At 39.0% G+C, this 57,671-nt stretch carries 51 protein-coding genes, 1 other RNA gene and 1 pseudogene (2 of these 53 running past the window's edge); 33 read left to right on the forward strand and 20 right to left on the reverse strand.

Annotated elements, in window-relative coordinates; translation table 11 throughout:
* The 3 genes from Q360_RS0118415 to Q360_RS0118430 form a co-directional block, all read left to right on the forward strand.
* Window positions 1–355, forward strand: partial view of an alpha/beta hydrolase-fold protein gene (locus tag Q360_RS0118415; protein ID WP_036196296.1) — the 3' end only. The gene continues 1,373 nt to the left of window position 1, outside the view; 355 of the gene's 1,728 nt are visible here — the last part of the coding sequence; its start codon lies off the left edge, out of view; the stop codon is at window positions 353–355.
* Between the two features lie 849 nt (window positions 356–1,204).
* Window positions 1,205–2,176 (forward strand): aldo/keto reductase, encoded by a 972-nt coding sequence (locus Q360_RS0118425; RefSeq protein ID WP_027078394.1) that lies wholly within the window; start codon window positions 1,205–1,207, stop codon window positions 2,174–2,176.
* 37 nt (window positions 2,177–2,213) lie between these two features.
* On the forward strand, window positions 2,214–2,606 hold the full coding sequence (locus tag Q360_RS0118430) for an ACT domain-containing protein (protein ID WP_027078395.1): 393 nt from the start codon (window positions 2,214–2,216) through the stop codon (window positions 2,604–2,606).
* 80 nt (window positions 2,607–2,686) lie between these two features.
* On the opposite strand, the gene Q360_RS0118435 is transcribed toward Q360_RS0118430, so the two are convergent.
* The 5 genes from Q360_RS0118435 to Q360_RS0118460 all read right to left on the reverse strand — a co-directional run bounded on the left by Q360_RS0118435 (window position 2,687) and on the right by Q360_RS0118460 (window position 7,768).
* Window positions 2,687–3,553 carry a transporter substrate-binding domain-containing protein gene (locus tag Q360_RS0118435; protein WP_051554800.1) on the reverse strand — a complete coding sequence of 289 codons (867 nt, stop codon included), beginning with the start codon at window positions 3,551–3,553 and terminating at the stop codon, window positions 2,687–2,689.
* A gap of 7 nt (window positions 3,554–3,560) precedes the next feature.
* Window positions 3,561–3,986, reverse strand: coding sequence for a VOC family protein (locus Q360_RS0118440; RefSeq protein WP_027078397.1), 426 nt, complete (start codon window positions 3,984–3,986; stop codon window positions 3,561–3,563).
* 32 nt (window positions 3,987–4,018) lie between these two features.
* Window positions 4,019–4,858, reverse strand: a complete 840-nt coding sequence (locus Q360_RS0118445; protein WP_027078398.1) for an alpha/beta fold hydrolase — start codon at window positions 4,856–4,858, stop codon at window positions 4,019–4,021.
* A gap of 819 nt (window positions 4,859–5,677) precedes the next feature.
* Window positions 5,678–6,232, reverse strand: coding sequence for a hypothetical protein (locus tag Q360_RS0118455; protein ID WP_027078399.1), 555 nt, complete (start codon window positions 6,230–6,232; stop codon window positions 5,678–5,680).
* 33 nt (window positions 6,233–6,265) lie between these two features.
* The gene (locus tag Q360_RS0118460) at window positions 6,266–7,768 is read right to left on the reverse strand and encodes a helicase HerA-like domain-containing protein (RefSeq protein ID WP_027078400.1); all 1,503 of its coding nucleotides are present in this window, start codon (window positions 7,766–7,768) and stop codon (window positions 6,266–6,268) included.
* Between the two features lie 177 nt (window positions 7,769–7,945).
* On the opposite strand from Q360_RS0118460, the gene Q360_RS0118465 reads away from it, so the two are divergent.
* Window positions 7,946–8,578 (forward strand): 7-carboxy-7-deazaguanine synthase QueE, encoded by a 633-nt coding sequence (locus Q360_RS0118465; RefSeq protein ID WP_027078401.1) that lies wholly within the window; start codon window positions 7,946–7,948, stop codon window positions 8,576–8,578.
* Between the two features lie 215 nt (window positions 8,579–8,793).
* On the opposite strand, the gene Q360_RS0118470 is transcribed toward Q360_RS0118465, so the two are convergent.
* Both Q360_RS0118470 and Q360_RS0118475 read right to left on the reverse strand, forming a co-directional pair.
* Complete coding sequence (locus Q360_RS0118470) at window positions 8,794–9,651, reverse strand: hypothetical protein (protein ID WP_027078402.1); 858 nt, start codon at window positions 9,649–9,651, stop codon at window positions 8,794–8,796.
* 41 nt (window positions 9,652–9,692) lie between these two features.
* On the reverse strand, window positions 9,693–10,409 hold the full coding sequence (locus Q360_RS0118475) for a class I SAM-dependent methyltransferase (RefSeq protein ID WP_027078403.1): 717 nt from the start codon (window positions 10,407–10,409) through the stop codon (window positions 9,693–9,695).
* Window positions 10,410–10,483: 74 nt separating this feature from the next.
* Here Q360_RS0118475 and Q360_RS0118480 point away from each other — a divergent pair, with 74 nt between their 5' ends.
* From Q360_RS0118480 to Q360_RS27280, 5 genes and pseudogenes are all read left to right on the forward strand, one after another.
* Window positions 10,484–10,981, forward strand: a complete 498-nt coding sequence (locus tag Q360_RS0118480) for a YkgJ family cysteine cluster protein (protein ID WP_027078404.1) — start codon at window positions 10,484–10,486, stop codon at window positions 10,979–10,981.
* A gap of 88 nt (window positions 10,982–11,069) precedes the next feature.
* Entirely contained in the window at window positions 11,070–11,924 is an 855-nt protein-coding gene (locus Q360_RS0118485; RefSeq protein WP_027078405.1) for a sterol desaturase family protein, read from the forward strand.
* Between the two features lie 214 nt (window positions 11,925–12,138).
* Window positions 12,139–13,006 (forward strand): annotated as a pseudogene (locus Q360_RS23885) (RimK family alpha-L-glutamate ligase).
* Window positions 12,996–13,571 (forward strand): succinylglutamate desuccinylase/aspartoacylase family protein, encoded by a 576-nt coding sequence (locus tag Q360_RS27275; protein ID WP_316931545.1) that lies wholly within the window; start codon window positions 12,996–12,998, stop codon window positions 13,569–13,571. The pseudogene Q360_RS23885 and the gene Q360_RS27275 overlap by 11 nt, the downstream one beginning before the upstream one ends.
* Window positions 13,550–13,960: a succinylglutamate desuccinylase/aspartoacylase family protein gene (locus Q360_RS27280; protein ID WP_316931546.1), complete on the forward strand. Its 411-nt coding sequence runs from the start codon at window positions 13,550–13,552 to the stop codon at window positions 13,958–13,960. The genes Q360_RS27275 and Q360_RS27280 overlap by 22 nt, the downstream gene beginning before the upstream one ends.
* A 4-nt stretch (window positions 13,961–13,964) precedes the next feature.
* On the opposite strand, the gene Q360_RS0118510 is transcribed toward Q360_RS27280, so the two are convergent.
* Window positions 13,965–15,200, reverse strand: coding sequence for an exo-beta-N-acetylmuramidase NamZ family protein (locus Q360_RS0118510; protein WP_027078407.1), 1,236 nt, complete (start codon window positions 15,198–15,200; stop codon window positions 13,965–13,967).
* 3 nt (window positions 15,201–15,203) lie between these two features.
* Between Q360_RS0118510 and Q360_RS0118515 the strand changes: the two genes are divergently transcribed.
* From Q360_RS0118515 to Q360_RS0118565, 10 genes are all read left to right on the forward strand, one after another.
* Window positions 15,204–16,445 (forward strand): ABC transporter permease, encoded by a 1,242-nt coding sequence (locus tag Q360_RS0118515; protein ID WP_027078408.1) that lies wholly within the window; start codon window positions 15,204–15,206, stop codon window positions 16,443–16,445.
* 118 nt (window positions 16,446–16,563) lie between these two features.
* Window positions 16,564–17,544, forward strand: a complete 981-nt coding sequence (locus tag Q360_RS0118520) for a PLP-dependent cysteine synthase family protein (RefSeq protein ID WP_027078409.1) — start codon at window positions 16,564–16,566, stop codon at window positions 17,542–17,544.
* A gap of 30 nt (window positions 17,545–17,574) precedes the next feature.
* Window positions 17,575–18,873 carry a M20/M25/M40 family metallo-hydrolase gene (locus Q360_RS0118525; RefSeq protein WP_051554801.1) on the forward strand — a complete coding sequence of 433 codons (1,299 nt, stop codon included), beginning with the start codon at window positions 17,575–17,577 and terminating at the stop codon, window positions 18,871–18,873.
* Window positions 18,874–19,077: 204 nt separating this feature from the next.
* Complete coding sequence (locus Q360_RS23895; protein WP_051554802.1) at window positions 19,078–20,496, forward strand: CotH kinase family protein; 1,419 nt, start codon at window positions 19,078–19,080, stop codon at window positions 20,494–20,496.
* 174 nt (window positions 20,497–20,670) lie between these two features.
* On the forward strand, window positions 20,671–21,462 hold the full coding sequence (locus tag Q360_RS0118535) for an aldose epimerase family protein (RefSeq protein WP_027078411.1): 792 nt from the start codon (window positions 20,671–20,673) through the stop codon (window positions 21,460–21,462).
* 11 nt (window positions 21,463–21,473) lie between these two features.
* A complete protein-coding gene (locus Q360_RS0118540) occupies window positions 21,474–22,064 on the forward strand; it encodes a hypothetical protein (RefSeq protein WP_027078412.1) in 591 nt (196 codons plus the stop codon).
* 74 nt (window positions 22,065–22,138) lie between these two features.
* Window positions 22,139–23,893: a SulP family inorganic anion transporter gene (locus Q360_RS0118545; protein WP_036196299.1), complete on the forward strand. Its 1,755-nt coding sequence runs from the start codon at window positions 22,139–22,141 to the stop codon at window positions 23,891–23,893.
* A gap of 32 nt (window positions 23,894–23,925) precedes the next feature.
* Window positions 23,926–25,335, forward strand: a complete 1,410-nt coding sequence (locus Q360_RS0118550; RefSeq protein ID WP_027078414.1) for an MBL fold metallo-hydrolase — start codon at window positions 23,926–23,928, stop codon at window positions 25,333–25,335.
* A 122-nt stretch (window positions 25,336–25,457) separates the two neighbouring features.
* Window positions 25,458–25,595, forward strand: a complete 138-nt coding sequence (locus Q360_RS0118555; protein WP_156950170.1) for a hypothetical protein — start codon at window positions 25,458–25,460, stop codon at window positions 25,593–25,595.
* Window positions 25,596–26,118: 523 nt separating this feature from the next.
* Window positions 26,119–26,268, forward strand: coding sequence for a hypothetical protein (locus Q360_RS0118565; protein ID WP_245603293.1), 150 nt, complete (start codon window positions 26,119–26,121; stop codon window positions 26,266–26,268).
* 91 nt (window positions 26,269–26,359) lie between these two features.
* Here the strand turns inward: Q360_RS0118565 and Q360_RS0118570 are convergent, their stop codons facing one another.
* The 4 genes from Q360_RS0118570 to ssrA form a co-directional block, all read right to left on the reverse strand.
* Entirely contained in the window at window positions 26,360–27,754 is a 1,395-nt protein-coding gene (locus Q360_RS0118570) for an exonuclease domain-containing protein (protein ID WP_027078417.1), read from the reverse strand.
* 292 nt (window positions 27,755–28,046) lie between these two features.
* Window positions 28,047–30,341 carry an FdhF/YdeP family oxidoreductase gene (locus Q360_RS0118575; protein ID WP_027078418.1) on the reverse strand — a complete coding sequence of 765 codons (2,295 nt, stop codon included), beginning with the start codon at window positions 30,339–30,341 and terminating at the stop codon, window positions 28,047–28,049.
* A gap of 316 nt (window positions 30,342–30,657) precedes the next feature.
* Entirely contained in the window at window positions 30,658–30,885 is a 228-nt protein-coding gene (locus tag Q360_RS0118580) for a hypothetical protein (protein ID WP_027078419.1), read from the reverse strand.
* Window positions 30,886–31,205: 320 nt separating this feature from the next.
* Window positions 31,206–31,604, reverse strand: a transfer-messenger RNA (tmRNA) gene (gene ssrA, locus Q360_RS25455).
* Between the two features lie 222 nt (window positions 31,605–31,826).
* Between ssrA and Q360_RS0118585 the strand changes: the two genes are divergently transcribed.
* Window positions 31,827–33,026, forward strand: coding sequence for an NAD(P)-dependent oxidoreductase (locus Q360_RS0118585; RefSeq protein WP_027078420.1), 1,200 nt, complete (start codon window positions 31,827–31,829; stop codon window positions 33,024–33,026).
* 20 nt (window positions 33,027–33,046) lie between these two features.
* On the opposite strand, the gene Q360_RS0118590 is transcribed toward Q360_RS0118585, so the two are convergent.
* Complete coding sequence (locus Q360_RS0118590; protein WP_027078421.1) at window positions 33,047–34,159, reverse strand: Sb-PDE family phosphodiesterase; 1,113 nt, start codon at window positions 34,157–34,159, stop codon at window positions 33,047–33,049.
* Between the two features lie 120 nt (window positions 34,160–34,279).
* On the opposite strand from Q360_RS0118590, the gene Q360_RS27510 reads away from it, so the two are divergent.
* Both Q360_RS27510 and Q360_RS27285 read left to right on the forward strand, forming a co-directional pair.
* Complete coding sequence (locus Q360_RS27510) at window positions 34,280–34,492, forward strand: DUF1801 domain-containing protein (RefSeq protein ID WP_394331966.1); 213 nt, start codon at window positions 34,280–34,282, stop codon at window positions 34,490–34,492.
* A 1-nt stretch (window position 34,493) separates the two neighbouring features.
* Window positions 34,494–34,625, forward strand: a complete 132-nt coding sequence (locus Q360_RS27285) for a hypothetical protein (RefSeq protein WP_316931547.1) — start codon at window positions 34,494–34,496, stop codon at window positions 34,623–34,625.
* On the opposite strand, the gene Q360_RS0118600 is transcribed toward Q360_RS27285, so the two are convergent.
* Both Q360_RS0118600 and kdsA read right to left on the reverse strand, forming a co-directional pair.
* The gene (locus tag Q360_RS0118600) at window positions 34,622–36,223 is read right to left on the reverse strand and encodes a sulfatase family protein (RefSeq protein WP_036196301.1); all 1,602 of its coding nucleotides are present in this window, start codon (window positions 36,221–36,223) and stop codon (window positions 34,622–34,624) included. The two genes, Q360_RS27285 and Q360_RS0118600, sit on opposite strands and share 4 nt — an antisense overlap.
* Window positions 36,224–36,261: 38 nt before the next feature.
* Window positions 36,262–37,080, reverse strand: a complete 819-nt coding sequence (gene kdsA / locus Q360_RS0118605; RefSeq protein ID WP_027078423.1) for a 3-deoxy-8-phosphooctulonate synthase — start codon at window positions 37,078–37,080, stop codon at window positions 36,262–36,264.
* Between the two features lie 84 nt (window positions 37,081–37,164).
* On the opposite strand from kdsA, the gene Q360_RS24905 reads away from it, so the two are divergent.
* The 5 genes from Q360_RS24905 (at window position 37,165) to Q360_RS0118630 (ending at window position 42,245) form a co-directional block, all read left to right on the forward strand.
* Window positions 37,165–37,731, forward strand: coding sequence for a hypothetical protein (locus tag Q360_RS24905; RefSeq protein ID WP_156950172.1), 567 nt, complete (start codon window positions 37,165–37,167; stop codon window positions 37,729–37,731).
* Between the two features lie 413 nt (window positions 37,732–38,144).
* Complete coding sequence (locus Q360_RS0118615) at window positions 38,145–38,720, forward strand: hypothetical protein (RefSeq protein WP_027078424.1); 576 nt, start codon at window positions 38,145–38,147, stop codon at window positions 38,718–38,720.
* A 208-nt stretch (window positions 38,721–38,928) separates the two neighbouring features.
* On the forward strand, window positions 38,929–39,240 hold the full coding sequence (locus Q360_RS0118620; protein WP_027078425.1) for a hypothetical protein: 312 nt from the start codon (window positions 38,929–38,931) through the stop codon (window positions 39,238–39,240).
* Between the two features lie 160 nt (window positions 39,241–39,400).
* Window positions 39,401–41,200, forward strand: coding sequence for a translational GTPase TypA (gene typA, locus Q360_RS0118625; RefSeq protein ID WP_027078426.1), 1,800 nt, complete (start codon window positions 39,401–39,403; stop codon window positions 41,198–41,200).
* A gap of 256 nt (window positions 41,201–41,456) precedes the next feature.
* Entirely contained in the window at window positions 41,457–42,245 is a 789-nt protein-coding gene (locus tag Q360_RS0118630; RefSeq protein ID WP_027078427.1) for an SDR family NAD(P)-dependent oxidoreductase, read from the forward strand.
* A gap of 139 nt (window positions 42,246–42,384) precedes the next feature.
* On the opposite strand, the gene ppgK is transcribed toward Q360_RS0118630, so the two are convergent.
* From ppgK to Q360_RS0118645, 3 genes are all read right to left on the reverse strand, one after another.
* Window positions 42,385–43,134 (reverse strand): polyphosphate--glucose phosphotransferase, encoded by a 750-nt coding sequence (ppgK, locus tag Q360_RS0118635; RefSeq protein WP_027078428.1) that lies wholly within the window; start codon window positions 43,132–43,134, stop codon window positions 42,385–42,387.
* A gap of 242 nt (window positions 43,135–43,376) precedes the next feature.
* Entirely contained in the window at window positions 43,377–44,657 is a 1,281-nt protein-coding gene (locus tag Q360_RS0118640; RefSeq protein ID WP_027078429.1) for a S41 family peptidase, read from the reverse strand.
* A 92-nt stretch (window positions 44,658–44,749) separates the two neighbouring features.
* A complete protein-coding gene (locus tag Q360_RS0118645) occupies window positions 44,750–45,580 on the reverse strand; it encodes a LytTR family DNA-binding domain-containing protein (protein WP_245603294.1) in 831 nt (276 codons plus the stop codon).
* 261 nt (window positions 45,581–45,841) lie between these two features.
* Here Q360_RS0118645 and Q360_RS0118650 point away from each other — a divergent pair, with 261 nt between their 5' ends.
* From Q360_RS0118650 to Q360_RS0118660, 3 genes are read left to right on the forward strand one after another with little or no spacing between them, the layout of a single operon-like run.
* Window positions 45,842–46,903, forward strand: coding sequence for a pyridoxal-phosphate dependent enzyme (locus Q360_RS0118650; RefSeq protein WP_027078431.1), 1,062 nt, complete (start codon window positions 45,842–45,844; stop codon window positions 46,901–46,903).
* Window positions 46,904–46,914: 11 nt separating this feature from the next.
* On the forward strand, window positions 46,915–47,985 hold the full coding sequence (locus Q360_RS0118655; RefSeq protein WP_027078432.1) for a DUF1611 domain-containing protein: 1,071 nt from the start codon (window positions 46,915–46,917) through the stop codon (window positions 47,983–47,985).
* Window positions 47,985–49,043, forward strand: coding sequence for a mandelate racemase/muconate lactonizing enzyme family protein (locus Q360_RS0118660; protein ID WP_027078433.1), 1,059 nt, complete (start codon window positions 47,985–47,987; stop codon window positions 49,041–49,043). The genes Q360_RS0118655 and Q360_RS0118660 overlap by 1 nt, the downstream gene beginning before the upstream one ends.
* Window positions 49,044–49,173: 130 nt before the next feature.
* Here Q360_RS0118660 and Q360_RS0118665 read toward each other — a convergent pair whose 3' ends face one another.
* The gene (locus tag Q360_RS0118665; RefSeq protein ID WP_036196303.1) at window positions 49,174–51,807 is read right to left on the reverse strand and encodes an MGH1-like glycoside hydrolase domain-containing protein; all 2,634 of its coding nucleotides are present in this window, start codon (window positions 51,805–51,807) and stop codon (window positions 49,174–49,176) included.
* 62 nt (window positions 51,808–51,869) lie between these two features.
* Window positions 51,870–52,553 carry a cell division ATP-binding protein FtsE gene (locus tag Q360_RS0118670; protein WP_027078435.1) on the reverse strand — a complete coding sequence of 228 codons (684 nt, stop codon included), beginning with the start codon at window positions 52,551–52,553 and terminating at the stop codon, window positions 51,870–51,872.
* Between the two features lie 156 nt (window positions 52,554–52,709).
* On the opposite strand from Q360_RS0118670, the gene Q360_RS0118675 reads away from it, so the two are divergent.
* The 3 genes from Q360_RS0118675 to Q360_RS23915 all read left to right on the forward strand — a co-directional run.
* Complete coding sequence (locus Q360_RS0118675; protein ID WP_027078436.1) at window positions 52,710–55,733, forward strand: tetratricopeptide repeat protein; 3,024 nt, start codon at window positions 52,710–52,712, stop codon at window positions 55,731–55,733.
* Between the two features lie 23 nt (window positions 55,734–55,756).
* Window positions 55,757–57,511: a TonB-dependent receptor gene (locus Q360_RS0118680; protein WP_027078437.1), complete on the forward strand. Its 1,755-nt coding sequence runs from the start codon at window positions 55,757–55,759 to the stop codon at window positions 57,509–57,511.
* A gap of 85 nt (window positions 57,512–57,596) precedes the next feature.
* Window positions 57,597–57,671, forward strand: partial view of an OmpA family protein gene (locus Q360_RS23915; protein ID WP_245603295.1) — the 5' end (the start) only. It continues 1,047 nt past the right edge of the window; only the first 75 of its 1,122 coding nucleotides appear in the window; the start codon lies at window positions 57,597–57,599; its stop codon lies off the right edge, out of view.

The raw sequence follows: 57,671 nt of genomic DNA on the forward strand, positions 1-57,671 counted from the left end.
TGCCGAGTATTGGAAAGAAAACTACGATTTAAGACATATTCTAGAACGTGATTGGGATAAATTAGGCGAGAACCTAAAAGGAAAAATTCATATCTATTGTGGTGATATGGATAATTACTATTTGAATAATGCCGTATACCTCATGGAAGATTTTTTAGAAAGCACCTCAGAGCCCTATTATGATGGAGAAGTACTGTACGGCGACCGTGCTGAACATTGCTGGAACGGTGACCCCGAGTTACCCAACGCGATTACGAGATTGCGTTATAATAGTATGTATGTGCCAAAAGTTATGAAGCGTATAGCAGAAAGCGCACCAAAAGGGGCTGATTTGACAAGCTGGAGGTATAAATAGCATACGATGAACAACAGAAATAAAGTTACTTGGTGTGTCTTTGTTTTTTTGCCTTTTGTGTTGTTCTATATCCGGTATTATATTTTTTTACCGACGGTAAACTTGGTCTATTGGCATCCAAAACTGATTTGTTTTTATCGAATGTAATTTGGAATATTGGATTTTAAGAACATATTCTCTTTGGCGGTATCGCCTTGTTAATCGGATGGATACCGTTCAGTAAGAAAATGGCCCCTGTCATTTGAGTAGGCATCACCTTATTAGTAAGATTTGCTTGTGCTTGGCCCTGGTAAGCCAAGTTTGTCGTATTTATATTGATTTTTTTGCGGCAGGAGGCCTAATCTTATCTTTTAGGTTCATTTCGTTAGGCGTGTTTTGGTTGTAAACTACAATCATGGATTTACAAAGTGGTACGCAGTGGTGACATAAAACGACATCAAGGCTTCATGATTATTAGCTATGAGGCATGTTTTGGTACTATTACCTAACGTATATGGTCTCCACTACTGATGATAGCTTTTGGTGACTTTGTTTCCGCTTACTGTTTTGTGGCTTGGCTCTGTTGGGTGCCGAACCTTATTTTTGCCTATTTCTGGGTTCGTAAAGGCGGGTTGCAATTGGTGTACGGTTTTTACGAGGAGTATAGCTTTTAAAATTTAACTATAGAATTAGGAGCGTTATTCACGTACTATTTTAGCAAATAGCCGTAACATATTTTGATTTTTTGGCCTTATTGTATTAAACCCTAACATTTTTTATAAAAAACAAATAAAATTAATTTTTATAGAACCTTACTGAATTATATTCGGTGCTAGCGTTAGTGCAGATTTACTTAAGTAATAACTAAGAATGGAATACAGAAGATTTGGTCGTACCGATTGGCACGTGAGTGAAGTAGGTTATGGCATGTGGGGAATGGCTGGTTGGACGGCAAGTGACGACGCACAGTCCTCAAAATCGTTGGATTTGGCCGTTGATGAGGGAGTTAATTTTTTTGATACAGCTTGGGGTTATGGCGAAGGGCATAGCGAAGAGTTATTAGGTGAACTTGTAAGAAGACACCCGTTAAAAAAGTTATATACAGCGAGTAAAATTCCACCTAAAAATTTTCAATGGCCTGCGAAACCTGAATATTCCTTTGAGGATTCCTACCCGACGGAGCATATTATGGAGTATACCCACAAAACATTAAAAAACTTAGGAACTGAGCAGCTAGATCTCCTTCAATTTCATACGTGGGACGATGGTTGGAGTAATCGTGAAGAATGGCAACGAGCTATTGAGGATTTGAAGGCGTCTGGTAAAATTGTAGCCATCGGTATTAGTATGAATCGTTGGGAACCGGAAAATGGTTTAAAAGCCTTAAAAACGGGTATGTTAGATGCCGTACAGGTCATTTATAATATATTTGATCAAGCACCTGAGGATGCGCTGTTTCCGTTATGTAGGGAATTGGATATTGCAACCATTGCACGTGTACCCTTTGATGAGGGCACTTTAACAGGGAATATTACTAAGGAAACTACCTTTCCCGAAGGAGATTGGAGAGGGACCTATTTTGTTCCGGAAAATTTAATTTCTTCGGTGGCCCATGCAGATGCATTACGGCCATTAATCCCAGACGGGATGACCATGGCAGAAATGGCACTTCGTTTTATCTTGATGAACGACAATGTAGGGACTACCATACCCGGTATGCGTAAACAGAAAAATGTGTTGGCGAATATAGCAACAAGTGATGGTAATGGTTTATCTAAAGACGTGTACGAGGTGTTATTAAAGCATAGATGGGATAGGATTCCTACGTCATGGTCGCAATAAAATAGATATATAAATAAAAAATATAGATTAAAATTAGATGTCAGGAGAAAAGGATTTAGGTAGGCTCTTAAGTGAAATGACTCCTAAACTTAATAGGGGTATCTATGTTTTTGTTTCTATAAAAGACATAAATCAGGTAGAAAGGTCGGTTACTATTTGTGAATTTAAGGAGCAAGAAGGGTATACCATTGTTTTGGAAAAAAAATTGGCAGATGCGCAACATTTTAAATACGACTACATTGCTTCATGGATTACCTTAAAGATTCATTCTTCTTTGGAAGCTGTTGGATTAACAGCGGTATTTGCCTCTGCATTAGCAGAGCATAATATTAGTTGCAACGTTATTTCCGCTTATTACCATGATCATATTTTTGTAGCTGTGAAGGATGCTGATAATGCTATGAAAGTTTTACAGGGCTTATCTAGCTAAGGAGAGCAGTACTAAAATCGTAGAATAATGGGTGTGAATTTATTTAAAGGAGTGGAAGCATATTTTGTTTATGAAACAGTCTATTTTATCTTACCTAGCTCTTGTTCAAAAATTATGGCGTACTTTCCATTTGTTTTAACTCCAGTCAACCATTGATTTACAAAGGTTTGGAACGCTACATCTTTTTTGAAAATAAAGCCCATTTGAAAGCTATTGAAAGGCGTCTCTGGATTTACAGCATCTAACTCAGGATGAATACGTTCTTGCACTAAAGTCTCTGTAGCGTCTGTTACCATAAGGTCCGCCTCCCCGTCAATTATTTTTTGAAAAATAGTAATGTTTTCATCATTTTCAACCAAGGTGGCATTAGGAAAATTGGCTCTAGCAAAAGTCTCGTTAGTCCCTCCTGGGTTTACAATGACTTTTACTCCTTTCTTGTTAATCTTTTCAAGAGAAGTGAAACGTGATACATTTTCATCTCTAGTAATGGCTGCTTTTCCGCTTGTAAGTGCAGGAATACTAAATGCAGCTAAGGCAGTTCTTTCAGGTGTAATTGTAATGCCACTCATTCCAATATCATACGCTCCAGATTTTAAATCTTCCATTAAATTTGGCCAACTTGTCTTTACAAACACCACGTGTACCCCTAAAGCTTTACCTAGGTCTTTGGCAAGTTCAATATCAATTCCATAAAAATTTATTGAATCTTGTGGCGTTTGATAAGAAAAAGGTTTGAAATCCCCTGTGGTTCCAACTCTCAAAACACCAAATTTTCTAACCTTATCCAAAACATTTGGGAGGGTTTTCTCAATAGATACTGTGGCCTGTTTGGCGCTTGTTTTGTTGCGACAACCGTTGGTTATCTGTATAGAAATGAGGATTAGACTACAACCTAAAAATAACCGATAATATTTTTTAAGTAGTGGTATTAATGGTTGTGGCCTCATTATCGTTTTACTTTACAAACAGCTGTTTCATGTCTTTAAATGCTTTAAACTCCAGTGCGTTACCAGCAGGATCTAAGAAGAACATGGTCGCTTGTTCCCCAACTTGGCCCTTAAATCGTATGTAGGGTTCAATGATAAATTCCACATCTTTTTCAAGCAACTCCGAAGAGAAGCTTTCAAAAGTTTCCCAAGGGAGTACCACACCGTAATGTGGAACAGGAACATCGTGGCCATCAACAGGGTTGCTATGCAGGTTGGTTTCTTCCGATTTTGGTTTGTAATGGATAACCAATTGATGACCAAATAAATTAAAATCTACCCAATGATCGCTACTGCGGCCTTCTTCGCACTTTAATACATCCCTATAGAAGATTCTGCATGCTGCGAGGTTATGTACTGGTATAGCAATGTGAAAAGGAGTGACGTTGGACATAAGGCATTTATTTTACATAAAATTACATCATTTTAAGATGCTAAAAAAGTAATTATTTGTTCGTTTACTTCATCTTGGTGCATGGAGTGTCCAAGGCCTTCTGTGGTAATTAAAGTACTTCCTTTCCATGCCTCATGTACAAGTTTAGATGCGTGATGTGGTGCAATAGTGTCCAAACGGTCGTGAAATAGTAAGCCTTTTTTGGTGTTGGTTTGTACAAATCTAGCAGAAGAAAATTGTGTTTCACTTAAACCGAATCGCTTAAAAATATATGCTCGCAATATCTTGGATACCCGATTATTGAAATTCAATAGCTGTTTAAAATGGGTCATTATTGCATGATATTCTGAAGGAGAACCTATAGTTACTATTTTTTTAACAGTTAAATCGGGAAACAAGTATTCGTTGTAGAGGGCTGTCATTCCGCCCATGCTATGTCCGATGAGGTATTTGGGAGAATAGGCCTTTATAATAGCTTGTAATCCTTGGGCATACAAAGGAACATGTAGGTGAGTTCCGCTAGAATAGCCGTGTGCAGGTGCGTCAAACGCGATAATGTTATAATTTGCTACTTGCAGTTTTTCAATAAGTTTATGCCAGCGCCATGCATTACTTTCCCAACCGTGAATCAGTAGTATTGTTTCTTTTTTGCCGCTCCATCGGTACGTTTGTATGGTATTGTTCGCTACAGGTATTTTTTTGTCTTTTGCTCTATCTAAAAACGCTTTTTGGTGAGGAAGTACCTTTCCTTTTCTAACTTTAGAAAAGATGGAAAACGCTTTTTCTGCTGCTTTTTTAGGATGTATAAGGGCATATAGATTTAAAAGGATGCCATATGCTTTTGGGGCAAGATTGGAGCGGATTTTTTTCATAGGTTTTGGAGCGTAAAAATACATAATGCTTTTTATATTCCAATAGCTTTGGTTTTGAGATTTTGCTTATGAATAGAAAGAGTTCGCTATGACTTTTTACTAAGGAAACGGAGTGGAAGGGAGCGTTTTATAGGTGTGTAAATAGGTGATAGTGATTTGTCTATATGAAGTGAATTTTAAAAATTAGACGGTGGAATATCCCAAGAGTCTAGTTAGCAAGAGCAGATTCCAATCAAATTGGGCTATTCTTCCCTATTCGCCTTATCCATACTAAAGCTGGCGTACATACTGAAACGTACGCACAGGGTTCTTTAAACGGATTAGAATATTGAACACTATTATTTTTATTTACTTTAAAAGATTATTCAGCATTTAAAATATCCGTTACCCCACCTACAACCAGTTTTTTTTCCTTTCACGACTAGCGTGTACCCATCAAATTCTAGATTTTGGGCAGGTTCACTCCAACCGGGCGGAGCAATCATGGGGGCAATGCTACGTTGTTCGTTCCCGTCCGTGGCCATGCCAAAGTGCTCTGTAATATATTTTCTATCCGAAGCTGGAACACTAAAAGGAGACTTTTAAAGCCTGTAATTTTTACTCATAATTTATAGCTTATTATCTAAGCTTTTGTTTCTGCGTTTGAACACCTGGTAAGCGAAATCAAATTAAAATTTTTAAGTTCCTCTTGAACTACTTTCTTGTCTTTCGCTTTATGCAACAGATTGCCTAGTCGCGACAACTTTCGTTTCTAACTTAAACCTTCTGTTCGCACCTAGTAAACACGCAAACGAGCACGTATTACTTTTTTTATTAACATTAGTCCCAACCCACCATCATATATTTAATCTTGGCATTGTCTGGAATTTGGACTTCTTCTACGGTGGTATTTGCATTATAGCGTAAGGCGGCGGGCAACTCTGCTTTATCAATAGTGAAATAAAGATCATTTTCTTTAAGTAAAATGACAACGTTATTCAGAGAGGTAATGATTTTCTTGATTTTGTATTTCTCCTTAATATCTTTGAAGGTACTTTTGATGGTAACACCATTTGATGTCGTAAAGCGTGGGTCCTTTATCTGAACGTTCTGTACCGTAGGAATACTGTCAGAATTAGGGGTCAGCGTAAGCAATAGCGCACCACCTTTTTCAAAAATTTTAATTTTGCTCGCTCCACTCCCGAAATTTAGTTTTACCGTATCCATGACCAGTGAATCTTTGGCATAAATAAGTTCAAGATCTCTGGCTAAACTTTGTTTGTCTAGCTTTCCAACCTGGTTAGAGGCTATTAAAAAATTAGGGTCTTTTTCTTTTTGGCATTGGGTTGCAAGCAGGCAAGAAAAAATAATTATGATTGTTTTGATTGATTTCATTAGGTGCTATTCGTTATTTCTTAGGTTGATTATTTATCGCATTACTTTTTTTAATACCCCGAGTACGCCTCTTATAAAAGTGGCGCTGGTAAGTACTTTTATAATGGGGTTTTGTCTTGTGCTAGTGCGAGTGCTTGCTCTTCTCGCAGGTTTAGCTTTTTCTGTTTCGGCTAATTTTTCGGCCTTTTCAATTTTTTTGTTTAATATTTCGTAGGCACTTTCACGGTCTATAATTTCCCCATACTTTTTAACTAAATCTGATGTATCAATTACTGCTTTGAGCTCTTTGTTAGTGAGGATGTCCATGCGACTCATGGGTGCGCGTAATAAGGTAGCTGCTAAAGGAGTTGGCCTTCCTTTTTCATCTAAGGCAGAAATCAACGCTTCCCCGATACCCAGCGAGGTAAGCACTTCTTTGGTATTGTAAAATTCCGAAATCGGATAATTCTCCGCCGTAAGTTTTATGGCTTTCCTGTCTCTTGCTGTAAAGGCACGTAAGGCATGTTGTACTTTAAGTCCAAGCTGCGCCAGTACTTCGTTGGGAACATCGGTGGGATTTTGGGTTACAAAATAGAGTCCAATACCTTTGGAGCGTATCAATTTTACAATGCTTTCTATCTGGTCTAGCAGTGCTTTTGATGCTTCCTTGAATATCAGATGAGCTTCGTCAATAAAAATAATAAGTTCAGGCCTATCGCTATCACCTTGCTCTGGAAAGCTATCATAAATTTCCGCCAACAAGCTCAGCATAAAGGTAGAAAATAGTTTAGGTCTATCTTGAATATCGGTCAGTCTAAGAATGTTTATGTAACCCCTGCCGTTTTCATCTATTCTAGTTAAATCATCTACTTCAAATGATTTTTCTCCAAAAAACAAGTCTGCTCCTTGTTGCTCGAGTTCAATTATTTTCCTTAGAATGGAGCCGGTAGAACTTGTTGAAATACGGCCATATTCCTTAGCAAATTCAGCTTTTCCGGTACCAGTGGCATATTGGAGTACTTTTTTAAAGTCCTTAAGATCTAACAAAGGCAGCTTATTGTCATCACAGTATTTAAAGACTACGGCAACAATGCCTTGTTGTGTCTCGCTAAGGTTTAAAATACGAGAGAGTAGGGTAGGCCCGAATTCGGAAACCGTTGCCCTCATCTTAACTCCGTCTTGCTCGGATAGCGATAGGATTTCGATTGGAAAGCTTTTTGCTTCAAAGGGCATGCCAATTTTAGCATGGCGTTCATCAATTTTTGGGTGTCCTAGGCTGGGTTGTGCTAGTCCGCTTAAATCCCCTTTTAAATCCATTAATAAAACAGGAATACCTTTTTCCGATAGGTTTTCTGCCAAAACTTGTAATGTTTTTGTTTTTCCTGTTCCAGTTGCCCCTGAAATGAGTCCATGACGGTTAAGGGTTTTTAAAGGTATTTTCACTAACGCATTGGTGACGGCCTCTTTGTCTAGGATGGCTGCTCCCATTATTATGAAATCGCCCTTGGTAGTATATCCTTTTTCAATATGTGTAAAGAAACCCTCTTTGGAACCCATCTTCTTTATTTTTGATAAAAATAGCTGATTTTAAGGAATGGGACGACAGATTTTCTATGGGGTTATTAAATGTAATTAACAGCTTTGTTTATGTCATTGTTTCTCAGCACTTGTTAAGTAAAAAAGAGCACCCCATTGTTCTTAAATATTAGCACTTGTTATTCGTATCTTTGCAAGATGGAAAAACAAGAGGTACTTGCTTTGGTTGATAAGGGAGTTATGCTTCCTTTAATGGAGGAGTTTTATACCATACAGGGTGAAGGTTTTCATAAAGGAACCGCGGCCTATTTTATACGTGTAGGGGGCTGTGATGTTGGTTGTCATTGGTGCGATGTTAAAGAGAGCTGGAATGCGGATACCCATCCCCCTACCAATATCGATATTATTGTAGCCAATGCCGCTAAATATTCAGATACAATAGTAGTTACAGGAGGTGAGCCGTTAACTTGGGATATGGGTCCACTGACGTCTTCCTTAAAAGCAAAACAATTAAAAACGCATATTGAGACCTCAGGAGCCTACCCGCTAAGCGGTGATTGGGATTGGATTTGTCTGTCTCCTAAAAAGAACAAATTACCTGAAGGGCGCATTTATGACGAGGCGCATGAGCTTAAGGTAATTGTTTATAATAAGCACGATTTTTATTTTGCAGAAGAACAGGCTAAAAAAACCAACAAAGACTGTATTTTATACCTGCAGCCTGAGTGGAGCGTGCGCGATAAAGTAACGCCGCTGATTGTGGATTACGTTATGAAAAACCCCAAGTGGAAGGTGTCCTTACAAACCCATAAATATTTGAATATTCCTTAAGGAAAAGCTGTTAGTTTCCTATGTCCTCTGTAGTACAAGTTATTTTGCTAAGCTGACTGAGACTTATGCTGAGTTAAGGAGTATAGAATTTATTGTAACGCTGCTATAAAATATGTTTTAAAGTCTTGAAAATCAGGACGGACCCCAGTATTCTCAAGAACGTAAGTAAACAAGACATAGTAAGAGTTATGAAGCCTAAACATAATAGTTATTTTTTACCTACCACCATTTGCCCTTAGATCAAGTACACATTCCGAATCTAAATCAACCGTGTAGCTTTTGCTGGTTTTAGATTGCAATAATCGCATCATCGTATTTCCAGACAGATTACAGCTTGCTTTTAAACCATTATGCTCTGTAGTGCTTTTGCTAGCACCGCCTCCAAGTTGTAGTTCTGCGCGCATTAAACAGCCTACTACATTGCAGTGGTTTGGTGCCTCAAGGTCTTCATGGTCATTTACAGGTGTTGAGCCAAGGTTTACCAGTCCAAATAAATGTCCAAACTCATGGTTTAACGTCGCAGACTCCACATCTGTAACCGATATTGACGGGTTTTGAGAGGCTAATCTTCTAATAGTATTTTCATAGATAATCATTGAGGTGTTTCTATACACTGCCCCTACGGTAACTAAGCCTTCTGACATATCATCTCCTTCTGAAGGAGCATCTGCGAAATAGATATAAATTGCCAACGTTTTTCCGTCGTTATAGGCAGTTCTGTTCTCTATTTCTAAATCTGAAATTTCTTCAAGGGTCAAGTCTTCTTCATCGGGGGATTCCAATTCTAAATACTGTACGGCTATGTTCTGTTTAAATGTATACTGTCTAAGGAAATCGGTAAATTGTGTGATGGTCTGTTCTCTCGGTCTAAAACCGGAAACATGGGCAATTTCAATTAGTATTTTATCAAAATTGGTATTTGAAAGAATATCGTTTGCGGAATCCCCTGTTGTTTGTAAGTTAGGTGTTTTATTTATTTCTTTTGGTTGAGCCTCCTCTTTGGAACAACTATGAGAACCTATCAAAATAAACACACAAGACATAAGTACCAAAAGCCTTTTAGAATTCTTCATACACAATTTTTATAACCTCGCACTGCAAAAAACGTGCCCATTTAGTACGTTTTTAAACTTAATCTAGCTAAGTAGTCGAAATGTTCTCCTTCAATTACTAGTTCACATACGAGTCCGTTAAACGCTGCCGCTCTTTGCAAGGTATTAAAATCCAAGTATAGCCATGGGAATTTATCGCTTTTTTGGTTCTTGTATTCCATAGTAAAGCTCACTTCTCCATAATACGCTACGTCTTCCGGAATCCAATACCCATCATCTTCATCCCTCTCAAACATATAAAGGATATCGCTGGAGTCCAAAAGTATTTGTCCTCCTTCGTTCAAAAGCGACTTTAATTTGTTTAAAAACATGTCTATATGTTTTAGTCGACCCGAAATACCAATGCCGTTCATTAGAAGTAGGAGCGTGTCATACTTACCAAGGTCAAAATCGAGGAGCGTACCTTGACTAGTCTTTTTTATACCCCTAGATTTGCATACCGCTATGGCGCCGTGAGATTGGTCCATACAAGACACCACGAGTCCTTTTTTTTGTAAATATAAACTGTGGTTTCCCGCTCCGCACCCTATATCCAAAGTAGAGCCCCTGCAAAGTTCCAAAGCTTGTTTCTCAAGATTCGGCATTTGCTCATAATTCCTAAAAAGGTATGGGAGGGGCAATACATCTTCTTCCTCCAGGGAGGAGTATGTGATGATATCGGAGGTATAGTCTCCGTTGTGGAAATCTAATAGCGCGTTGCCTAGTATATCTTTTTCCAAATTGATGGTTTTGCAATGCAAAAATCCCGTTTTTTAGAACGACTTCCCTAGTTTTGAACTGAAACTTTTATGTGATGGAGAAAACAATTACCGAATTACCTGTAAAGGCCAAGGAAAAGCATACTAAAAACAAGAAGTTTTTTGCCAAGCTAAAAAAGAAGCCGCCAAAAAATCTAGATTATTTGATGCAGGAATTACATAAAGAAGAATTTCAACGCACCGATTGTCTTACCTGTGCCAACTGCTGTAAGACTACTGGGCCACTTTTTACCAATGCCGATATTGAGCGCATCGCCAAACACTTTCGTTTAAAACCTCAAAAATTTATAGACACCTATTTGCATCTGGATGAGGAAAATGATTATGTGCTCCAAGGGGTTCCATGTACATTTTTAGGTACGGATAACTACTGTTCTATATATGATGTGCGACCCAAAGCGTGCCGAGAGTTTCCACATACCAACCGAAAAAAGTTTCAGCAAATAAGTAACCTTACCCTTAAAAACGTGGCTATTTGTCCTGCTGCATTTAATATTGTGGAGGAGATGAAGAAAAGAGTTGGCGGAATATAGTAGCATTAAGAATACAGTAAATACATCCTTTATAATACCGTGAACTCTGAATTTAACTACTGAAAAGTAAAATAAGTATATTTAAAGCATGGAACAATTGATTACTTATTTCGAAACCATACCACCCTTACATCGAACCTTAATTTTAGTAGGGGGCATCACATTCTTCTGGATTTTAGAAGGTATTGTACCTTTATTTAGTGTCAGGTATAAGAAATGGAAGCATGCATTGCCTAATATGTTTTTTACGTTAACGACGATTATTATCAATTTCCCCTTAGCATTTTTACTATTGAAAACCTCGGATTGGACGGTGGTTAATAATTTTGGAATCATCAATTGGTTGCCAAAAATACCCTTTTGGCTATATGTAGTTTTGGGGGTAATGCTGTTAGATTTGATAGGTGCCTACACTGCACATTTTGTAGAACATAAAGTGAAGCCGCTGTGGATGGTGCATTTGGTGCATCATTCCGACCATAATGTGGATACTACGACTGCCAATAGACACCATCCTTTAGAAAGTCTGATTCGTTATATGTTTACGCTATTAGGGGTTTTTCTGGTAGGTGCTCCGGTGGGAATTATCATGCTGTATCAAAGTCTTTCCGTAGTGCTTTCCCAATTTAATCATGCAAATATTAAGTTGCCCACAAAACTGGATACCGCTATAAGTTGGTTGCTTATTTCTCCTGATATGCACAAGGTGCATCACCATTACAAATTACCCTACACAGATTCTAATTATGGAAATATTTTCTCTATTTGGGATCACATGTTCGGAACGTATATGGCCCTTAATCGTGAAAAAATCACTTATGGCGTAGATACCTTCCCCAACGAAAAAGAGAATTCGAGTATTAAGGGACTATTGAAGCAACCTTTTCATAGGTATCGTAAACCTTCAGCCATTGACAACAGAGAAGGGAATGTTGCTGTATAGTTAGTAAAGAAATTTGTTGTGTATATACTAGGATAAAATCATTTTTAGTCTTTTTGCTTAACTGTTTATTTTAAAACGGCTCAAATCGCACCTTCCAAATTTTATAATTGTAATAGGTTTAAATATCCTTTAATCAAACTATCTTATCTTTCCTAGTTATTAGATTAACGAGCTTTAGCTTTAATCCAGAACTAACCCTAATTTAAAATAATTCATGAAAATTGTTATTCTCTCTCAACATCTATATGCTACTAAACGCCTTATTGAAGCTGGGGTCGCCAAAGGGCACGAGATGCAGATTATAGACCATACTAAATGTGATCTTATTATAGAAAAAAAAGCCAGGACGCATTTATCAAGGAAAGGAAATTGACGATATTGATGGGGTTATTGCTCGTATAGGTGCTTCTATTACCTTTTATGGAACTGCAGTAGTTCGTCAATTTGAAATGATGAAAGTATTTACGGCATTAGAATCTCAAGCCTTGGTAAGGTCACGTGACAAATTAAGAGGCCTTCGGATATTATCAAGGGCTGGTTTGGGGTTTCCAAAAACAGTTTTTAGTAACTATTTTAAAAATGTAGGCGCAATTATACACAAAGCTGCTGGTGTACTTGTGGTTATAAAATTAATGGAAGGTACTCAGGGTATTGGTGTTGTATTAGCGTACAACCGGAATTCTGCAGAACCCATATTAGAGGCTTTCAATGGATCACAAGCTAGGGTTATCGTTTAGGAATTTATCAAGGAGGCCAAAGGTGCGGATATTAGGGCTTTTGTTATTGACGGAGTGGTGGTTGGATAGATGTAACGCCAGGGTAAAGAAGGTGAATTTCGTTCCAATCTGCACAGAGGTGGTTCAGCCAACATTATTGAACTTACAGATGAAGAAGAGAATGCGGCCATAAAAGCAGCCAAAGTCTTGGGACTTGGTGTTGCTGGGGTAAATATGTTGCAATCGGCAACAGGATCTTTAATTTTAGAAGTACACTCATCTCTAGGATTCGAGGGAATAGAATTAGCAACAGGAAAAGGTATCGCAAGTAAGATAATTCAGCATATGGAGCGCAATGTTGAATAAGGAAATTGAAGTATTAGGGCAAATCATTGCCAAAGGAAAAGGAGTTCAGTTAAATTTAGATATTGCCAAGTTACATACGCCGATAAAAATTCAAGTACCTATAATTGTAGAGCGGGGAAAGAAAGAAGGGCCTACATTGCTTGTAACTGGCGGAATTCATGGTAATGAAATTAATGGTATTGAGATTGTAAGACAACTCATTTCTAAAGAATACAATAAGCCAGAGTTGGGAATGGTTATATGTATTCCAGTGGTAAATGTATTTGGTTTTTTGGATCAGGCGAGACAATTTCCTGATGGGAGAGACTTAAATCGTGTGTTTCCTGGCAGTCCACGGGGTTCTTTGGCAAGTAGATTTGCGTACCATATCATAAAGGAAATAGCTCCATTAGTAGACTACTGCATAGACTATCATACTGGTGGGGATAGTAGGTTTATCGTACCACAAGTTCGTATTGGTAAGCATGACATTGCTAGTCTTGAGCTCGCAAAGGTTTTTAGTCCTTCCTTCATTATTAAATCTGCACGTAGGGAGAAATCTTTATGGGAAACATTCATAAGCTAGATAAAAAAGTACTGCTGTACGAGGGTGGTAAATCACTTCACATAGATGATGAAATAACCAAAACCGGTTTACACGGTGCATTGCGCGTCATGCAACATTTGGGAATGCGTAATTTTGAAAATGAACTTACTGAAGGCAATGCAGTCGAATCCAGCCCTATCATAATACAAAATTCCACTTGGATACGCGCTGGTTATTCTGGTATGATGCACCCTTACATAGCACCAGGAGAAAAAGTAGAAAAAGGGACTGTTTTAGGTAGTATCTCCGACCCTTTTGGTTCTTTTGAACGTGCTATTAAATCACAATTTTCAGGGTATGTTATTTGCGTTAACCAATCTCCAATTGTGAACCAAGGAGATGGTATTTTTCATATTTCAAAAGAGTAAGTTTTTAGTATCTTAAATACTTTAGCCTAATCTTGTTGAATTTTTCAATATCAGCCTGCCAAGTGGCCTTGATTACAGCTTCAGAATTACCTGCTTCTATCTGTTTTTGAAGTATTTCTGTTCCTGCGTGCTTTGTGAAACCAGTAGTACGGAAGAATTTTGACTTATCAGTAGTGTTTTGGTAGGCATCTATAAGCCATCTTAGAGATATTTCGTTCATTCTTGGTGTGTCGGACAAGTCTTTTCCATAACACGTTTTACCTTCTTCCTTAGGATATTTGGAGCCAAAGTTGGGTTTTGGAACATAATTAAAATCATATTGTGTGGAATCCATAAAAGAAGCTCCGTAGCGTTGAAACTGAAATTCCGTACCGCGGCCCGCATTGGTATTGGTGCCTTCGAAAAGCCCAAGACTGGGGTATAGGGATATGGACGTATCATTGGGTAGGTTTGGAGAGGGTCTTATAGGTAGGTGGTACGCCATGTCTCGCGTCCAATTTTCTAATGGAATTACAGTCAGTTCGGCTTTCTTTTTTCCTTCTAACCATCCTTCTTGGTTAATCATTTGGGCATATTCCCCTATGGTCATCCCGTATACCAATGGTATTTCTGTCATCCCTAAAAACCCGATATGCTCTGCTTTCATCGTAGGACCGTCTACATAGTGCGCATTGGGATTGGGTCTGTCAAGTATAATGACCGGAATACCTTTTTCAGTACAGGCTTCCATCACCAGTTGCAAGGTAGCGATGTAGGTATAAAACCGCACGCCGACATCCTGAATGTCAAAGAGAACTAAATCTATGTCTTTTAATTGTGCTTGCGAGGGCTTTCTGTTCTTACCGTATAGAGAGATTAGCGGAAGTCCTGTTTTAGGGTCCGTACCGTCGGCTACCTTTTCGCCGGCATCTGCTTGGCCTCTAAACCCGTGTTCTGGTGCAAATACTTTTTTTATATTTATTTGTAATGCCAATAAAGAATCCACCAAATGCGTATTGATTTCTTTGTTAAAAATAACACTGGTTTGGTTGGCCACGACTGCTATTTTTTTGTTCTTCAGCAGCGGTACGTACTTTGCTGTTCGGTTTGCGGCCACCATGATGGGTTTAATACGTATAGGTGCTTCTATTTTGCTGTTGTTAGTCGTTTTTTCTTTCATGGATTTGGCCGGGTTTCCACATCCAGCGCATATCAAAAACGATAATAAAACTGTATTTTTGAAATTGTATATAAATAACATCATTTGAACCTAGAGTATTTTATTGCCAAACGGCTTATTACGGGTAAGGAGCATAAAATTAGCATTTCCGCACCAATAATAAAAATCGCTATTGCAGCCATTGCTTTGGGATTGGTTATGATGTTGATTGCCATTGCCACAGGAGTAGGTCTTAAATACAAAATTCGGGAAAAGGTTACTGCTTTTAACGGGCATGTTCAAATCTATAATTACGATAATAATAATTCGGAGGTTTCGGTAGTACCAGTATCCAAAAATCAAGATTTTTATCCCAATTTTAACAGTGTTGATGGTGTTGTGCACGTGCAGGCGGTGGCAACAAAGGCGGGTATTATACGTACTTCAGAAACATTTGAGGGTGTTATTGCTAAAGGTGTAGGGGACGATTATAATTGGGAAGCCCTGGAAGAGTATCTGGTTGTGGGTGAATTACCGAGTTATAATGCTGGATTAAACGGAGACGTCTTAATGTCCAAACTCATGGCTAATAGATTGAACATGAAGGTTGGCGACTCCTTTTTCACTTTTTTTCTAAAAAATGAGAACACTAATGCCTTGCCCAATCAACGAAAGTTTACCATCAAGGGTATCTACGATAGTGGTTTTGAAGAAATAGATGAACTCTTTTTGTTTATAGACATACGGCACATTCAACGAATGAATAAGTGGACCGAAGATGAGGTAGGGAATTTTGAAATATTCTTGGATAGTTTTGATGCTATTGATGAAAAAAGCAAACTGATTTACGCAAAGACCTTGTCCGACTTGGACACTAAAACGCTTAAGGAAAAATACCGAAATATTTTTGAATGGATAGGACTGTTCGATTTTAATATCATATTAATTATTGGTATTTTAATGGTGGTATGCGGTTTTAATATGATTACGGCTTTATTAGTCTTGATTTTGGAACGCACCCCCATGATTGGAATACTAAAGGCATTGGGCACCAATAATTGGAGTATACGAAAAGTCTTTTTGTATAATGCGGCCTATCTTATCGGTATTGGTTTGTTCTGGGGTAATTTGATTGGTTTAGGGTTTATTTATATCCAAGAGGTTTTTAAACCTTTTAAGTTTCCCAATCCTAAGGAATATTATATAGAATATATTCCAGTACATATGGATATAATGACGGTAGTCTACTTGAATGTTGGCGTTATGGTCTTGTGCCTTTTAATGCTGCTCGTACCATCGTATATCATCACAAAAATTACGCCGGTCAAAGCCATCCGTTTTGAGTAATAATATGTAATTAATGTAAGTACAAGGGAATAGGAAACCTGACGTAGAACTTGGGATGTAAATGGTGTTTTTTAGATTGATGTCGCATTAATCCTCATTAGTAACAAGTAAAAGTAACATGGAATACGTAGAAAATATTTTGGGAACCATAGGGAATACGCCCATGGTAAAAATGAATAAATTAACGGCCGAACTGCCGTGCTTGGTTTTGGCAAAGTACGAGACCTTCAATCCGGGAAACTCGGTCAAAGATCGTATGGCACTTCAAATGATTGATGATGCTGAAGAAGCCGGAGTTTTAAAACCGGGGGGCACTATTATTGAAGGTACTTCTGGGAATACTGGAATGGGATTGGCTTTAGCAGCGACCATCAAAGGCTATAAAATGATATGTGTGATAAGCGATAAGCAATCGAAGGAAAAAATGGATATTCTTCGAGCGGTTGGAAGCGAAGTACATGTTTGCCCAACAGATGTTGCTCCTGAAGATCCTAGAAGCTACTACAGCACGGCTAAAAGACTAGCCACCGAAATACCCAATTCTTGGTACGTAAATCAATATGATAATCCTTCTAATTGCAAGGCCCATTTTTTGAGTACCGGACCAGAGATATGGAAACAAACGGATGGGAAGGTAACGCACTTTGTCGTTGGTGTTGGAACTGGCGGAACCATATCTGGAGTAGGTTCGTATTTAAAAATGAAGAATCCCAATGTTAAGATTTGGGGTGTGGATACCTATGGTTCCGTCTTTAAGAAATACCATGAAACGGGGGTTTTTGACGAAAAGGAAATTTATCCCTACATAACAGAAGGAATAGGTGAGGATATTCTACCCCTAAATGTAAATTTTGGGGTCATTGATGGTTTTACTAAGGTAACGGACAAAGATGCTGCGGTATACACTCAACGTTTAGCAAAGGAAGAAGCTATGTTTTTAGGTAATTCTGCCGGTGCTGCTATAAAAGGTTTGTTACAATTAAAAGAACATTTTACGAAGGACGATGTAGTCGTGGTTTTGTTCCATGACCACGGTAGTAGGTATGTTGGAAAGATGTTTAACGATGAGTGGATGCGTGAGCAGGGGTTCTTAGAGTAACTAGTAAAATTAATAGAAAAAATATATCCTATGTTGAGATCAGGAATAGCTTTAGTATGTTCGGTCATGTTGTTTGTAGTATCATTATCTGCACAAAACCTATCGAGGACCGAAAAGAAATTTATTAAAAGTATTGAAGCTAATAATGCGGAGGCTATTGGTTTTCTGGAACAGGTAGTCAATATTAACAGTGGTTCCTTAAACGTAGCGGGAGTAAAAAAAGTAGGGGATGTTTTTGGAACTGCCTTTGAAAACATAGGTATGAAAACTACTTGGATTCCTATGCCGGAAGAGATGAACAGGGCGGGCCACTTGTTTGCGGAAACCAATGGAAAAAAAGGGAAGAAGTTGCTATTGATTGGTCATTTGGATACGGTGTTCGAGGAAGACAGTCCGTTTCAGACGTTTACTAAAATCAATGATAGTATTGCTCATGCACCTGGTGGAAATGACATGAAGGGTGGGAATGTCATTATTCTATATGCGCTAAAGGCACTTCAAGAGCAAGGCTTATTAAATGATGCTCAAATCATCGTTGCTTTTACAGGCGATGAGGAAAGTACCGGAAAGCCTTTGACCGTGAGCAGAAAAGATTTAATTGACGCGGCAAAACGGAGTGATATTGCACTTGGATTTGAGACCTCTACAGGCTTTAATTATGCCACTGTAGCTCGTAGAGGCGCTTCTGGTTGGAAAGTTGAGGTAACAGGAAAGCGTGCCCATTCCTCTGGTATTTTTAGCGAAAATACAGGAGCTGGTGCTATTTTTGAAATGTCCCGTATACTTCATCGTTTTTATACTGATGTAAAAGGAGAAGATTTGTTGACCTTCAATCCAGGCACCTTAATGGGGGGTACGTTTGTAGAATATGATGATGCTACGAGCAAGGGAACCGTATTTGGTAAGTCAAATGTAGTGGCTCAAAAATCAGAAGTTCGTGGTGGACTTCGTTTTATATCCGAGGAGCAAAAGGAGGGTGCTAGGGAAAAAATGCGTGAAATAGTAGCAAATAATCTACCCATGACTTCAGCAACTGTGACGTTCACGGATAGTTATCCCGCTATGGGGCCAAAAGCATCCAATTTGGAATTATTGAAACAACTGAATGTGGTCAGTACCGATTTAGGACAAGGAGCGGTATTAGCCTACGACCCAGGTAAACGAGGAGCAGCGGATACTTCTTTTGTGGCGGATTATGTAGCTTGTTTAGATGGTCTTGGAACCATGGGTAGGGGAGCGCATACTCCGGAGGAAACGGTTAATCTGAATACCATAGAGGCACTAACGAAAAGAACCGCATTGCTTATTTATAGGTTGATAAACCAGTAAATTTAAGTGTACAGTCTGTATAAACTGATGCGTTAAAGTGAATGGTGAGAAAGTATTCTTGAGTTAAATGCTTATTGATGTTAAAACATCAGCTTTAGTATTTTATAGTCATGGTTTCTTAATGTGTTTATTGCAGCTTTTTGTATAAGGCTGGTCAATACTCGGTATGCATTACTTTTGGTATCTTAGTTAAAAATTAAGCCGATGAAAATCCAATTTTCTCACTATTTTTTCGCAACAAATAACTTGGTGCTACTAGTGCTATCGCTATTTCTTTTCAACTGTAGTTCGAACGATACACCATCCATTCAACAAGAGGAAGAGCAAGAGGAAGAGCAAGAGGAAACGGTAATTTCACCCGAAGACAGGTTACCCTTGGTCGCTATTTCTACGAATGGAAACCAAATTGTAGATGAGCCGAAGATAGATGCTACGTTTACAATTATAGAAGGGGATGCGGTGTCTTATGAGGGAGGAATGGGTATTGAAATTAGAGGAGCTTCCTCTCAAATGTTTCCAAAAAAATCATTTGGGTTTGAAACTAGGGATGCCGCTAATGAGGATTTGGATGTCCCCGTACTTGAATTTCCGGAAGAGGAAGATTGGATTTTATACGCGCCATACAGCGATAAATCCCTAATGCGGAATATGTTGATTTATGATTTATCCAGAGATATGAACCAATATGCGAGTAGGACAAAATTTGTAGAGGTTACCATAAATGACTCGTATCAAGGAGTGTATGTATTCATGGAAAAGCTAAAAAGGGATTCTGGTCGCATCGATATTAATAAACTGAAAGAAGACGAAAACTCAGGAGAAGATGTAACGGGTGGTTATATTTTAAAGATAGACAAGACTGCTGGCACCAATTTAGGAGAGGGCTATAATGATCAAAATTCTTTTGTATCGACCGTTGCCCCGCCCAATGCTAATTTAGGGCAAGAAATTAATTTCCTATACGAGGAACCGGATGCAGCGGATATTACCATGGAACAGAAAACGTATATCTCCAATTATGTAGGTCAGTTTGAGGCGGCTTTAGCTTCTGATGCTTTTACGAACATAGAAACCGGTTACGAGGCCTTTATAGATGTGGATAGTTTTATCGATTTCTTTATTCTGAACGAGCTTTCCAATAACGTAGACGGCTATCGTATAAGCACGTATATGCATAAGGATAAAAATGAAAAGTTAAAAATGGGACCCATTTGGGATTTTAATCTTGCCTTTGGGAATGCCGATTATTGTGATGGTGGAAGCACCAATGTATGGGCTTACCAATTTAATCAGCGTTGTCCGCAGGATTTTTTACTGGTGCCTTTTTGGTGGGAACGTCTTTTGCAAGACCCTTCCTATGTGGCCAAGTTACAATCTAGATGGAACGAACTACGCGGTAGTAGCTTGTCAAATGGAGCTATTTTGTCAAAAATTGATTTCTATACAGCTTTGTTAAGTGTTTCCGCGGCTACAAAAAATAACTTTATAAGATGGCCTGTGTTAGGAACGTACATTTGGCCCAATAATTTTGTTGGAAATACCTCTGAACAAGAGTTAGGGTATTTGACCGATTGGATAGAGAATAGGTTGCTATGGATGGATACTGAAATAGATGGATTGTAAGCGTTTTTCTCAAATTTGAGGAAGTAGTTTTCAATATATTTACACCTATTTCTCTAGTATTAAAGTCAGCCAATTTCCGTTTTATTTCCCTTTAGGGCTAGGAAAAATAAAAGGGTCTTTGCGTAGTTGTAGATAGTTACATCTATTTAATAGTGTTCAAATCATTAAACTTTTATGGAGAAAAGTACTGTGCTTAGTCTAGGAAACCAAACCGTAAGAATCGATGTAGGAGAATTGGTTGGCTATAGAGTATCTGAAAATGAGTTTATCCATCAAAAAGGAAGTCCAGGATGGCGTAGCTCGGATACGGAAATGTTTCCCATTATAGGACCTACAAATAAAGCAAACTTTAGGGTGCTTACTCCAATGGGAGAAGCGATACAGGATCAGCATGGACTACTACGCGAAATGCAGTACGAGGTAACGCAGCAAACAGCAGCAAAAGTAGTTTTTACGAAACGGTATAAAGCGAATACAGTTGTACATAACTCAAAATTTCCCCAAAAATCTTCAGAGGAAACCTTGTCATGGCCGTATGATTTCGAATTTACCAAAACGTTCCAACTTATAGATAATGGTTTAGAGATAAGCTTTAAAATAGCAGGAAAAATCGGTATGCCTTATATGCTGGGCTACCATCCGGCTTTTAATTTACACACAGCTAGCGCAACTATAAAAACCAATGTTAAATCTATTTCTATCGCTGAGGTGTTGGCTGTTGGAAGCAGCGCGCTCCACGTTCCAAATTGTAAAAAAATGGTCCTTTCAGATAGGCAGCCTTTAGAAATTACTACAACTGGTTTTACTAGTTTTATGCTTTGGACAGAAGTGTCCAATATGGTCTGTATAGAGCCTATAACCTTTTATCCTTATGCCGTGGCACAAGAAAACTTACATGAAGGATTTTCTACATTGGATGGTAATTCCAAAGAGTATACTGTGTTTTTAAAACCGCTGCACAACTAAATAAATGATTTATGAAAAGTGCCGTATTTTTTTTAGTCATATTATGCTGGCTAAACAGTTTTTCTCAAGAAACGAATGAGGCTAGTTCTTACTATGCCAAGATTCCAACTGCACCACTCGACTATACACCAGGAGCAATGATTTCCAGAATGGTAGATGGTTTGGGTTTTCGCTATTATTGGGCCACGGAAGGTTTAACAGAGGCTGATTTAAGCTATAAACCAAGTGTAGACGCTAGAACTTTGGAGCAGACGCTAGGTCATATCTATGGTCTATCCAGAACCATTTTGAATTCCGCAAAACTAGTACCTACAGATTTCACCAAAGGACAGCTAACAATGAGCCACTTGGAAATGCGTTTTGCCACCTTGGAGAATTTTAGGCAGGCCAGTACGCTGTTTTTGACTTCCGATGATATATCCAAACATTCTATTGTTTTTATTCGGGAAAACGGCAATTCGGAATTTCCATTTTGGAACCAGATAAACGGACCAATAGAAGATGCCGTTTGGCACTCAGGTCAGGCTGTACTGCTGCGAAGAACTTCAGGAAATCCGATACACCCCAAAGTAAATGTGTTTTTAGGGAAGCTCAATGATTAACTGAAATTGGTTTGCATAAGCACCTTTCCAAAACCACAAGCAGGGGAACGGTCATTATTATGTAACTTCGTATTGTGAACCGATTTTTTCCATTTATACAGTGGATCACCACTTATAAAAAGAGCTACGTTGCAAAAGACCTGATAGCTGGTTTTACTGTGGGTATTGTTTTGGTGCCGCAGGCCATGGCTTATGCAATGATTGCAGGTCTTCCCCCGGTTTACGGTCTATATGCTGCCTTTTTACCGGTACTCACCTATGTGTTTCTCGGTACTTCCAGAAAAATTGGAGTAGGTCCTGTTGCTATGGATTCCCTACTCGTAGCAGCTGGTTTGGGGACACTTTCCATAGCTGGCCCAGAACAATACATCGCCATGGTGGCGGTCTTGGCTTTTCTTGTTGGGGCCATGCAGATGGTTTTAGGGTTATTACGCATGGGTTTTCTGGTAAATTTCCTTTCCAAACCTGTTATCAGCGGATTCACATCCGGAGCTGCTATTATAATTATGTTAAGCCAGCTTAAACACCTTTTGGGAACTGGTTCTTCTAGCAATAGCAGTACGTTTCATATACTTTTAATGGATGCATATAGCAATCTATTTGAAATAAACTCGTATTCCTTAGGTATAGGTGTCGCAGGTATTTTATTAATTTTAGTATTTAAAAAATGGAACCGTCGTCTTCCAGGTATTTTAATTGTTGTGGTATTGGCTATGGTGGCCGTATATGCGCTTAAGCTTGACGATTATGGTGTGGCATTGGTAGGTACCGTTCCTAGTGGATTACCAAATTTTGTGATGCCAAATCTCCAATGGGACAGTTTGGAAAAGTTGTGGCCCATAGCCTTGGCTTTGGCTTTGGTTGGATATTTGGAAGCAATTTCAATAGGTAAAGCATTGGAAGTTCAAAGTGGCGCGGAGACCATAGAACCAAATCAGGAATTATTGGCTCTGGGGTCTTCTAATATTATAGGGTCTTTTTTTCAGGCCTATCCCGTCACTGCTAGTTTTTCTCGGTCGGCCATAAATCAGCAATCGGGAGCAAAAACCAATTTGGCTGGGCTCTATAGCGTAATTTTAGTGGTGTTGACTTTATTATTTTTAACGCCAATTTTTCAATTTTTACCCAATGCGGCTTTGGCTAGTATCATCATGGTTTCTGTCTTCAGCTTGATTGATGTTAGCTATGCCAAAAAACTTTGGGATAATAGGCGAGATGAGTTCGTAGTCTTACTGATTACCTTTTTGTCCACTCTTTTTTTAGGGATTAAAGAAGGGATTTTTATAGGTATGTTAAGCTCATTATTGTTAATGGTTTATAGGACTTCAAAACCACATTTTGCCGTGTTAGGTAATGTAAGGAATACCGACTATTATAAAAATATAGAGCGTTTTGGCGATGAAATAACCTCTAGGGAAGATTTGCTTATTGTGCGCTTTGATGCCCAATTGTATTTTGGGAATTCAACTTTTTTTAAGAACCAATTGTTGAAAGAAGTACATAAAAAAGGGGGAGCATTGAAAGGTGTTGTTTTAAATGCGGAAGCCATAAACTATATTGATTCCACGGCGGCAGCTATGTTAACGAAGACGATACAGGTGATCCATGATATGGGAGTACAGTTCTACATCGCGGGAGCGATTGGACCCACTAGGGATATTATATTTAGTAGTGGTATCATCAATGAATTGAATAGAGCGTATTTATTTGTAAAAACAAAAGAGGCTGTAGCTTTCTATGATAACCCCAAGGCTGTGTCTGAGGTAAGCTCACGTATTGCCTATGAAAATCGGTGTAAAAAGAAAACGATGCAGGGTTCAAAAGTGTAGAACAGTGTATTTTAATGAAATAAGTGGAATTTATGAAAATAGAACAGATTTACACGGGATGTTTGGCACAAGGTGCCTACTATATAGAGAGTAATGGAGAAGTCGCTATTATAGATCCTTTGCGTGAAGTAATGCCGTATATGGACCGTGCAGTGGCAGACAGCGCAAAAATAAAATATATTTTCGAGACCCATTTTCATGCCGATTTTGTGAGCGGCCATGTTACCTTATCTAAAAAATCTGGTGCTCCTATCGTATTTGGTCCTACTGCCAACCCTTCTTTTGATGCGATTATTGCTACCGATGGTCAAGAATTTAAATTGGGAGCGCTTACCATTAAGGCACTGCATACACCAGGCCACACCATGGAGAGTACCACCTACCTCTTAAAGGGTGCCGAGGGTAAAGATTATGCGATTTTTTCTGGGGATACATTATTTTTGGGTGATGTGGGAAGGCCAGACCTTGCACAAAAAGCAGCCCACATTACACAGGAACAACTTGCAGAAACGCTATTTGATAGTTTACGAAACAAAATTATGCCTTTGGCTGACGATGTTATCGTATATCCGGCGCATGGTGCAGGTTCGGCCTGTGGTAAAAACATGATGAAGGAAACCGTGGACACCTTGGGCAACCAGAAGAAAATGAATTATGCGCTACGCGCCGATATGACCAAGCAAGAGTTTGTGAAAGAGGTGACGGACGGACTATTGCCTCCACCAAAATACTTTCCTTTGAATGTAAAAATGAACAAGGAAGGTTACGAAGATATTGCTACTGTATTGGATAGGGGAACAACGGCAATGTCCCCAGAGGAATTTGAGTTGGCAGCCAACACTACAGAAGCTTTTATTTTGGATGTAAGGCATCAAAATGAGTTTGTGACCAAGCATATTCCACGTTCTATTTTTATAGGCCTTAATGGGGATTTTGCGCCCTGGGTTGGGGCTTTAATTGCAGATACCAAACAACCTTTACTCTTGGTGATACCAGCGGGCAAGGAAGAGGAGGCTATCACTAGATTATCTAGAGTAGGATTTGATGGAACGGTAGGCTATTTAAAGGGTGGTATAGACGCATGGGAAACCGAAGGAAAGGAAACGGATAGTATCATTTCGGTATCCGCAGCGGATTTTAAAGAAAAAGTAGCAGTCGAGCAGACCCCTACTTTTGACGTTCGTAAAGAGGGTGAATATGCATCAGAGCATGTTCTTGATGCTATGCACACCCCCTTGAGCAATCTGAATAACTACCTTTCTAACTTCCCTAAGGAAAATGAGTTTTTTGTACATTGTGCAGGAGGGTATCGTTCCGTAATTGCAGCATCTATTTTAAAAAGTAGAGGCATCCATAACCTTATCGATGTAGCTGGTGGTTTTGGGGCAATCAAAGAAGAGGGTGTTGCTATGACAAATTATGTATGTCCTTCTACTTTATAAATCTGATAATCATTATTTTTCGTTTACCAATGTTCGCATAACTTTGCGGTGTAACTAGTAGTTTTTATACAATGGTCGCTTGCTCTTTTATCTATAAAAAGTCGCATTACAGTCGTTTAGGAATGCTAGAACAAATTGGGTATGAAAATAAGCATGGGTATTTTAAACAGGACCTTCCGAACTATAATCGTAATTATTGGAGGTTTTATGTGTATTTAGGTATGGTAGACGGCCCTTCTTCATTTGTGCTCTTGTTGTAGCCGGTTTATTTGCGCTACCGCTTTTGGTCAGTTTTTGTCTTCTTTATTATATGTTTGGTTTGAATACCAACAATTTTGAATAGGTAATCTAATTTCTATAGTATGCATACATTTTATCCTTTGGTTAATTGGAGTAACGGAATATTAATGATAGGTATTTTCGTCTTGGTTTGTGTTATTTTGGTTGCGGCTTTACTAAGTTTTATCAATAGCGAAAGAAATAAGGAGTAGTTGTTGTTGCAGGTATAAGATTTTTATAAGCAGGTTTATTGCGATTATTGATATACCTTAGCAGTATAATAAATTGATGTTAGATAGGCTAAATGTTTTTTACATTTCCTTATCAATTTGTGCTGGAGGCTATTTTTTATAAATTTCTTTTATTCAATACAAATTCCATTTGGAATTAGTAATTGTTAAAGAAAACCTAATAAAAATAACTTTTATGTTAAATTAATTACTAACTTTAAGTAAGATTTGTACTAAGGCGATGATTAAAAATTTTATTCAACGAATCGGGGTAATGAACTGTATATTACTCTTGGTTGTTTTGTCCATTATAGTTGTTTCTGAAGTACTTTTTCTTAGCGGTAAAAAGCTAGATGCTATTTTTATAGCTTTTTGGGCACCTACCATTCTAGGATTTATGAATTATTTTAAGGGTAAAAGATAGTGGATTTTGTATTAATATATTCGATTTTTGTAATTGTTATTTTTGTGGTATGGGTCATCTTCGTTATGCGTATGTATCGTAATCTTAATGATTAAGTGTAATCCATACTCCAAACTTCTTTTTCGATTTCCATCACTGATGTAGGATATTTTAAAACATAGGAAGCTATGATGCGTTGGCTTTCCAAGGTATTTTTCTGTAGTTTTAAAAAAGGATTTAAGTTTTTATAAGTTATAATTTGCGCTTCCTTGGGTATAAAACCATAGCCTGCGTATAGATTGTTTTTGACCAATACAATTGTTTCCTCTTCCGTAGTTCTTCCTCTGCCTTTAATTATATAATTATTTTTTTGCTCTTTCAAGGAGTTTATGGCCCATTGAACCTTACTGTTATATTCTTGTAAATGCACGATGTCCTTACAGATACCGGAGCATTTATTCAGTCTAAAATGGGAACAGTGTGGTACATTTTCTTGCAGATGACAATATTTTGGACAGAGTTCGAAATCTTCACAAAGTTTTTCCATATGCGCTCGGCAACCCGTAAGGTTATAATGGATATGAAGCGGGTTTGGAGCGAGCTTTAGCTTGTTATGTGCCAAATGGATGACTCCGTTCCTGTCTTCATAGCTAAAAATGGCATATTGTTGTACGATTTTCTTTTGGGCGCGATTGTATTTGGGGAAATGTTTTTTAATTTCTCCTGATTCATATAAGAGGGCCACTAATTCATTTCCTGTTTCTTCGAAGTCCAGAAAATGGGTATCCTTGCATAAAGCCAATTCTTTGTTGGATTTATTGTAGAAATGACCCAGCACCCTTTTTTTAATATTAATGGCTTTTCCAACATAAAGGATGGCTCCTTTAGCATCCTTAAAATAATATATTCCTGGTGTTGAAGGTAGTTTATCGAATTCTTCTTTAGGTAGGCTAGGCGGTAAGCTAGCTTCTTGTGACCTTACGTTTAAAAAAGATTTAAATACTTTTTCTGCTCCTTGGGTTCTCAATAGTTTGTGAAATAGGAGCATTGTCGCATGGGCATCTCCTCGTGCTCGGTGTCGGTCAGTTAGTGGAATACCGATAGCAGAGCATAACTTTCCTAGACTATAGGAGTTATATCCTGGGAGTAATTTACGTGAAAGGCGAACCGTGCAAAGCTTCTTACGGGAAAATTTCATGCTGATGCCTTTCAACTCATTTTTGATGACATTGTAATCAAAATTTACACTGTGCGCAACGAAAATAGTGTCGTTTGTTATTTCAAGGATTTTAGATGCAATTTCATTTAGCTTAGGAGCATTCCTGACCATATCATTGTCGATACCGGTAAGTCCAGTAATAAAATAGGGAATCTCACATTCCGGATTCACCAAGCTGGTAAACTCGTCTACCAGTTCATGACCGTCATATTTTAAAATGGAAATTTCCGTAATACGATTGCCTTTTATTCCGTTCCCTGTGGTTTCTATGTCTATAATGCAGTACACTCTTTTTGGTTATCTTTAAATTAATTACTTTAAAGCTACACCTTTTCAAGTTCAACCCAAAAATATTAGGGAAGAGTTGGGTGTAATCGCTTGATTAATCTTTCCTGAAGTCATTCTTTCGAGGCAACCGTTTAAAACTCGGTTTTTGTCTCAATACTCTAGCACTTAGCAAGCGTTTTCGATTCACAATTCAACCTTCTTTTCCCCCCTCGAAATACATACAAAATAAGTTCTAAATACTGGTTTTACTTCTAATTGTATGGCTTCGCATAGCTAGCAACAAACTACTTCACTATCTTTTCTCCACGCTCACAATAACCGACTTGCTAATGGGCGTATTACTATAATCCGCAAAATGGTTGTAGGGTATAATCATATTGGTTTCTGGGAAATAGGCGGCAACGTTCCCTTCAGGTATGTTGTAAGGAACAACTAAAAACTGTTCTGCCCTTCGCTCAATACTATCATAATTACTTACCAAATCTACTATTTCTAGTTTTTTGAAGTGCTGAGCTGTCATATCAGTCTGATTCATAAAAATAATCCTACGCTCGTTATGGATGCCTCGGTATCTATCATTGAGTCCGTAAATGGTGGTGTTGAATTGGTCATGGGAGCGTATAGTCATAAGCAATAGCTCGTTTGGTTTCATTTTATGGTCCGCAACTGCACACGCACTAAATTGAGCCTTTCCGTTTGGGAGCTTACTAAAATCTAGCTCTCGCACATTATTTGGAAGGTAAAATCCTGTCCCTTTTGATTCTTCCGTAACCGCTTCAAACCCGGTAATGGTCGCTGCTATTTTTTCTCGAATAGTATTGTAATCAGAGCCTAGGTTTTTCCACGCTACTGGATGCTTTCCCTTAAAAAATGCATCGGCCATACCACCAATAATTTCTGGTTCACTTTTTAGTTGTTTAGATTTTGGAGGTAACACCCCTTTGGTACGGTGCACTTTCCCCATGCTGTTTTCTACGGTAAGAAAACGTTGGTTGCCATTTTTAATGTCTTTTTCTGAACGGCCAAGCGTAGGGAGTATTAAGGCTTTTTGACCCGTAATCAAATGACTTCGATTGAGTTTGGTGCTGATTTGCACTGTTAGGTTACATCTTTGAAGGGCTTCTGCTGTATATTGGGTATCCGCCACAGCCGACGCAAAATTTCCGCCCAAGGCTATGAATACTTTTGCCTTCCCTTCATGCATAGCCTGTACGGCGTGTACCGTATCCAAGCCTTCTTTTTCGGGTGGTGTAAAACCAAATACTTTTTCTAGGCTTTGGTTCAATTCATTGGATACGTGGTGCATGATGCCTACCGTGCGATCGCCCTGTACATTACTATGCCCGCGAACGGGGCAGGTGCCGGTACCTAGTTTTCCCAAACTACCCTTTAGCAGCAGCAAGTTAACACATTCCTTAACATTGGCTACTCCATTTTTATGCTGTGTAAGGCCCATGGCCCAACAGATGATGATTTTATTTTTTTTCGCAAGTAGTGCTACGGTTTGATCTATTTGCTCGGAAGCAATCCCACATAATTCATATAATGTTGCTTCGGTATAATTTTCGAGATCAGATAGGAAAGATTCGTATCCGTTAGTGTAGGTGTTGATGAACTCGTGATCAAATACTTTTTCTCCTTTGGCATCTTGCGCAGCTAACTTTTTCATGAGTAGTTTAAGTAGCGCTACATCTTGGTTGATTTTTACCTGAAGATGAATATCCGTTAAGGAAGTGCCTTTGAGCATTCCATTAAGCGATTGTGGGTCTTTGAATCGGATGAGCCCCGCTTCTGCTAGGGGATTAATACTAATTATTTTTCCATCGTTTTTTTTGCAGGCCTCCAGTGCCGATAGCATTCTGGGGTGATTCGTACCCGGGTTTTGCCCAATAACCATGACTACTTCGGCTTCATGAAGATCTTCTAAGGTTACAGAACCCTTTCCAATGCCCAAGGTTTCCGAAAGCCCAACACCGCTACTCTCATGGCACATATTAGAACAATCGGGCATGTTATTGGTCCCAAAAGCCCTAACAAAGAGTCCGTATAGGAAAGCAGCTTCGTTACTAGACCTTCCGGAGGTGTAAAAAATACCTTCGTCAGGATGGCTTAGTGTCTTAAGTTCATCTGCGATAAGGGTAAAAGCGTTTTCCCAAGAAATAGGTGTGTAATGTATGCTGCCCGCTCTAAGTACCATAGGACGGGTAAGTCTTCCGCTCTTTCCGATTTTAAAATCAGACCACGTTGAGATTTCTTCAACGCTATGTGTTTTGAAGAAATCTGCATCTGCTTTTTCGTATGTTGCTTCTTCGGCCAAGGCTTTTGCTCCGTTTTCGCAATATTCTCCTAGTTTAGACGGTACTTCTGGGTCTGGCCAAGCGCAACCAGGGCAGTCAAAACCATCTTTTTGATTCATTTTTGAAAGCGTAGAAAGGGCTTCTAAGGCTCCCATTTCCTTAAAACTATGTTGTAGTGCTGCTTTGACTCCAGGGACTCCTGCAGCATAAGATGCTGTATTAGTAAGTTTGAGTCCAGTAAATCTAATAGTTCCCGTTAGGGAGATGTTCCGTTCCGTTGGTTTGGGCATGAAAAACGATTTTCATCTAAGGTATTACAAATGATTTAGATATAAACGAGCGGTTAAGCCAGCTTTAGATGGTCTTGACAATAGAAAGAGTTTTTAGTCTGATATAACGTTGGTTTTATAGCAAAGAGAGGTTATTTTCCTGAGGTTTAAATCTTGCAGTTGTTTGTTTCAGCAATCGTAGCTAAGATAACAATACGTCACAGAGGTGCTAATGTCGAAAAGCGTTTCGCAATTAAAAGTATATGGGATTGTGTTCTTACTATGCGCAGTAAAACCGAAGAAGGTGAAAAGTTGCGAATTGCAGTGCAGCCTAATGTTATTTTCCTAGTGTTTCGGTAAGATTAGAATTAGCCTCTACTTGTTCCGTTTTCTGCGAGGTCGATAAAAGTGCGGTAGCCGTTTTTTGTTCTGAGGAAATCTCGGTAGTATTAGAAATAATGTAATCAGAAATCAAATCATGATTTTTACTACAAGAAGTACTCAGGGAAATAAGAACAGTTACTAGGGAATAAAAAAAGATGTGTTTTAAAAAGTGTGGTTTCATGGACGAATTAGAGAGCTGGTTTTACGTAATACTTCAATTAAGAATCCTAAGGTATTCAGGAAATTCGTTTTGTGGATGAAATGCACTGTTTTTTCGATGAAATGCGCTATTAAAGTTTTCCAATCAGATTGTTAATAACTTTTAGATTACACCTTGTGTTTAATCCTTACGGTGTTGGACTTGCTTTTTTGGGTCGACTACTATTCTAAAAATTGGTTGTTGACTTGGAGCTGCTATTTTGTAATATACAGGTGTAGCTATTAAAAAACCCTGTAATATCATATAATTACAGGGTTTTTTGGTGGATTGTGACATCCAATCTGTGGAGCCGGAGGGAATCGAACCCTCGTCCAAACAAGCAACGTCAGTGCTTTCTACATGTTTAGTTTCCGATTAATTTTCGACGCAGGCCTGACCGGAAACGGCCCAACAAACGCTTAGCTTCTTAAGTTTTAGTGTTATTGCCAAAGCAAACAATAACCTTATGTTGACTTTTCTGGTGCTCCTAAGTGGGTCGCCATCAACAAGGGCTACCCAGGAACATCTCGCTTCCCTACCTGGTAGGGACGAGGCTAAATCCTACTGTAATTCGGATTAAGCGGCAAGAGCGTAATTGTTTTCGCCAATTAAAAGTGTGAAGTATGATATTAACGAGCTGTACCTCAGCGCTCGACATGCTTACATTGCCATTGGTCTCGCTGTCAAAACCAGTCGGCCCCATTGTCATTTCCACGTAGGCGGAAATCTATTTTTCGATAGAACAACAATATTTATCAAAGAACTATTTTAATTAAGGATTGCGAAGTTAATCAAAAGTTTGCTTACCCTTGCAAAACCTATTATATTTAGGCAAATAGCATGCCATTGTAACGTGGTCGTAACACTACTGAAACTATGGCAGTAAAAGCAGTAGCTACTAATTAGTAAACCCCTTATTGTACATGAAATTCGGTATCATCACAGAACGTAAAAATCCACCGGATAGGAGAGTGGTATTATCTCCGGAAGCTTGTAAAACGATTCTTAGGGAACATACCCACGCAGAGATCGTTATTGAGCCCTCTCTAATTCGTACGTTTTCGGACGATGCATACCGTACTCTTGGGCTTAATGTAGTATCAGAAATGGCCGACTGTGACGTACTTATAGGGGTAAAGGAAGTGCCGATTGAAAACTTGATTCCCAATAAAAAATATTTCTTCTTTTCTCATACCATTAAACAACAACCCTATAATAGTTCCTTATTAAAGGCTGTGCTTGATAAGAATATCGAGCTGTATGATCATGAGGTTATTACCAACGAGAAAGAACAACGTTTAGTTGCTTTTGGGAGGTATGCAGGTATCGTTGGTGCCTATAATGGCTTTAGAGCATATGGATTAAAATATGGAACTTTTGCATTGCCAAAAGCAGAAGCGTTGACCGATCAACAGGAATTGATTTTCGAGCTAAAAAAAATAAAACTGCCCAATATCAAAGTCCTACTTACAGGTAGGGGCAGGGTTGGCAATGGTTCTAGAGAAATGCTAGATGGTATGGGAATGCGCAGGGTAAATATTGGAGAATATTTGGAAGAAGATTTTAACGAGCCGGTCTACTGCCAGATTGATGCATCGGAATATAATAAACGCAAAGACAGGGTGCGTGGCAATAAGGCCGATTTTTTTGCGAATCCCGAAGAATATAAAAGTGATTTTTTCCGTTTTGCAAAGGTGACCGACTTTTATATCGCCGGTCATTTTTACGGACAAGGATCACCGTTTCTGTTTACCCGAGAAGATGCCAAACATCCAGAATTTAAGATAAAAGTAGTGGCAGATGTTAGCTGCGATATTGATGGACCCGTAGCTACCACAATACGACCTTCTACTATAGCCGACCCAATTTATGGGTACGACCCACAATTGGAGGAGGAAACCGATTTTACGAACCTTGATGCTGTCGCTGTTATGGCTGTGGATAATTTACCATGTGAACTACCCAGGGATGCCAGCGTAGGTTTTGGAGAAGCGTTTGTAAAAAACGTAATTCCTGCATTTTTTAATGGCGATAAAAACGGCGTTTTACATCGGGCTCGCATGACACAGCATGGGAAACTAACAACACGTTATAAGCACTTAGAATCTTACGTTAATGGGTAAGCTTTCTTAATAGGGTCTTTTTATTTCAAAGGTATCGCCCATGTAATTACGGGATGTTGTTTTGGTGCGTTATAAGCACCAAGTGCTTTTAATTTAAGATTTAGGACATCTAATTTCTTGAGGGTTTTTACATGTACTGTTTTTGTCTCTAAGCCTTTAATGGTGAATATAGGAGAACTATCATAGAAGGTAAAGTCCATTATATTCTCGAATAGCAAATCACTACTAGAATTATTTTTTAATTCCAGTTTTACTATCGAAGTATTTTCTAGGTAGGTGGCCGTAATAACTTCTATACTCGCTTTTATTAACGGGTTTAGGAATTCTTCTTTGCCTACCAAAAGGTCGTTGTAAACAGCAACCGTTCTTCCCGAAAATAATGCTTCTTGCATACGCTCTAGGTTTTTCTCTTTTGCAAATACTAAGGTTATAGGGCGGTGGTTTCCTTTTTCGGTATAGTCCCAGTCTATGAGTCCGTGAATATCACTTGTGCCCATTATGGTCAAATTCTGTTCTAAGGCCAAGGCTAATGACTCTTCGGCATAATCAAACGCATTAATAACTTCTATTCCATGCAGTTCTCCATTCGTAATGCGTTCTTTTTGAAAATCGCTTAGGGTAGGATTCCCGTCAGGATTTTGCGCATACCAGGCAGGATGGTTCCAAAACACAAAGGCCCCTTGCTTTTTTGCTTCTTTAAAAGGGGTAAGTCCATCTTCTGCCATTAATTTGTTGGCATCTTTTATAAAAACGGCATTGTTGTGCCCAATTGGGGAGGAGCGTGTAATTTCCGACCCATGAACAATGAGAAGGTCATGATTCTTTGCTTCTTGCATGGCAATGGTATAGGAGCGATTGCGGTCTGGATGCGGAATGTCTGCCAAATGCGGTTGGTACTCTAAGTGTTCGGTTAAGGAAATGGCATCCAAATTTTCCCGAAGTGCTTCTTGCACACGGATATTGGGCCATACGCTACCATCGGAAAAAACGGTGTGCATATGAAGGTCGGTTTTTAAGGTTTTATACCCTTCAATGTCTGGGTAGTGAAACGGTTGAGCACCAGTATGGGAGTGGTCTTGAGCGGAGGCAAAAAAAGTTCCTAAAAGGGCAAGCACTATAATATAGGGTTTCATGGGGTCAGGTTTTCTTCAAATATAACGGTTAGAAAGCTAAAAATTAATACCAAGAGTTTAAGAAATAGTAAATTGTAGTCACATCGTGTCAGAAAATAAATGAATCCAGCTAAAAACTACATGCTAAATCAACAGGAACCTTTTAGGAGTATACTATTGCATTTACAATCGGTAATTGAGCGGACAGTACCAGACGCCAGTTTAAAATATAAATGGAAGTTGCCTTGTTACTATGTAGCTGATAGTCCGTTTTGCTACTTAAACGTTCCTATAAAAAAAGCCTATATATCTTGGTTTTTGGCGGTCTGCCCACCTAACAAAACACGCCGATAAAATGACCATGGAGGGGCGTAATATGATTAAATCGCTACGGTATACTTCCCTAGAAGAAATAGACGAAACCGTACTCAAGGAAATTCTACTGGATGCCTTTTCCGTGAAGGATAAAAAGTTTTGGAAAACCTAATCCTGTACATCGTTCTGATACTGCTGTATAAATAAACTATCAAGTGCCTTGGAATCGGAATACGTTTCCCTTGTCTTCGTTAGTTTGATTTTCATCTCATCAACGATATCCTGATATTCTAGAGCGTCGTAAACATTGTTAGTTTCGGTAGGGTCTTTTTCAAGGTCGTAGAGTTCCCATTGATCCACATCGTAGTAAAAGTGCATCAGTTTATACTTTTTCGTGGCGATGCCATAATGTCTTTTTACGGTATGTTCTGCAGGATATTCATAATAGTGATAGTATACGGCGTCACGGGTCCATTTGTCCTTTTCCTTTTTAAAAAGTGGCAGCAAGCTTTCGCCTTGCATATCTTTTGGTGCTGCAACGCCTGCAGCTGCTAAAAATGTTTGAGCAAAATCTAAGTTCTGTACTAGTTCGTCTTCTGTAGTATTGGGGGTAATCACATTTGGCCACCGAATCAATAACGGTGTTTTGAACGATTCGTTGTACATAAAACGCTTATCGAACCAGCCGTGTTCCCCTAGGTAAAAGCCTTGATCGGAGGTATAGACAATCAGTGTATTTTGGCTTAAGTTTTCGACATCTAAATAATCCAATAACCGTCCTACATTTTCATCTACCGCTGCAATCGTTCCCAAATAATCTTGCATGTAGCGTTGAAACTTCCAAACCGTAAGGGAGGAGTCGTTCAATGCCGGATAGCGTTCCATAAAATCTATAGCTATTGGCTCATAAATGGAATCCCAAGCGGCTCTTTGTTCGGTGTTCATTCTGGCTACTCCGCCAGCACCTAGGCGCTCTGAAATTCTGAGTTCATCTAAAACAGCGCTAGGTACTTTAAGATCGTACTGCAATAACATATCCTTTAGGATGCCCATTTCGGCAGTTTTTGCGGCATCGCCACGGGTTTGATACTTGTCGAACAAGGTTTCTGGAGGCGGATATTCGTTTTTAGTAAATTCAGGATAATGGCGTGCTGCTGGTAACCAACTGCGATGTGGTGCTTTGTGCAGGTACATCAATAAAAAAGGTTTTGCGGTATCCCGTCGTTTTTCCATCCAATCCAAAGTAAGGTCGGTCGTAATATCTGTTACATAGCCCGTGATGGTCGTATCACCATCTTTAGTAACGAACCTCGGGTTATAATAATCACCCTGTCCTGGTAAAATCTTAAATTCATCAAAACCCTTGGGGTTGTTTCCAAAATGTAATTTTCCGAACATAGCGGTTTGGTATCCCGCTTTTTGTAGCAGCATCGGAAAGGTGACATTGGTAGTGTCAAATGGGCTTAGATTATCAATTTTTCCATTTATGTGGCTATGTTTTCCGGTAAGAATCACAGCTCTGGAAGGCGCACAAATAGAATTAGTTACGGAGGCATTGGTAAATAACACGCCCTCTTTTGCTAAGCGGTCTATGTTGGGTGTTTGAATTAAAGTGGTATCGTACGCGCTAATGGCCTGGTAGGCGTGGTCGTCAGACATGATGAAGACAATATTAGGTCTTTTGGTTTTTTTCTTGGGTGTAGTTTCACCACAAGAGAAAAATAGCACTGTCAAAAAAAGAGATAAGTAAATTGAAAGTGACTTTTTCATTGTGTGGTTACGTTTATAAAAAGATATCTTATATATCCTTAAAGACTATTTATTGTGGTCTGTATGGCGACTAAGTCGGTTAATAATTTTTCGAGTAAACTTAAATCTAACATATTTGCCCCATCACTTTTGGCATTCGCAGGGTCAAAATGGGTTTCTATAAAAAGTCCGTCAACGCCAGCCGCAATAGCTGCTCTTGCCATAGTGCCAATAAGTGCTGGTCTACCGCCAGTGACACCTGATGCCTGGTTGGGCTGTTGTAAGGAGTGGGTTACATCTAAAACGACAGGTGCATATTGCTTCATGGTAGGTATACCCCTAAAATCAACAATCATATCTTGATACCCGAACATGGTACCACGGTCTGTGATTATTGCTTGTTGGTTTCCGGTCTCGGTGATTTTAGTAACCGCATGTTTCATACTTTCGGGACTCATAAATTGCCCCTTTTTAATATTAACCGTTTTTCCGGTGTGCGCGGCGGCAATCAGCAAGTCGGTCTGGCGTGCTAAAAAAGCAGGAATTTGCAGCACATCTACATAGGCGGCAGCCATGGCAGCATCCTGTTCGGTATGAATATCCGTTACCGTCGGTACGTTAAAAGTTTCCGATACTTTCCGTAATATTTTTAATGCTTTTTCGTCACCAATACCTGTAAAGGAATCTAATCTGCTCCGGTTGGCCTTTTTAAAACTTCCCTTGAAAATATAGGGGATGTTAAGTTTGTCTGTTATGGTTACAATGTGTTCTGCAATACGCAAGGCCATATCTTCTCCTTCTATGGCGCAAGGACCGGACAGTAGAAAGAAGTTATTAGAATCGGTGTGCTTAATTTGAGGTATAAGAGACAAGTTCATACTAAAATAGTTTTTGTCAAAGATACTATTTTAAGCTGCTTTCTGTTGTAAAGGAGTGCTATTGCAATAAACCCATATCTACACATGATACGACTACACAGCGTGTTTTTAATGACACTACTTTTGTTTGCTAGCTGTGCTATGGCACAGTTTGGTAAGAACTGTGAGCTGCGCCAATTTAAGGTAAACCTTATGCATCCAGGTCTGGAATATGAAATGGCACTAGGCGTCAATACCACTTTGGATATAAAAGCGGGGTTACAAATGGCTTTAGACCCACTATTATCAGAGGTGTACGAGGAGTTTGGATTTTTCCCCACAGTTGCCTTACAATATCGGTATTACTATAATTTTGAAACCCGCCAACGGAATAGAAAAGCCATTTATGGGAATTCTGCCAATTATATAGCACCTGCTGTTGCCGCGTTTTTTCCAGATACGCGAACTATAAATAATGAAGTCGTAAAAGGCTCATTTGGTTATGCCGGACTCGTAACCGGACTACAACGCAGTTATAATTCTGGATTTAATTTTTCGATAGATGCCGGAGCGGCTTATTACACCGGGCAATTTGAAGGCGCTATCTATCCTGTTGTAAACTTAAGTGTCGGCTGGATTTTTAGTGAGAAACGCTGGTGTGTAGGGCGATAATTTGTAGGAGGTAGTTGTTAGAGTGTAGACGGTAGTGGGTTGTATATTGTTAGCAGTAGCAGTAGCAGTTGGCAGATAAAAAAGATGAAGAGTAATCAGTGAAAAGTAATAAAATTGAACATCTTTGCGAGGAGGTACGACGCGGTAATCTGTTGAATTGATGTTTGATGCCGCTCTTGTATTTGAACTTGACGCTTAAGCTTAAACTCAAAAATAAATTATCCCCCCCCCAGGAGGGGAGACTTTTTTGGTTTATTCCTAGCGGAGACCAAGCATGAAACTTCAATTGTATTTGAGATTGACCCTTGAACTTGATACTTGAACTTGAAAACCTCTTCAATTCATAAAATTTCATTAAAACATAGGTTTCGGTATCAGTATCTGTTTAGCTTTAGCAACTTAAAGCAACTACCATGTTAAAAAAACTATTCCTAGTCGTTCTATTTATGTATGGTTTCGGGTATCAACTTCACGCCCAACGTATTTCCGAAAAAGGAAAAGGTATTATTAACTTAGAACGGCATCAATTTACCTTTGGAACGGGATTTAGATACGAAATAGGGTTATTTAGAAACGTAAGTGGTTCTACTAGTTTTACACCAGGTGCGGCCTCCTATGAGGAAGGCTACACTTTTGGTATTGCCTGGAATACGAGAATTAGGTACTACCATAATTTTCAAGAACGTTTGGATATCAATAAGAATGTGGTTGGTAACTCTGCTAATTATATAGGTCTTGCAAGAAGTGTCTTTTTTGGGGCATTACAAGTAACAAATAGTTTAAAGGATAATAATGATTTTAATCTTGAATTTTTTGGAGGGGTGTATGGCATTCAAAGAACCTACAGAAAAGGATTTAATTTTAATGCGGAACTAGGCTTTGGCTACTACCGAGGCGATGGTGTGGTCAACGGTTATGGCCCTTTATTTAGTTTTTCTCTTGGTTGGGTCCCTATGAAATCGAAATCTCGAACACCTACTTTTGATTGATATATTTGGCCTAATTCCTGATGATATTTTCACAGGTAGTTAAAATAGTTACATCTTATGAAACTCCCATTCGTTTTAATCGCTTGCCTTCTTTTTAAGCTGTGACCTTTCTGCGCAAGTAACCTAACAACTAGAGTACAAACTCTTTAAAATGAATTTAGTTCTTCTCGGTGTTAATTATGAACTTTGAGCCGGGATACGTTCCACGTTGAACTTTGAATTAAGACTGATTCCAGACTGGGATGGAGATTTTGAAATTTTCCTTTACTTGGGAGCGGGTTATCGATATTTTACCAATGTAGGGCACAGAGTAAACAAGGGAAAGCACATTTCTGGTAATAGCGGAGATTATGTAGCCTTAATCAATAGGTTGCTGGTAGCAGCTCCCTTATTGGGTAATTTTGAATATGATAGCTCTTTACTTTTATATAGGCGGTCTAGTTTATGGAATACAAAGGACTTACAACGCTCGATTTTATTGGGGAGTTTCGTTTGGCCCTGCTTTTTTTACCGGGGATAATGACCCAGGAATAGGGATACTTTCCGATATCAAATTAGGCTGAGTAATAGGTAAAAACAAAATGAAATAACCCACTCAAAATCAGTTAGATAAAAATAACTTAAGATTATGCGAACGTGTAAAAAAATCAAGTATCTTTGCACGCTTAAAATAAACCCTAATGTTCAATACTAAAAACATCGCGATTATTGCGCACGTTGACCACGGAAAAACTACCCTGGTTGATAAAATCATGTACCATTGTAGCCTTTTTCGTGAAAATGAAAATGCAGGTGACTTAATTTTGGATAATAATGATTTGGAACGGGAACGTGGTATTACCATTACCTCCAAGAACGTTTCTGTTATTTATAAGGACACAAAAATAAACATTATAGATACGCCTGGTCACGCCGATTTTGGAGGTGAAGTAGAACGTGTATTGAACATGGCTGATGGTGTTTTGTTATTGGTAGATGCTTTTGAAGGCCCAATGCCACAAACACGTTTTGTATTGCAAAAGGCTATTGATTTAGGTTTGAAGCCATGTGTGGTCATCAATAAGGTGGATAAGGAAAATTGTACCCCTGACGAGGTGCATGAAAAGGTATTTGATTTGATGTTTGAATTGGGTGCAGAAGAATGGCAATTGGACTTCCCTACCGTTTATGGTTCTGCAAAGAATAACTGGATGAGTGAGGACTGGAAAAATGAAACAGATAATATAGAGCCACTTTTGGATATGGTTATCGAACACATACCAACGTTTGAGCCAAAAGAAGGTACTACACAGATGTTAATTACATCTTTGGATTTCTCGTCATTTACAGGACGTATTGCTATTGGAAGATTAACGCGTGGCTTCTTGAAAGAAGGGCAGCAAATCTCTTTGGTAAAAAGAGGTGGTAATATTGTTAAATCTAAAATTAAAGAGCTTTTTCTTTTTGAAGGTTTAGGACGTAAGAAAGTAAAAGAAGTAGAGACAGGAGATATCTGTGCAATAATAGGGATTGAAGGGTTTGAAATAGGGGATACTATAGCAGATCTTGAAAACCCAGAGGGTCTTAAGACGATTGCAATAGATGAACCTACCATGAGTATGTTATTTACGATTAACGATAGTCCATTCTTTGGTCAGGATGGTAAATTTGTAACGTCTAGACACATTAAGGAGCGTTTAGAGCGGGAGTTGGAGAAGAACTTGGCGTTACGATTAAACCCAACCGATAGTGCGGATAAGTTTTTGGTCTTTGGTCGTGGGGTATTACACCTTTCGGTATTGATTGAGACTATGAAACGCGAAGGGTACGAATTACAAATTGGACAACCACAAGTAATTATAAAAGAAATAGATGGCGTAAAGTGTGAACCTATTGAGCATTTGACTATCGATTTACCTGAGGAAGTTTCAGGTAAGGCAGTGGAAATGGTTTCTATCCGTAAAGGAGAAATGACCAGTATGGAGGCAAAGGGCAATCGTATGCTGTGCGAGTTCCATATCCCATCAAGGGGAATTATTGGTCTTAGAAATCAATTATTGACAGCAACAGCGGGTGAGGCTATTATGGCTCACCGTTTCCTAGAATATCAACCTATGAAGGGAGATATTCCACAGCGTCAAAATGGTTCGTTGGTTTCCATGGAAAGAGGAAAATCTATTCCTTATTCTATTGATAAATTACAGGACAGAGGTAAGTTTTTTGTAGACCCAGGAGAGGATATTTATGAAGGTCAGGTTATTGGAGAGAATTCTCGTGGTGACGACATGACGGTTAATATAACAAAGACCAAAAAGATGTCAAACGTACGTTCTTCAGGAGCGGATGATAAGGCGAAAATTGTTCCTGCTATTAAATTTTCTTTAGAAGAGGCTTTGGAATATATTCAAAAAGATGAGTACGTTGAGGTGACGCCTAAGCATTTAAGGTTGCGTAAAATCTACTTAACGGAGAATGAACGTAAACGAAATAAGATTGCTTAAAAGTTGGGCGAATTCTTATAAGTTTCTATTAAAATAATAAAAAAACCCTGTTCGTTCAGGGTTTTTTTGGTTAGGGCTATGAAAAGCCTACCAACTATTTCTATTTTTTATATTAATTTATTATCAACTTCACAGTTTCATTAGCCAAAGAATGAGGTCTTGGTAATTTTAATTTTTTGAGCTAGCCTTACGCATAAATCCTAATTTTTTTAAGTACTTTAAAATAAAATAAGAAAAATAAACCAAAAACTTGGAAATGAATCTAGAAGGTAAAAGAGTCTTGATTACCGGAGGTACACGTGGTATAGGTAAATGTATGGTGACCGAATTAATTAATAGGGGCGCAACCCATTTAGCGATTATTGCCAGGGATAAAAAAAGACTGAAAGAACTTACGAAAAATCATCCTGATATAAATTTTATCAGGGTGTATGGCGATGTCGCCGATATTACTGTTCTAAGAGAAGCTGCGGCACGGATAGAGGACAAATGGGGTTATCTTGATATTCTAATAAATAACGCCGGTATTCTTTCTGCTGGACCTTTGGATGAGCTTATTGATGAAGAATTGTACGATCAGATTGCTGTTAATTTTACTGCGGTACTGCTGTTGACCAAGTATTCTATTCCGTTATTGAAAGCTGCTAAAAGCGGAGGTATTTTGAATATTTCTTCAGGTCTAGGTCTTTTAGGAACCCCTTTTTATGCCGTTTATGGGAGCACCAAGGCTGGTCTGAAACATTTTTCCGACTGCATGCGCCGTGAGCTGGCACCGCACGGAATTCACGTTACCTGCGCGTACCCCACCGCCACGGATACGGATATGATGCAAAAGTTTGTGGACAGGAAAATGGATTCGCCTGCGTTTGTTGCCGTAAAAAGTTTAGAAGGGTTGCTCAACAAAGAACTCCACGTTGTTTTTGGAGGTGAGGAAAGAGAAAAGGATATCCAATTAAACTTTGAACATCCAGAGAAATTTGATGTTATCGTTGCAGCAAATTACGAGAACCGTAAACAATCTAGCGAAAACCACAAAGCATTATAAGCATCTGTTCAACCCCATATGGGTTCGTAGTAAACTGTTTTTTCAAAACGAGCTAGGACTTCTATCTTTTATAAATAGGGGACGCTTCTAACGAATAGCATAAAGCAACGCCGTTTTTGCATGTTGAATGCGTAAAAGGTTATTCTTTTGGTGTTTGATGTAATGCAGCTGCCGCTGCACCTACAATACCTGCTGAGTTTCTTAATTCCGCAGCAATAACAGGGGTTTCTATGGTGATACGGTGTTTGTATTGAGCAAAATCTTTGGAAGCGCCTCCTCCTAAAATAATTAGCTCTGGAGCTACAATCAGCTCTACGTATTTTAGAAATTTGTTAAAGCGCTTTCCCCATTGGTCATAGCTTAATTCTTCGCGTTCCTTGGCAGAATCTGCTGCCCAGAGTTCAATTTTTTTATATTTTTTATAAGGTATTTGGCCCAGTTCAAAGTTGGGAATCAATTCCCCATCCCAAAACGCCCCACTACCTAAACCCGTACCAATGGTAATCATAATTACAAGGCCCTTTTTTCCCTTTCCTATGCCATAATTCATAGTCGCATAGCCTGCAGCATCGGCATCGTTAATTACCGTAACTGGTAAATTAGTGGCAGCACTGAACAGGGCTTTCACATCCATGCCCGACCACTTTTTATCAAGATTCCCTGAAGATTTGCAGATACCGTGCTTTATCACTGTTGGAAAACCAACACCAATGGGACCCTTGTGGTCAAAGTGTTTTACGATTTTTGCTACTACTGCAGCCATCTCTTTTGGCTTTCTCCCTTCCGGAGTTGGTATGCGATATCTTTTGGTCAATATTTCTCCGGTTACAGAGTTTACCAAAGCCCCTTTAATCCCAGAGCCACCTATATCAATACCGAGAACTTCCATGCTATTTTTTTATTTTTTTAAATATGCGCAAAGTAACAAAAAAAGAATCGGCTCTGGAAACGTATATTGTGCTCCTTATGAATTCATTAATCTATTTGTTGAAATAACGAGATTTCCTAAAAAGTAAAATTTTCTTATCGTTTTCGTACCTAATCTTTATATTTCTTTCCTTTTACAAAACTACACTCTTACATACCATCAAATAAGCAGATTAAAATTCTTGTATGCTATTTTCAATTCCTTTATTTTGACCTTATACGTTCTTTTACTTGCACTAACCAGTCCCTATCATAATCTAAGAACACATCTGGTGGTAGGCCCTTAGACTCATATTTTATGAACTGAGTATGCTTTTTAGAAGTAAGTTCAGCGATATAGCCACTGCAAGGTAGGATGTAGCTGCCGTTTTTTATTTCGTAAGTGATGGTGCCATTTGTTTTGTCTCCGTATACGGTTACATTTTTCCAAGCTTTTAGCTTAGCTGCGAACTGCTCTGCGTTGCTACCAGTGTTATGGTTTACAAGTACATGGATTTTTTTGTGTTTATCAATATCCTTTAAAAGGTTAAACAGCACATTGGAGTTCCTATCACCTCCGCCGCCATTATTCCTTAAGTCTAAAACCAGTTCTTTGGTGCCGAGTTCAGATGCTATCCTTTTATAAAATTTCTCTGCTTCTGCCAGTTGTGGATAGAAAGAATTAAAGCTCCCGACGTTTAAATAGGTGAGCGTGCTGGAAAGTTCTTTTATTCTATAGGTATCCTCCTTTTTGGCGGAATTGGAAAAGTCGATTGCAGTTGTGTCTTTTTTAAAGCCATAGGTTAAAAACATACCTTTTTTAATCCGTTCGCCAAAAGTAATTAGTCGTTTAGAATATAAGCTCCCTCCAATAAATCGATGATAATCATCGCCGTATGGAATTAAGCGTGCTAAAACCGTTCCTCTTTCCCATATAGGGATTTTTGACTCGAGTACTACCATGGTATAATCGGTCATATTTGTATTGGTATACACTCCAAGTTTAATGGCATCTCCAAAATAGTAGATGCCCTCTTTAGCATCTAGGATTAGAATAGACAGTTTTTGTTCTAGACTATCTAAGTTTATTTCGACTTTAGGATATAAGGTGTTTGCTATTGATGTTTTGAATGCGTGTACGGCTAGCATATCGTCCATCATAGCACTGCTCATTTCGGTTTTCGCGCCAAAAATCTTTAAATGCCGATCTTCTATGGCTAGCGCTAATTTATTCAGTAAGTAGTAGCACTCAAACTTAGAATCTATCTGTTTTCCTTGTGTGAAAATTCTAGTATATGTTTTAGTGTATAGCTCTTTAGATTCCTTAAAGGCTGGTGTTTTTCTTAGCTTTTCGTTCAGATAAGTGATATCTGTACTGCAATTACAGGCTGCATTTTGACTATAACCAAAAGTGTAGACTCCCAAAGTAAGGGCTAGAATCAATAGTGAATACATAGATACTACTTTTTGATTCTCTTTTGAGTTACGCATTGTTTTGGTGAACATGACGGGTTGTTTTGTGAATTAATACAGAAACAAACTTACATTGGAAGCAATACTGAAGTATCCCGTTTTTACGGGTTTGGGGTGAAATACACCTAGTTTGTGGTGAAATTTAACTGCGCTTTTAAGGCTGTGGCGTATGTCTTTGATACGGGGACGAAAATAGTATGGTTTAATTCTATGGATGCCTTGCCCTGTTCCATTTTCCATTGTAAAAAGTGATGAGGATTGATTAAAAAGGAGCGGTGTGTGCGTAATAAAGAAGCTATATCATTTTCCACCTGTGATAATTTCCCTCTAATTACTTGCTTTTTTACAATCGTGCCAGATAGATAAGAAACCTCAATATAATTATCGTCAGATTTTACACAGATGATAGCATTAAGGGATAACCGTAAGCCTTCATAATTTCCCTCTCCTTTAATTTCTACCTTGGTATTTTCTAAGCGTTTTTCATGATATCTTCCCATGCCCCATCTGCCTAGTACTATTATGGGTAAAACAATACTGATTGCCGGTAAATATAAGCTGAGTAAATAATAGCCTAATGAGTAGGGGTTCGGTTCTCCATAAACGATGACGTAGCGGTATACCACGCGGGCCAAAATAAAGCCAACTACAACGAACACCAGTAAGAAGATAAATTCATCCAACAAGAACCAATTTCCATTTCGTCGCTTTAATAACCAGTGTTGAAAAGGAAGCATACATAAATAGGCGAGTGCTCCTGCTGCACCATAGAGCGGTAAATAGGTCAGCTTTTCCTGCGTGTTTAAAACATTAACATCTAAGGGTTCAGTAAGATATAGGAAAACAAAAATCCAAACGAATAGACTACATGCAAGTAGGGCATGGCTTCTCTTTAAGGGTTGAAAAGGATATTTCAAGTGCTGTATTTTTTCTAAAAATACAAGGTTTGTTTTCATTGCCTTTTATTTTTTTAAAAAATAGTTTCATAATTAGGCGGTCAGCGGATGCCAAACTATTAATTTTTAAGGTTGCATTATATAGCCTAAGCTCATGAAAACCTTTCGCGCCACTTTTTAAGAAAAAAAGTATGTTAAAATTGAAAATCAAACAAGTAAAGAGCTTACCTCTGTATGCTTTTTTTAAAAAGATAATACAGTAAATAAATAATAATTGTAATGAAATATAATGTACCTTAAAATAAAAACTACTATTAAAAAATGAACCTTAAGGACGGAGTGAAAACCGCTGAAAATAAAGTTTCTTCTGAGGCTCGGAAACTAAGCGACTTGGTCAAAGATTCCCGTAAATCTCTAGTAGATAGATTGGAGTCTTATGAAGATATTATAAGTTTAGAGGTAGGCGATACGGGATTGAGTAGAGCTAAAACCTTAGAACGTGAATTTGACCTGCGGCAACTGCATGTCAAGTACGAAGGCGATAACCCTACAGGCACACAAAAGGACCGCATCGCTTTTGCACAACTATATGACGCCTTACGCAGGGAATATAAAGTAGTGTCTCTTGCCACTTGCGGTAATTATGGCGTAGCGATGGCCTTAGCGGCAGATTTGGCGGGTATTGCCTGTAAAGTGTATATCCCTGAATCCTACCATACAGATAGAATTCAGGAAATGGAAAAATTAAATGCGGATATAATTCGTTTACCAGGAAGTTATGAGGATGTGGTGATGGCTAGCACTACACATGCTACAGAGAACGGATGGTATGATGCCAATCCAGGTGGCGCCAATACGCCTTTGCAAATATCAGCCTACGCACAAATAGCACAGGAGATTTTTGAGGATTTAGGAGATGCTCCAAAATATTGTGCCGTACCAGTATCTAATGGAACCCTTTTCGCTGGGATATATAGGGGATTTGTGAGCTTGCACAAAAGAGGAAAGACCTCTAGAGTACCAAAAATGATAGCGGCCTCCTCCTCTTTTAAGAATCCTATTGTGCAATCCTTTTTACAAGGATTGGACCATTGCAAAGACCTAAATCCAGAACGAATTAAAGAAACAAAATTCAATGAACCCCTCATCAATTGGCATAGTTTTGATGGGGAGGAAGCATTGTACGCCCTACGGGAATCTGACGGGAGTGCCTTTAATATAAGTGATAAGAAACTACGGGAAATGACAGCCCTCTTGGCAAAAAGGGAAGGCTTTAAAATTCTACCTGCCGCAACTGCAGGATTGATAGGCTTATTGGAAGTGCATAAAAAATTAAACCTGGAGCCCGACCGTTTTGTAGCGGTGCTCACAGCAAAATATTAAAAATGTCAAAAATGAAGAAAGTGATAGATGGGAAGGCCTTGGTGTACTGTGAAGGTGCTTTTAATACACCATACGGAAAAACGGCACATGGTCTTGTTCGGTTTACGGAACGGTATGAAGTAGTGGGGGTATTAGATGCTAAATATCAGGGTCAGGATGCAGGTGAGGTCTTGGATACAAGACCCAACAGAATTCCAGTTTTTAAGGATTTTGATACGGCAGTAACGGAATTGACTGCGGTAAATAATACACCAAGTTATTTGGTCATTGGTTTGGCACCGGATGGCGGTCGTTTGCCTAAGGAGGCAAAGGGAACCATTAGAAAAGCCTTAGAAAAGGGATGGAATGTGGATAGCGGTCTTCATGATTTTTTAACTAACGACACCGATTTAATGGCAGTCGCTAATAAAAATAAGTGTCAGGTACGTGATATTAGAAAGACGCCAAGTAGGGATAAGTTACATTTTTTTACAGGCGATATAGAAAAGGTTGACTGCTTGAAATTGGCCGTATTGGGAACCGATTCGGCCTTAGGGAAACGCACTACCGCTTGGTTGTTGGTTCATGCCTTTAGGGCGGCAGGTAAGAAGGCCGAAATGATTGGAACAGGACAGACTGCATGGATGCAAGGTGCAAAATATAGTATGGTCATGGACAGCTGTATCAACGATTTTGTTTCTGGAGAGATAGAGCACGCTGTAGTTAGTGCTTATACCAATGAATATCCGGATGTTATTGTAATTGAAGGGCAAGGAAGCTTAATGAATCCTGCCTATCCTGGTGGGTTTGAGATTTTAGCTGCAGGTAGGCCTGATTATGTGATTTTACAGCATGCACCCACCCGTGTGGAATATGACGGCTTTCCAGGCTATAAAATGCATTCGCTAAAGAAGCAAATTAACGCCATTCAGGTAATATCAGGTAAGAAGGTCCTTGCGATAACCGTAAACCATGAAGGGATGACCAAAGATGAAATTTCTGATGCGTGTATAAAAATTACGTTGGAAACCAAATTACCAGCTTTTGATGTTTTGGAATATGGCGCAGCTGATTTAGTAAACCTCTTGATAGAAAAATTGTAATGAGAATAACGAAAGTATCCTACGAAAGGCATGATTTAAAATTAGCGGTACCCTATACCATTGCTTACGAAACGATTAATAGAACAAGTAATTTTATTCTTAAAATAGAAACCGATGGGACATGGATAGGCTATGGTTGTGCGGCACCGGATAAAGTGGTAACAGGAGAAACATCCAACGAGGTAGAATTAGCTATAAAAAACGAAATCACCCATTATTTAATAGGGAAAGACCCTTTTACCTATGCCCTCTTGTTATTGGAACTGAAGCAGATTCTAGGAAAAAGAGCATCTTCTCTGGCTATGGTAGATTTAGCGCTTTTTGACCTTATTTCAAAAAAAACAGAAGTACCGCTCTATAAGTTTTTAGGAGGATATAGAAATTCGATTCCTACGAGTATTACCGTTGGTATTCTGTCCTTAGAAGAGACGTTGAAACATGCTAAAGAATATGTGGCCCAAGGTTTTTCTATTCTCAAAATTAAGGGTGGGAGCAGTGTTGCCGAAGATGTAGAAAAAATGACAAAGCTCCATGAAACCTTTCCTAAAGTTATATGGCGCTTTGACGGTAACCAGGGGTATACCGTAGCAGAGTCTCTTGAGTTTGAAGCAAAAACTGCAGCTGTGGGTATCGAAATATTTGAACAGCCAACAAAAATAGAATCGGAGGAACGTTTGGGCGAAGTGACAGATAAAACAACCATCCCAGTGATGGCAGATGAAAGTTTAAAAACCCTTGCCGATGCGTTCCGTCTCGCCCAAAACGAGCGGGTTAACATGGTGAATATAAAGCTCCAAAAAGTAGGCGGTATAATGGTAGGTACGCATATAAATTCCGTGGCCAAGTCCGCCAAATTGGAGGTTATGGTAGGCTGTATAGACGAGTGTGGCCTAGGAATAGCAGCAGGCTTACACTTTGCCCTATCGCGTCCTAATATTCTATACGCCGATTTAGACGGTCACTTGGAACTCTTAGATGATCCTTACAAGGATATTTTTATCTTAAAACAAGGTATTTTGTATCCCACCGAAAAATATGGGTTGGGTTACGATGGGTAGCTTACACCTTATTTTTTAATTTATGAATTATAACGTAGTTGACCTAATGGATGAATGCGTATAGCGAATGTTGAAACCTAATATAGGTAATAGTCAATGGCACAAAGCGAAGCGCATAGATAACTAACCGCTAGGTTTCCAGTTCCTGGATTAAATTAGCGACAAGAGCCGTCCATCCGGTTTGGTGGGAGGCTCCTAATCCCCGACCGTTTTCCCCATGAAAATACTCGTAGAATAAGACCAAATCTTTAAAATGGGTATCTGTATAGTGTTTGTCATGTAACAGGTTAAAGGGACGTTTCTCATCGGTATCCTTTTCAAAGATTTTGATGAGTCGTTTACTGATTTCATTACTGATTTGATGTAAGTCCATCTTAATTCCACTATCCGTAGGGTATTCAAACTGCATATCCTTACCGCAGAAACTATGGTATTCGCGTAAGGATTGAATAAAGAGATAATTCATAGGCATCCATACAGGGCCACGCCAGTTAGAGTTACCTCCGAACAAGGAAACGGTAGATTCTGCTGGTTCGTAATCAATGGAGTAATCGATTCCATCGATTTGTATTTGATAGGGCGTTTCATGAATTTTGGATAAGGAGCGAATCCCATACGGACTCAAAAATTCTTTTTCGTCCAGTAGGCTTTTTATTAATAATTGTAAGCGGTCGTTTGGGACCAAAGAAAGTAAGAGATCTTCACCATCTTCAAATTCTTGTATGATCGGGAATTTGAGATTCTCCATACGGTACTGTTTAAACCAAAGAACACTTGCCTTAAACTTTGGAAATTGCTCCAAGGTTTCCTTTTTTATGGTCAAAACCGCTGCTAAGGACAGCATACCGGCTATAGAACGTATTTTTATGCGTGCAGAGCGTCCGTCGGGCAATACCAATCTATCATAGAAGAAGCCTTCCTCGCTATCCCAAGTTCCTTCGTATTCGGTATCTATCTTGTTCAATGCCTCAGCAATGAAGACAAAATGTCCAAAATACTTGGTCGCCATGTCTTCATAGGCATCATCTACCTTGGCGATTTCAAAACATATTTCTAGCATATTTAGGCAGTAAAGCGCCATCCAAGCCGTACCGTCTACCTGTTCCAAAGTACCGTTGCCTGGGATGCCATGGCTGCGATCAAACACTCCAATATTATCTAATCCCAAAAATCCGCCTTGAAATACATTATTTTGGTTACGGTCCAATTGGTTTACCCACCACGTAAAATTTAATGCTAACTTGTTAAACATTCGTTTAAGGAACTTTACATCACCAATACCCGTTTTTTCTTTATCAGTTTTATAAATACGTAAAGCGGACCAAGCTTGCACGGGTGGATTTACATCACTAAAATTCCATTCATAAGCGGGAATCTGTCCGTTTGGTGCCATGTACCACTCTTTGGTGAATAATAAGAGCTGTTCTTTCGCAAAACTAGGGTCTATTAAGGCAAAAGATGCACAGTGAAACGCCGAGTCCCAAGCCGCGTACCACGGATATTCCCAAGCATCCGGCATGGAGAGTATGTCGTGGTTCCTTAAAGTTTTCCAAGAATTATTCCGGCCAGAAAGGCGCTCTTTTGGAGGATGGGAATTTTTGGAATCGCCCTCTAGCCATTTTTCCACTTCATAATTATAATACTGCTTGGTCCAAAGCAATCCCGCCATCGCCTGCCTTAGAATCGCTTTTTTGTCTTTGGTTGCTTTTGGAGCCATTTCTTCATAGAAGGCATCACATTCTTTTTTTCGCGCTGTAAAAATAGTATCGAATGCTGTTCCAAAGGGGGCATCTAACGTTTTATCACTTAATCGAAGTACCACAGACACAGAAGCACCACCTGCTATTTTTTTATGATACAGCGGAGCAAACTTAGTGCCTTGTGTATTTTTTGAAGCAAGCGTGTAATCGTTGTTGCAAACTGCGGAATGAAAGAGGTCTTTTTTGAAAGGATGTGCATTTTTTTGAAGATATACCACCTCTCGGTTTGTTTCGTTTTCCGTGAACAAAAGCTGGTCTGCCTCCTGGAAATACAGAGTATAATCTCCTAAATAGGGATGTTCTATAACAGCCGAAGCTTTACCGTTTTGTACACTTTTTTTTATGACAGGCTTTTTAGGCATTTCCTTAAAAGTCCAGTGGTTCCTTAAGGTTACAGTAGGAAGCAGGTGAATTTCAGCAGGTTTGGAATTTCTATTGCTAATTGTAATTTTTATGAGGATGTCCTTATCATCACCCTTCGCATATTCCGTACATACATCAAAATAGGCGTTGTTTTCAAATACGCCGGTGTCCAATAGTTCGTATTCCAGTTCCTTACGGTTTCTTTTTTGATTTTCAGAAACTAGTTTTGCATATGGGAATTCAGCTTGTGGGTATTTGTACAAGTGTTTCATGTAGGAATGCGTCGGCGTACTTTCCAAATAATAGTAAAGTTCCTTTACATCTTCGCCATGGTTACCTTGTGGTCCTGTTAGTCCAAATAATCGTTCTTTTAGGATAGGGTCCTTACCGTTCCAAAGTCCAATGCCAAAACATAAATTACAATACCTGTCCGAGATGCCTGCAATACCATCTTCGCCCCAGCGGTAGGCTCTGCTGCGGGCATGTTCGTGCGGAAAATAGTTCCATGCGTCTCCATGTGCGCTGTAATCCTCCCGAACCGTTCCCCATTGCCGTTCGCTGAGATAGGGTCCCCATTTTAACCAGTCTTTTGTGTCATTGTCTTGTTCTTGAAGTCGTCTAGCTTCTTCGTTTTTTATCATAAGGAATTAGGGGTAGGGTGCTTGGTAAATGAACGCGGTACCAAGCTTTACTAGATTTTCGTTTAAACGGCCTTCTGTACCACCTCAAAAACACGATTGGTATCGCATTTAATCGTCTTAGAAGGGTATTTTAGAATTAGGGCGTAATCGTGCGTAGCCATTAATATAGTGCGCCCAGATTTGTTTATCTCCTGTAACACTTTCATCACCTCTACGCTAGTCTGTGGATCTAAATTTCCCGTAGGTTCATCGGCTAAAATAAGTTCTGGGTCATTCAAAAGTGCCCTAGCAATAGCGACACGCTGTTGTTCGCCACCCGAAATTTCATGCGGATACTTAAAGCCTTTGGTCTTCATACCCACTTTTTCCAGTACGGCCTCTACTTGGGTATTCATTTTTGCGGTGTCTTTCCAACCCGTAGCTTTTAGTACGAACAACATGTTTTGATTGATGTTTCTGTCCGGTAACAATTTAAAATCTTGAAAAACGATTCCCAATTTTCTTCTAAGAAAGGGGATGTCATTTTCTTTTAGGGTCTTTAGATTGAAATCTACAATACTGCCTTCGCCCTGTTTTAAGGGCAGGTCGCCATAGAGCGTTTTCATAAAGCTACTTTTGCCACTTCCGGTCTTACCAATAAGGTATACAAATTCTCCTTTGGTCACATGAATGTTTACCTCGCTCAGAACAAGACTTTCCTTTTGAAATATAGCAGCATCTTTCAGCTCTAAAACAGTGTTATCCATAGTGTAAATGTTGATATAAAAGTAATAAGTTCCTAACGATATTAATGAACTGTTTTCTAAATTCTTTTCCTTTGCTGTTTATTATACATACTTAGGTACCCTATTTGCCGTTATCCATGATAACACGAAAGTGCCACTAAATAGTTAGAGAACGCTATGCTTAAAAAATTCCTAGTTTACATTCCTGTACTTACAGGAATTCTCTGGTCATCCAACGCTCAGGAAACCAAGATTTATACCCACGAACAGAAAGATTTTGAAGACGCCCTTGCCTTGTATAATAATGAGCAATATCAGGCAGCGCAGACTATTTTTAAAAAAATAAAATCGAGTACCGAGAATGAGGAGGTCGCCGCCAACAGTGCTTACTTTACCGCCAATGCTGCTGTGCGATTAAATCAGCAGGGTGCAGATCAATTAATGGAGGACTTTGTTGAAAAATATCCAACCTCCACCAAACGGAATTCGGCTTTTGCAGATGTGGCCGAGTACTATTTTGAAACAGGAAAATATCCCTACGCACTTAAGTGGTATAACAAGGTAAATCAAAATGCCCTGTCACGTGGCGAAATGGAAAAGTTTAATTTTAATTATGGCTATTCCCTGTTCTCATCACGCATGACGGAAGATGCAGAACGCTACTTGTCTAAGGTATCCAACTCTGCCGTTTATGGCTCTCAGGCTAAGTATTATTTAGGGTATATTTCCTATCAGAAAGATGATTATGAAATGGCGAATGAACGTTTTGATCAGATTACAGACCAAGACCTACTGGAGAAAAAGCTAAGTTACTATCAGGCTGATATGAACTTTAAATTAGGCAAGTTCGAAGCGGCTATCGCCCTGGCAAAAAAACAGTTACCAAAATCAGATCGTAAGGAGGTCTCGGAACTTAATAAAATCATAGGGGAAAGCTATTTCAACCTAAAGCAATACAGTAACGCTATTCCCTATTTGGGCGCGTACAAGGGTAAAGGAGGTAAATGGAGCAATACAGATTTCTATTTATTGGGGTATTGCTATTACATGCAAGAGGACTACGCTAATACCATACAGCAGTTCAATAAAATCATTGGGGGTACTAATAGTGTTTCCCAAAATGCGTATTATCATCTAGCGGAATGCTATTTGAAGTTAGACAAAAAACAGGAAGCGTTAAACGCTTTTAGAAATGCGTCGCAGATGGATTTTAAACCAGAAATCCAAAAAGATGCTTTTTTGAACTATGCGCGTTTAAGTTATGAGGTTGGCAATGCTTACGAATCAGTTCCTCTGGTAATCACTAATTATTTGGATACGTATCCAAATGATGAGCACCAAGAGGAAATGCAAACCCTTTTAGTAGATTCTTTTATTACCTCCAAGAATTTTGCAGGAGCCATGGAACTTTTGGAAAAGAACAAGGGCTACGCTACGAAGGCTACGTATCAAAAAGTGGCGTTCTACAGAGGTATAGAACTTTTTATGGAAACTGATTATACCGGAGCCTCCGAGACGCTAGAAAAATCACTTAAGAACGCTGAAGATTTAACGTTTAAAGCACGAGCTGACTACTGGAAAGCGGAGGCAGACTATCTATTAAACCGTTTTGATGCTGCCGCAGCTGGATTTTTATCTGTTAAGCAAAAAACATCCTCAGGGCTTCAAACCTTTTTACCCGATGTCGATTACAGTTTGGCCTATGCCTATTTTAAACAGAAGGATTACGACAAGGCCATAACCTATTTTGCTGCTTTTACCGAGAAAGGAAGTAGCGATGTAGCAAAGCTGAACGATGGCTATTTACGTTTAGGGGATAGTTATTTTGCAACTAGTAAATACTGGCCAGCTATTGAAACATATAATAAGGCATTGGCGCTTAGCGGTCCAGAAAAGGACTATGCTTCGTACCAAAAGGGTATGAGTTATGGTTTTGTGGGTAAAGGAGATACCAAAATCGAAAGTCTCGAAAATTTTATTTCGCAATACACAAGGTCAAGCCTTAGGGACGATGCGCTCTATGAGCTGGGGAATTCGTATATAAACGATGGACAAGAAAGTAAGGGCTTACAGGCCTATGATCGATTGATACGTGAATTTAGAGCAAGCAGTTTGGTGCCGCAGGCCTTAATGCGACAAGGGTTGGTACATTATAATGGCGATAGGAATGAAGATGCCTTGGGTAAGTTTAAGACCGTAGTTCGGGATTTTCCTAAAAGTCAAGAAGCAATACAGGCTGTTGCCACAGCAAAATTAGTATATGTTGATTTAGGTCGCGTAAACGAGTATGCTGCATGGGTAGAAAATCTGGATTTTGTAGATGTGACAGATACCGAACTGGACAATGCAAATTTTGAGTCCGCACAAAAACAGAACAGGGACGGTAAGATAGACGCGGCTATCCGCGGGTACAGAAATTATATTGAACAATTTCCTAACGGGTTGCACGCTCTAGATGCTAATTTCAGTTTAGCCGTATTATACTTCGGTAAAGGTGATAAAGAAGCTGCCTTGCCCTATTACAAATATGTGGCGGATAGAAATACAAGCGAATATGCAGAGCAGGCTTTGACTAGGGTTTGCGAGATGTATATTGGCAAACAGGATTATAAAAACGCTTTACCGTATTTATTAAAACTAGAGACACGGGCAAACATAAAGCAGAATAGAACCTTTGCCCAAAGTAACTTAATGAAAGGCTACTACGAGCAACGGAACTATAACAAGACCTTGGAATATGCCGAGAAGGTATTAGCAACACCGAGCATAGATAATCGTATTAAGAGTGATGCCCAAATTATGATTGCCAGATCAGCCATAGCTACCAATGATGAGGAGATGGCAAAATTGGCATATGCAAAAGTACTAAAGATTGCTTCTGGCGCTACGGCTGCTGAGGCGTTGTATTATGAGGCATATTTTAAACATAGGGATGGCGATGCCGAATCCTCTAATATCACGGTTCAGAAATTGGCTAAGGATTATGCCACCTACAAAGAATGGGGAGGTAAAGGTCTAGTGCTGATGGCAAAGAATTTTTATGTCTTAGACGATGCCTATCAAGCAACCTATATTCTAGAGAGCGTCATTGTTAATTTTGCTCAATATCCAGAAATGGTTACCAACGCAAAAGGAGAGCTCGCTATTATCAAATCTAAGGAAGCACAACGAAATTCCTCAGTAAACCCAAATCAAGATTAATGTACCAAAGTAATAGAACACGTATGTACAAAAGCATAATAGTAGTGGGTGTATTGTTCATAGGCATGCATTACGCAACAGCCCAAGAGGATGATAAGAAGGAAGATATAGGAACGGAGACCGTTACAGTAACCAAGGCATATACGCCTGCGGTTGCGGATGCCTTTAAAATAAAGTCCACACCCAATCTTAATGACTCTATCGTATTACAAAAAAAGAAGATTAAGTATAGTATTTTCTCTGTGCCAGTAGCATCTACGTTTACACCATCCAAAGGAACGGTATCTGCGGTAGAACGAATACCACCCCCCGAACTATTTAACTCCTATGCGTCTTTAGGAGTCGGTAATTATGGCAATGTAAATGCCGATTTTTATACGAATAGGACTTTGAGTAGGGATGAAGATTTGGTTATTGGACTGAACCACCACTCTACTCAGGGTGGTATTGACGGGGTGCAATTAAACGACAGGTTTAGCAATTCTAAAATGGATGCGGCGTATAAAAAACGAGATCGTGATTACAATTGGGGTACGGATGTAGGCGTACAACATCGGTATTATAACTGGTACGGGGTACCAGAGTCCATTTTTGATGATGCCACTATAGCCGCTATAGACGAAGGTCAGAATTATTTTATGGGAGAAGTGTTGGGCCATTTTAATTTAGAGGATTCTTTCTTTAAAGGCGTAGATGCAAAATTTCGCAGGTTCTGGGATTCTGCCCAGTCTGGCGAGAACCGAGCGATAGTTAATGCAGCATTTGAGTTTCCTTTAAACGAGGAGCTATTCACTGTTGGTTTAAATGCCGATTATGTGGGCGGGAGTTTTGAAAATACTAATTTAAGTAACACCGTAAACCTCGGAGGGATAAACTATGGTCAGCTTCAAGCGGGGATACGTCCTAGTTTGCAGATGCTTAGGGATGATTTGTCTCTTAACCTAGGCGTGAATTTAGTGTATGGTATGGATTTGGAAAACAGTGAAGGTAATTTTTATATCTATCCAGCAATAACTGCTTCCTACCGCTTATTAGAGGAAACGGTCATCGCCTATGGTGGAGTGGTAGGGGAGTTACGTCAAAATTCTTTTCATGGATTTGTGGAAGACAATTCTTTTGTTTCCCCCACCTTGGATATAGCACCGACAGATAGTCAATACAACGCTTACATTGGTGTAAAAGGCCAATTATTACCCAATTTAAGTTACAATCTAAAAGGGTCTTATAGTGCGGAAAATAATAGACCCTTGTTTCGATTAAATCCACAGAATTTGGACAGGAATGATGACAGAGGTTACCATTTTGGTAATTCTTTTGATGTGTTCTATGACGATATAAAGACCATTGGTATGTTTGGCGAATTGAATATGGATGTCAACCGAAACTTCACCTTAGGTGTTAATGCTAAGGTAAATGAGTATACTACCGAAACGGATAATCCTGCATGGAATTTACCAAATTTAGAAGCCTCCTTGTTTATGGATTACCAGATTGGGGAGCAATGGTTTGCTGGTCTTAATTTATTCTATGTTGGTGAGCGTGAGGATTTTTCTAGTGTTGCGGTTGAGAACGTACTACCATCAGAATTCCCTGTTATTTTATTAACCTTAGAAGGGTTTTTTGATGCCAATGCCCACGTAGGGTACCGTGTAAATAATCAGCTTTCTTTATTTGTAAAGGCATCCAATATTACCAATAACAATTACCAGCGATGGGCAAATTTTCAAGTTCAAGGGCTTCAGGTATTGGGCGGTGCTACCTATAAGTTTGATTTTTAAAAGTATTTGAGATAAGAATACAAACCCCCTACTTCTACAAAGGAGTAGGGATTTTTCTTATTTTAGGGGTGTGCAACAAACATCCATGAGCTGTCGCGACTCTCGCTTTGTTCTTTTTTCTATCCTCTTTATGCTAGGCATACAGTATACTGATGCTCAA

Source organism: Maribacter antarcticus DSM 21422 (genome assembly GCF_000621125.1).
Classification (GTDB): Bacteria; Bacteroidota; Bacteroidia; order Flavobacteriales; family Flavobacteriaceae; genus Maribacter; species Maribacter antarcticus.

What these genes read in the sequence shown, in the direction of transcription:
- Q360_RS0118565 (WP_245603293.1), top strand. Translation starts at nt 26,119, where the DNA reads ATGAACTGTATATTACTCTTGGTTGTTTTGTCCATTATAGTTGTTTCT.
- Q360_RS0118580 (WP_027078419.1), bottom strand. Translation starts at nt 30,885, where the DNA reads ATGAAACCACACTTTTTAAAACACATCTTTTTTTATTCCCTAGTAACT.
- Q360_RS27285 (WP_316931547.1), top strand. Translation starts at nt 34,494, where the DNA reads ATGACCATGGAGGGGCGTAATATGATTAAATCGCTACGGTATACTTCC.
- Q360_RS0118460 (WP_027078400.1), bottom strand. Translation starts at nt 7,768, where the DNA reads ATGGGTTCCAAAGAGGGTTTCTTTACACATATTGAAAAAGGATATACT.
- Q360_RS0118630 (WP_027078427.1), top strand. Translation starts at nt 41,457, where the DNA reads ATGAATCTAGAAGGTAAAAGAGTCTTGATTACCGGAGGTACACGTGGT.
- Q360_RS0118640 (WP_027078429.1), bottom strand. Translation starts at nt 44,657, where the DNA reads ATGTTCACCAAAACAATGCGTAACTCAAAAGAGAATCAAAAAGTAGTA.
- Q360_RS0118675 (WP_027078436.1), top strand. Translation starts at nt 52,710, where the DNA reads ATGCTTAAAAAATTCCTAGTTTACATTCCTGTACTTACAGGAATTCTC.
- Q360_RS0118655 (WP_027078432.1), top strand. Translation starts at nt 46,915, where the DNA reads ATGAAGAAAGTGATAGATGGGAAGGCCTTGGTGTACTGTGAAGGTGCT.
- Q360_RS0118455 (WP_027078399.1), bottom strand. Translation starts at nt 6,232, where the DNA reads ATGAAATCAATCAAAACAATCATAATTATTTTTTCTTGCCTGCTTGCA.
- Q360_RS0118670 (WP_027078435.1), bottom strand. Translation starts at nt 52,553, where the DNA reads ATGGATAACACTGTTTTAGAGCTGAAAGATGCTGCTATATTTCAAAAG.
- ppgK (WP_027078428.1), bottom strand. Translation starts at nt 43,134, where the DNA reads ATGGAAGTTCTCGGTATTGATATAGGTGGCTCTGGGATTAAAGGGGCT.
- Q360_RS0118665 (WP_036196303.1), bottom strand. Translation starts at nt 51,807, where the DNA reads ATGATAAAAAACGAAGAAGCTAGACGACTTCAAGAACAAGACAATGAC.
- Q360_RS0118440 (WP_027078397.1), bottom strand. Translation starts at nt 3,986, where the DNA reads ATGTCCAACGTCACTCCTTTTCACATTGCTATACCAGTACATAACCTC.
- Q360_RS0118600 (WP_036196301.1), bottom strand. Translation starts at nt 36,223, where the DNA reads ATGAAAAAGTCACTTTCAATTTACTTATCTCTTTTTTTGACAGTGCTA.
- Q360_RS0118465 (WP_027078401.1), top strand. Translation starts at nt 7,946, where the DNA reads ATGGAAAAACAAGAGGTACTTGCTTTGGTTGATAAGGGAGTTATGCTT.
- Q360_RS0118575 (WP_027078418.1), bottom strand. Translation starts at nt 30,341, where the DNA reads ATGCCCAAACCAACGGAACGGAACATCTCCCTAACGGGAACTATTAGA.
- Q360_RS0118535 (WP_027078411.1), top strand. Translation starts at nt 20,671, where the DNA reads ATGGAGAAAAGTACTGTGCTTAGTCTAGGAAACCAAACCGTAAGAATC.
- Q360_RS0118680 (WP_027078437.1), top strand. Translation starts at nt 55,757, where the DNA reads ATGTACAAAAGCATAATAGTAGTGGGTGTATTGTTCATAGGCATGCAT.
- Q360_RS0118650 (WP_027078431.1), top strand. Translation starts at nt 45,842, where the DNA reads ATGAACCTTAAGGACGGAGTGAAAACCGCTGAAAATAAAGTTTCTTCT.
- Q360_RS0118555 (WP_156950170.1), top strand. Translation starts at nt 25,458, where the DNA reads ATGCTAGAACAAATTGGGTATGAAAATAAGCATGGGTATTTTAAACAG.
- typA (WP_027078426.1), top strand. Translation starts at nt 39,401, where the DNA reads ATGTTCAATACTAAAAACATCGCGATTATTGCGCACGTTGACCACGGA.
- Q360_RS27275 (WP_316931545.1), top strand. Translation starts at nt 12,996, where the DNA reads ATGTTGAATAAGGAAATTGAAGTATTAGGGCAAATCATTGCCAAAGGA.
- Q360_RS0118590 (WP_027078421.1), bottom strand. Translation starts at nt 34,159, where the DNA reads ATGAAACCCTATATTATAGTGCTTGCCCTTTTAGGAACTTTTTTTGCC.
- Q360_RS0118615 (WP_027078424.1), top strand. Translation starts at nt 38,145, where the DNA reads ATGTTAAAAAAACTATTCCTAGTCGTTCTATTTATGTATGGTTTCGGG.
- Q360_RS0118435 (WP_051554800.1), bottom strand. Translation starts at nt 3,553, where the DNA reads ATGAGGCCACAACCATTAATACCACTACTTAAAAAATATTATCGGTTA.
- Q360_RS0118445 (WP_027078398.1), bottom strand. Translation starts at nt 4,858, where the DNA reads ATGAAAAAAATCCGCTCCAATCTTGCCCCAAAAGCATATGGCATCCTT.
- Q360_RS27280 (WP_316931546.1), top strand. Translation starts at nt 13,550, where the DNA reads ATGGGAAACATTCATAAGCTAGATAAAAAAGTACTGCTGTACGAGGGT.
- Q360_RS0118525 (WP_051554801.1), top strand. Translation starts at nt 17,575, where the DNA reads ATGTTGAGATCAGGAATAGCTTTAGTATGTTCGGTCATGTTGTTTGTA.
- Q360_RS0118550 (WP_027078414.1), top strand. Translation starts at nt 23,926, where the DNA reads ATGAAAATAGAACAGATTTACACGGGATGTTTGGCACAAGGTGCCTAC.
- Q360_RS23895 (WP_051554802.1), top strand. Translation starts at nt 19,078, where the DNA reads ATGAAAATCCAATTTTCTCACTATTTTTTCGCAACAAATAACTTGGTG.
- Q360_RS0118540 (WP_027078412.1), top strand. Translation starts at nt 21,474, where the DNA reads ATGAAAAGTGCCGTATTTTTTTTAGTCATATTATGCTGGCTAAACAGT.
- Q360_RS0118510 (WP_027078407.1), bottom strand. Translation starts at nt 15,200, where the DNA reads ATGTTATTTATATACAATTTCAAAAATACAGTTTTATTATCGTTTTTG.
- Q360_RS0118660 (WP_027078433.1), top strand. Translation starts at nt 47,985, where the DNA reads ATGAGAATAACGAAAGTATCCTACGAAAGGCATGATTTAAAATTAGCG.
- Q360_RS0118520 (WP_027078409.1), top strand. Translation starts at nt 16,564, where the DNA reads ATGGAATACGTAGAAAATATTTTGGGAACCATAGGGAATACGCCCATG.
- Q360_RS0118485 (WP_027078405.1), top strand. Translation starts at nt 11,070, where the DNA reads ATGGAACAATTGATTACTTATTTCGAAACCATACCACCCTTACATCGA.
- Q360_RS0118585 (WP_027078420.1), top strand. Translation starts at nt 31,827, where the DNA reads ATGAAATTCGGTATCATCACAGAACGTAAAAATCCACCGGATAGGAGA.
- Q360_RS0118480 (WP_027078404.1), top strand. Translation starts at nt 10,484, where the DNA reads ATGGAGAAAACAATTACCGAATTACCTGTAAAGGCCAAGGAAAAGCAT.
- kdsA (WP_027078423.1), bottom strand. Translation starts at nt 37,080, where the DNA reads ATGAACTTGTCTCTTATACCTCAAATTAAGCACACCGATTCTAATAAC.
- Q360_RS0118645 (WP_245603294.1), bottom strand. Translation starts at nt 45,580, where the DNA reads ATGAAAACAAACCTTGTATTTTTAGAAAAAATACAGCACTTGAAATAT.
- Q360_RS0118470 (WP_027078402.1), bottom strand. Translation starts at nt 9,651, where the DNA reads ATGAAGAATTCTAAAAGGCTTTTGGTACTTATGTCTTGTGTGTTTATT.
- Q360_RS0118430 (WP_027078395.1), top strand. Translation starts at nt 2,214, where the DNA reads ATGTCAGGAGAAAAGGATTTAGGTAGGCTCTTAAGTGAAATGACTCCT.
- Q360_RS0118425 (WP_027078394.1), top strand. Translation starts at nt 1,205, where the DNA reads ATGGAATACAGAAGATTTGGTCGTACCGATTGGCACGTGAGTGAAGTA.
- Q360_RS27510 (WP_394331966.1), top strand. Translation starts at nt 34,280, where the DNA reads ATGCTAAATCAACAGGAACCTTTTAGGAGTATACTATTGCATTTACAA.
- Q360_RS24905 (WP_156950172.1), top strand. Translation starts at nt 37,165, where the DNA reads ATGATACGACTACACAGCGTGTTTTTAATGACACTACTTTTGTTTGCT.